The sequence below is a fragment of the Rhodococcus sp. P4_F3_2 genome, assembly GCF_056401335.1.
The window spans coordinates 55422-112956 of the sequence record NZ_JBFUJN010000011.1; the positions used below are offsets into that span (position 1 = coordinate 55422).

Annotated in this window: 54 protein-coding genes, 1 tRNA gene and 1 pseudogene (2 of these 56 only partly in view); 36 read left to right on the forward strand and 20 right to left on the reverse strand. The window is 62.3% G+C overall.

Going from position 1 to position 57535, the window contains the following annotated elements; translation table 11 throughout:
• From AC1DWA_RS13470 to AC1DWA_RS13495, 6 genes are all read left to right on the forward strand, one after another.
• Positions 1–138 carry the end of a membrane protein gene (locus AC1DWA_RS13470; protein ID WP_003939880.1) on the forward strand. Its footprint begins 234 nt before the window's first position, so only the last 138 of its 372 coding nucleotides appear in the window; the start codon falls outside the window, past its left edge; its stop codon occupies positions 136–138.
• A gap of 10 nt (positions 139–148) precedes the next feature.
• A complete protein-coding gene (locus AC1DWA_RS13475) occupies positions 149–1900 on the forward strand; it encodes a sodium/solute symporter (RefSeq protein WP_020970427.1) in 1752 nt (583 codons plus the stop codon).
• Positions 1901–2062: 162 nt separating this feature from the next.
• Complete coding sequence (locus tag AC1DWA_RS13480; RefSeq protein WP_182261001.1) at positions 2063–2425, forward strand: DUF485 domain-containing protein; 363 nt, start codon at positions 2063–2065, stop codon at positions 2423–2425.
• Entirely contained in the window at positions 2422–4059 is a 1638-nt protein-coding gene (locus AC1DWA_RS13485; protein ID WP_003939876.1) for a solute symporter family protein, read from the forward strand. The genes AC1DWA_RS13480 and AC1DWA_RS13485 overlap by 4 nt, the downstream gene beginning before the upstream one ends.
• A gap of 73 nt (positions 4060–4132) precedes the next feature.
• Positions 4133–4564 (forward strand): type II toxin-antitoxin system Rv0910 family toxin, encoded by a 432-nt coding sequence (locus tag AC1DWA_RS13490; protein WP_003939735.1) that lies wholly within the window; start codon positions 4133–4135, stop codon positions 4562–4564.
• Positions 4565–4684: 120 nt separating this feature from the next.
• Entirely contained in the window at positions 4685–6340 is a 1656-nt protein-coding gene (locus AC1DWA_RS13495) for a substrate-binding domain-containing protein (RefSeq protein ID WP_446695627.1), read from the forward strand.
• Position 6341: 1 nt separating this feature from the next.
• On the opposite strand, the gene AC1DWA_RS13500 is transcribed toward AC1DWA_RS13495, so the two are convergent.
• Positions 6342–7247, reverse strand: a complete 906-nt coding sequence (locus AC1DWA_RS13500; RefSeq protein ID WP_283308468.1) for an ABC transporter substrate-binding protein — start codon at positions 7245–7247, stop codon at positions 6342–6344.
• Positions 7248–7312: 65 nt separating this feature from the next.
• Positions 7313–7585, reverse strand: coding sequence for a WhiB family transcriptional regulator (locus tag AC1DWA_RS13505; RefSeq protein ID WP_019744832.1), 273 nt, complete (start codon positions 7583–7585; stop codon positions 7313–7315).
• A 115-nt stretch (positions 7586–7700) separates the two neighbouring features.
• Between AC1DWA_RS13505 and AC1DWA_RS13510 the strand changes: the two genes are divergently transcribed.
• Positions 7701–9983, forward strand: coding sequence for an ATP-dependent DNA ligase (locus AC1DWA_RS13510; RefSeq protein WP_477846258.1), 2283 nt, complete (start codon positions 7701–7703; stop codon positions 9981–9983).
• Here AC1DWA_RS13510 and AC1DWA_RS13515 read toward each other — a convergent pair.
• On the reverse strand, positions 9883–11424 hold the full coding sequence (locus AC1DWA_RS13515; protein ID WP_477846259.1) for an MFS transporter: 1542 nt from the start codon (positions 11422–11424) through the stop codon (positions 9883–9885). The two genes, AC1DWA_RS13510 and AC1DWA_RS13515, sit on opposite strands and share 101 nt — an antisense overlap.
• A gap of 77 nt (positions 11425–11501) precedes the next feature.
• Between AC1DWA_RS13515 and AC1DWA_RS13520 the strand changes: the two genes are divergently transcribed.
• Positions 11502–12149, forward strand: coding sequence for a TetR/AcrR family transcriptional regulator (locus AC1DWA_RS13520; protein WP_003940096.1), 648 nt, complete (start codon positions 11502–11504; stop codon positions 12147–12149).
• Between the two features lie 4 nt (positions 12150–12153).
• Here AC1DWA_RS13520 and AC1DWA_RS13525 read toward each other — a convergent pair whose 3' ends face one another.
• Positions 12154–12876 (reverse strand): TioE family transcriptional regulator, encoded by a 723-nt coding sequence (locus AC1DWA_RS13525; RefSeq protein ID WP_477846260.1) that lies wholly within the window; start codon positions 12874–12876, stop codon positions 12154–12156.
• 107 nt (positions 12877–12983) lie between these two features.
• Here AC1DWA_RS13525 and AC1DWA_RS13530 point away from each other — a divergent pair, with 107 nt between their 5' ends.
• Positions 12984–14207, forward strand: a complete 1224-nt coding sequence (locus AC1DWA_RS13530; protein WP_081341346.1) for an erythromycin esterase family protein — start codon at positions 12984–12986, stop codon at positions 14205–14207.
• A 5-nt stretch (positions 14208–14212) separates the two neighbouring features.
• On the opposite strand, the gene AC1DWA_RS13535 is transcribed toward AC1DWA_RS13530, so the two are convergent.
• Positions 14213–15322, reverse strand: a complete 1110-nt coding sequence (locus AC1DWA_RS13535; protein WP_084325244.1) for a serine hydrolase domain-containing protein — start codon at positions 15320–15322, stop codon at positions 14213–14215.
• Positions 15323–15572: 250 nt separating this feature from the next.
• Between AC1DWA_RS13535 and AC1DWA_RS13540 the strand changes: the two genes are divergently transcribed.
• From AC1DWA_RS13540 to AC1DWA_RS13555, 4 genes are all read left to right on the forward strand, one after another.
• Positions 15573–16106, forward strand: a complete 534-nt coding sequence (locus AC1DWA_RS13540; RefSeq protein WP_029255974.1) for an NlpC/P60 family protein — start codon at positions 15573–15575, stop codon at positions 16104–16106.
• 65 nt (positions 16107–16171) lie between these two features.
• Positions 16172–16858 carry a response regulator transcription factor gene (locus AC1DWA_RS13545; RefSeq protein WP_020908708.1) on the forward strand — a complete coding sequence of 229 codons (687 nt, stop codon included), beginning with the start codon at positions 16172–16174 and terminating at the stop codon, positions 16856–16858.
• Positions 16855–17850, forward strand: a complete 996-nt coding sequence (locus tag AC1DWA_RS13550; RefSeq protein WP_020908707.1) for a HAMP domain-containing sensor histidine kinase — start codon at positions 16855–16857, stop codon at positions 17848–17850. Before AC1DWA_RS13545 ends, AC1DWA_RS13550 begins: the two co-directional genes overlap by 4 nt.
• A gap of 108 nt (positions 17851–17958) precedes the next feature.
• Positions 17959–19461 carry a DUF4153 domain-containing protein gene (locus tag AC1DWA_RS13555; protein ID WP_232253319.1) on the forward strand — a complete coding sequence of 501 codons (1503 nt, stop codon included), beginning with the start codon at positions 17959–17961 and terminating at the stop codon, positions 19459–19461.
• A gap of 73 nt (positions 19462–19534) precedes the next feature.
• Here AC1DWA_RS13555 and AC1DWA_RS13560 read toward each other — a convergent pair.
• A pseudogene (locus AC1DWA_RS13560) lies at positions 19535–21870 on the reverse strand (arylsulfatase).
• 205 nt (positions 21871–22075) lie between these two features.
• Between AC1DWA_RS13560 and AC1DWA_RS13565 the strand changes: the two are divergent.
• Both AC1DWA_RS13565 and AC1DWA_RS13570 read left to right on the forward strand, forming a co-directional pair.
• A complete protein-coding gene (locus tag AC1DWA_RS13565) occupies positions 22076–22744 on the forward strand; it encodes a TetR family transcriptional regulator (RefSeq protein ID WP_046379021.1) in 669 nt (222 codons plus the stop codon).
• 35 nt (positions 22745–22779) lie between these two features.
• Entirely contained in the window at positions 22780–23697 is a 918-nt protein-coding gene (locus AC1DWA_RS13570; RefSeq protein ID WP_029255969.1) for a TauD/TfdA dioxygenase family protein, read from the forward strand.
• A gap of 1 nt (position 23698) precedes the next feature.
• On the opposite strand, the gene AC1DWA_RS13575 is transcribed toward AC1DWA_RS13570, so the two are convergent.
• Positions 23699–24661 carry a formylglycine-generating enzyme family protein gene (locus AC1DWA_RS13575; RefSeq protein WP_046379020.1) on the reverse strand — a complete coding sequence of 321 codons (963 nt, stop codon included), beginning with the start codon at positions 24659–24661 and terminating at the stop codon, positions 23699–23701.
• A 49-nt stretch (positions 24662–24710) separates the two neighbouring features.
• Positions 24711–24786: transfer RNA gene (locus AC1DWA_RS13580), tRNA-Arg, on the reverse strand.
• Between the two features lie 242 nt (positions 24787–25028).
• Here AC1DWA_RS13580 and AC1DWA_RS13585 point away from each other — a divergent pair.
• Positions 25029–26408: an LLM class flavin-dependent oxidoreductase gene (locus AC1DWA_RS13585; RefSeq protein WP_167343333.1), complete on the forward strand. Its 1380-nt coding sequence runs from the start codon at positions 25029–25031 to the stop codon at positions 26406–26408.
• Between the two features lie 9 nt (positions 26409–26417).
• Here the strand turns inward: AC1DWA_RS13585 and AC1DWA_RS13590 are convergent, their stop codons facing one another.
• The 5 genes from AC1DWA_RS13590 to AC1DWA_RS13610 form a co-directional block, all read right to left on the reverse strand.
• Entirely contained in the window at positions 26418–27434 is a 1017-nt protein-coding gene (locus tag AC1DWA_RS13590) for a winged helix-turn-helix transcriptional regulator (protein ID WP_080945706.1), read from the reverse strand.
• 81 nt (positions 27435–27515) lie between these two features.
• Entirely contained in the window at positions 27516–28382 is an 867-nt protein-coding gene (locus tag AC1DWA_RS13595) for an acyl-CoA thioesterase (protein WP_046379018.1), read from the reverse strand.
• Positions 28379–29203: a DUF1295 domain-containing protein gene (locus AC1DWA_RS13600; RefSeq protein WP_046379017.1), complete on the reverse strand. Its 825-nt coding sequence runs from the start codon at positions 29201–29203 to the stop codon at positions 28379–28381. Before AC1DWA_RS13600 ends, AC1DWA_RS13595 begins: the two co-directional genes overlap by 4 nt.
• On the reverse strand, positions 29200–30123 hold the full coding sequence (locus AC1DWA_RS13605; protein ID WP_084325249.1) for an SDR family NAD(P)-dependent oxidoreductase: 924 nt from the start codon (positions 30121–30123) through the stop codon (positions 29200–29202). The genes AC1DWA_RS13600 and AC1DWA_RS13605 overlap by 4 nt, the downstream gene beginning before the upstream one ends.
• Positions 30120–31331 (reverse strand): acetyl-CoA C-acyltransferase, encoded by a 1212-nt coding sequence (locus tag AC1DWA_RS13610; protein ID WP_046379015.1) that lies wholly within the window; start codon positions 31329–31331, stop codon positions 30120–30122. The genes AC1DWA_RS13605 and AC1DWA_RS13610 overlap by 4 nt, the downstream gene beginning before the upstream one ends.
• 123 nt (positions 31332–31454) lie before the next feature.
• On the opposite strand from AC1DWA_RS13610, the gene AC1DWA_RS13615 reads away from it, so the two are divergent.
• From AC1DWA_RS13615 to AC1DWA_RS13625, 3 genes are read left to right on the forward strand one after another with little or no spacing between them, the layout of a single operon-like run.
• Positions 31455–32687 (forward strand): acetyl-CoA acetyltransferase, encoded by a 1233-nt coding sequence (locus AC1DWA_RS13615; RefSeq protein WP_477916727.1) that lies wholly within the window; start codon positions 31455–31457, stop codon positions 32685–32687.
• A gap of 43 nt (positions 32688–32730) precedes the next feature.
• Positions 32731–34248 carry a carotenoid oxygenase family protein gene (locus AC1DWA_RS13620; protein ID WP_019744811.1) on the forward strand — a complete coding sequence of 506 codons (1518 nt, stop codon included), beginning with the start codon at positions 32731–32733 and terminating at the stop codon, positions 34246–34248.
• The gene (locus tag AC1DWA_RS13625) at positions 34245–34976 is read left to right on the forward strand and encodes a VOC family protein (RefSeq protein ID WP_046379014.1); all 732 of its coding nucleotides are present in this window, start codon (positions 34245–34247) and stop codon (positions 34974–34976) included. The genes AC1DWA_RS13620 and AC1DWA_RS13625 overlap by 4 nt, the downstream gene beginning before the upstream one ends.
• A gap of 74 nt (positions 34977–35050) precedes the next feature.
• Here AC1DWA_RS13625 and AC1DWA_RS13630 read toward each other — a convergent pair whose 3' ends face one another.
• Genes AC1DWA_RS13630 through AC1DWA_RS13645 form a run of 4 tightly spaced genes read right to left on the reverse strand, consistent with a single transcriptional unit; the run spans position 35051 to position 39082 of the window.
• Positions 35051–36679, reverse strand: a complete 1629-nt coding sequence (locus tag AC1DWA_RS13630; protein WP_080945705.1) for a long-chain-fatty-acid--CoA ligase — start codon at positions 36677–36679, stop codon at positions 35051–35053.
• Complete coding sequence (locus AC1DWA_RS13635; RefSeq protein ID WP_477916712.1) at positions 36676–37731, reverse strand: NAD(P)H-dependent amine dehydrogenase family protein; 1056 nt, start codon at positions 37729–37731, stop codon at positions 36676–36678. The genes AC1DWA_RS13630 and AC1DWA_RS13635 overlap by 4 nt, the downstream gene beginning before the upstream one ends.
• Positions 37728–38498 (reverse strand): SDR family oxidoreductase, encoded by a 771-nt coding sequence (locus AC1DWA_RS13640; RefSeq protein ID WP_021332267.1) that lies wholly within the window; start codon positions 38496–38498, stop codon positions 37728–37730. Before AC1DWA_RS13640 ends, AC1DWA_RS13635 begins: the two co-directional genes overlap by 4 nt.
• A complete protein-coding gene (locus AC1DWA_RS13645) occupies positions 38495–39082 on the reverse strand; it encodes a nuclear transport factor 2 family protein (RefSeq protein WP_477846262.1) in 588 nt (195 codons plus the stop codon). The genes AC1DWA_RS13640 and AC1DWA_RS13645 overlap by 4 nt, the downstream gene beginning before the upstream one ends.
• A gap of 114 nt (positions 39083–39196) precedes the next feature.
• Between AC1DWA_RS13645 and AC1DWA_RS13650 the strand changes: the two genes are divergently transcribed.
• The 13 genes from AC1DWA_RS13650 to AC1DWA_RS13710 all read left to right on the forward strand — a co-directional run bounded on the left by AC1DWA_RS13650 (position 39197) and on the right by AC1DWA_RS13710 (position 51437).
• A complete protein-coding gene (locus tag AC1DWA_RS13650) occupies positions 39197–40000 on the forward strand; it encodes an ABC transporter ATP-binding protein (RefSeq protein WP_020970389.1) in 804 nt (267 codons plus the stop codon).
• Positions 39997–40710, forward strand: coding sequence for an ABC transporter ATP-binding protein (locus AC1DWA_RS13655; RefSeq protein WP_020970388.1), 714 nt, complete (start codon positions 39997–39999; stop codon positions 40708–40710). The genes AC1DWA_RS13650 and AC1DWA_RS13655 overlap by 4 nt, the downstream gene beginning before the upstream one ends.
• Before the next feature lie 3 nt (positions 40711–40713).
• The gene (locus AC1DWA_RS13660; RefSeq protein WP_019744803.1) at positions 40714–41610 is read left to right on the forward strand and encodes a branched-chain amino acid ABC transporter permease; all 897 of its coding nucleotides are present in this window, start codon (positions 40714–40716) and stop codon (positions 41608–41610) included.
• Positions 41607–42695 carry a branched-chain amino acid ABC transporter permease gene (locus AC1DWA_RS13665; RefSeq protein WP_046379012.1) on the forward strand — a complete coding sequence of 363 codons (1089 nt, stop codon included), beginning with the start codon at positions 41607–41609 and terminating at the stop codon, positions 42693–42695. Before AC1DWA_RS13660 ends, AC1DWA_RS13665 begins: the two co-directional genes overlap by 4 nt.
• Before the next feature lie 58 nt (positions 42696–42753).
• Positions 42754–44037, forward strand: coding sequence for an ABC transporter substrate-binding protein (locus AC1DWA_RS13670; RefSeq protein ID WP_046379011.1), 1284 nt, complete (start codon positions 42754–42756; stop codon positions 44035–44037).
• A 13-nt stretch (positions 44038–44050) separates the two neighbouring features.
• Positions 44051–45772, forward strand: coding sequence for a class I adenylate-forming enzyme family protein (locus AC1DWA_RS13675; RefSeq protein WP_046379010.1), 1722 nt, complete (start codon positions 44051–44053; stop codon positions 45770–45772).
• Positions 45769–46170, forward strand: a complete 402-nt coding sequence (locus tag AC1DWA_RS13680) for a nuclear transport factor 2 family protein (protein WP_019744799.1) — start codon at positions 45769–45771, stop codon at positions 46168–46170. Before AC1DWA_RS13675 ends, AC1DWA_RS13680 begins: the two co-directional genes overlap by 4 nt.
• A 61-nt stretch (positions 46171–46231) precedes the next feature.
• A complete protein-coding gene (locus AC1DWA_RS13685; protein ID WP_261779188.1) occupies positions 46232–47185 on the forward strand; it encodes an LLM class F420-dependent oxidoreductase in 954 nt (317 codons plus the stop codon).
• A 281-nt stretch (positions 47186–47466) separates the two neighbouring features.
• Positions 47467–48144 carry a TetR/AcrR family transcriptional regulator gene (locus AC1DWA_RS13690; protein ID WP_078377375.1) on the forward strand — a complete coding sequence of 226 codons (678 nt, stop codon included), beginning with the start codon at positions 47467–47469 and terminating at the stop codon, positions 48142–48144.
• 261 nt (positions 48145–48405) lie between these two features.
• A complete protein-coding gene (locus tag AC1DWA_RS13695; RefSeq protein WP_155250671.1) occupies positions 48406–48567 on the forward strand; it encodes a hypothetical protein in 162 nt (53 codons plus the stop codon).
• A 670-nt stretch (positions 48568–49237) separates the two neighbouring features.
• Positions 49238–49507 carry a hypothetical protein gene (locus AC1DWA_RS13700; RefSeq protein WP_155404274.1) on the forward strand — a complete coding sequence of 90 codons (270 nt, stop codon included), beginning with the start codon at positions 49238–49240 and terminating at the stop codon, positions 49505–49507.
• A gap of 40 nt (positions 49508–49547) precedes the next feature.
• Entirely contained in the window at positions 49548–50495 is a 948-nt protein-coding gene (locus tag AC1DWA_RS13705) for an alpha/beta hydrolase (RefSeq protein WP_477846263.1), read from the forward strand.
• A gap of 141 nt (positions 50496–50636) precedes the next feature.
• Positions 50637–51437, forward strand: a complete 801-nt coding sequence (locus AC1DWA_RS13710; RefSeq protein ID WP_046379007.1) for a crotonase/enoyl-CoA hydratase family protein — start codon at positions 50637–50639, stop codon at positions 51435–51437.
• Between the two features lie 46 nt (positions 51438–51483).
• Here AC1DWA_RS13710 and AC1DWA_RS13715 read toward each other — a convergent pair whose 3' ends face one another.
• Positions 51484–52785, reverse strand: coding sequence for an MFS transporter (locus AC1DWA_RS13715; RefSeq protein ID WP_092763081.1), 1302 nt, complete (start codon positions 52783–52785; stop codon positions 51484–51486).
• Positions 52786–53051: 266 nt separating this feature from the next.
• Complete coding sequence (locus AC1DWA_RS13720) at positions 53052–54239, reverse strand: ROK family transcriptional regulator (protein ID WP_021332277.1); 1188 nt, start codon at positions 54237–54239, stop codon at positions 53052–53054.
• Positions 54240–54433: 194 nt separating this feature from the next.
• Here AC1DWA_RS13720 and AC1DWA_RS13725 point away from each other — a divergent pair, with 194 nt between their 5' ends.
• The 3 genes from AC1DWA_RS13725 (at position 54434) to xylB (ending at position 56473) form a co-directional block, all read left to right on the forward strand.
• Positions 54434–54664, forward strand: a complete 231-nt coding sequence (locus AC1DWA_RS13725) for a DUF3263 domain-containing protein (RefSeq protein WP_020970382.1) — start codon at positions 54434–54436, stop codon at positions 54662–54664.
• A 69-nt stretch (positions 54665–54733) separates the two neighbouring features.
• Positions 54734–55051 carry a WhiB family transcriptional regulator gene (locus tag AC1DWA_RS13730; protein ID WP_003946343.1) on the forward strand — a complete coding sequence of 106 codons (318 nt, stop codon included), beginning with the start codon at positions 54734–54736 and terminating at the stop codon, positions 55049–55051.
• Positions 55052–55075: 24 nt separating this feature from the next.
• Positions 55076–56473, forward strand: coding sequence for a xylulokinase (gene xylB / locus AC1DWA_RS13735; RefSeq protein ID WP_477916714.1), 1398 nt, complete (start codon positions 55076–55078; stop codon positions 56471–56473).
• Between the two features lie 7 nt (positions 56474–56480).
• On the opposite strand, the gene AC1DWA_RS13740 is transcribed toward xylB, so the two are convergent.
• Positions 56481–57197 carry an HAD family hydrolase gene (locus AC1DWA_RS13740; protein ID WP_020908678.1) on the reverse strand — a complete coding sequence of 239 codons (717 nt, stop codon included), beginning with the start codon at positions 57195–57197 and terminating at the stop codon, positions 56481–56483.
• 142 nt (positions 57198–57339) lie between these two features.
• Between AC1DWA_RS13740 and cycA the strand changes: the two genes are divergently transcribed.
• Positions 57340–57535: the start of a D-serine/D-alanine/glycine transporter gene (gene cycA / locus AC1DWA_RS13745; protein ID WP_019744791.1), read on the forward strand. The gene runs 1268 nt beyond the window's last position; 196 of the gene's 1464 nt are visible here — the first part of the coding sequence; it begins with the start codon at positions 57340–57342; its stop codon lies off the right edge, out of view.

Here is a 57535-nt window from a genome sequence, read left to right on the forward strand (position 1 = left end):
GTCGCAGTCCTGGGCATCCGGTTGCCGTGGCTCGTGATGGGCGGCGCCGTGTATCCCTTGCTGTTGACCACAGGCTGGGTGTTCGTGCGTCGTGCGGAGCGAAACGAGCAGGACTTCAACGACATCGTGGACGACTGAGCGCGGCGCTGTGGGAGGACAACCTATCCCGGTGCTGACGGTGCTCGGCATCGTTGCGGCGGCCGTGGCAACCGTGGCTATCGGAATCTACGGCGTTCGGCTCGCTCGTACCACCTCGGACTTTCTCGTCGCGTCCAGAACCGTCAGCGCGCGGTGGAATGCGACGGCCATCTCCGGTGAGTACCTCTCCGCTGCTTCGTTTCTCGGCGTGGCCGGGCTGGTCGCGAAATACGGCGCCGACGCCCTCTGGTATCCCATCGGATTCACCGCCGGATACCTCGCCCTGCTGCTGTTCGTCGCAGCACCGCTTCGGCGTTCCGGTGCATACACCGTCCCCGATTTCGCCGAATTCCGTCTCGGCTCACCGCGATTGCGCAAGCTCGCAATGCTCGTCGTCGCGATGGTGTGCATCCTGTATCTGATTCCACAGTTCCAAGGCGCGGGACTGACGCTCAACATTCTGCTCGGGGTTCCCAGCTGGATCGGCGGCGTTGCTGTCGGGGTCATCGTCATCGCCAACGTCGTCGGCGGCGGGATGCGCTCGATCACCTTCGTTCAGGCCTTCCAGTACTGGCTGAAACTGACTGCCGTCGCGATTCCCGCTGTGGCACTGACCTTCTACTTCTTCGGCGATCATCACGACGTCGGCGCGTCGATGCCGCCGACGGTCACCACTGCGACGACCGTCGACATCACCACCGACGTCGTCGTCCAGGTATCCGAGCCGGTGGCGGTCAGCGGCGGCACAGTCGACGGGCGAGTGGTCGAAGGAACCGTGACACTTGGCCCGGGGGAGCACACCCTCGGTGAAGGCATGTCCATGGTTCTCGACGCGGGAGCCGCGGTTCCCGTCGTCGCGGGAGCGCCTGCGCAGAACTCGGATTGGATCACCCCGGGTTGGGGTTTCGGTGGGCCGCACCCGATGTATCAGGTGTACTCGCTGATGCTCGCGACCTTCCTCGGAACGCTCGGTCTGCCTCACGTTCTCGTCCGGTTCTACACCAACCCCGACGGCCGGGCCGCTCGTCTGACCTCGCTTGCAGTTGTCGGTCTGGTCAGCGTGTTCTACCTGTTTCCGACACTCCTCGGCGTCTTCGCTCGCCTGTACGTTCCGCAACTTCTGATCACGGGCACCTCCGACGCCGCGGTGTTGCTGCTGCCGGGCTCGGTGTTCTCGGGGTGGGGCGGACAACTGCTGGCAGCCCTCGTGGCGTCCGGTGCCATTGCCGCCTTCTTGTCGACGTCGTCCGGATTGCTCGTCAGCATCGCGGGCGTCGTCAGTACCGATGTTCTCCGCGGACGAGTTCGAGACTTCCGTATTGCAGCGCTCCTGGCCGGGCTCGTTCCGCTCGTGCTGTCGCTGGCGGTGGTGTCGGTCGACCTCTCGAGAACCGTCGGGTTGGTGTTCGCGGTCGCCGCGTCGACGCTCTGCCCACTGCTCGTGTTGGGTATCTGGTGGCGCGGTCTGACTGCCGTCGGCGCGGGGGCGGGGATGGTTGTCGGTGGATGTGTTGCGGGCACTGCCGCCACTGTCGCCGTCCTGGGTGGTTTGTCGGAGGACGTCCTCGGTGGCTGGCCGGCAGCCATTTTCGCGTTCCCGGCTGCGGTGAGCGTGCCGCTGGCGTTCCTCACGATGATCGTCGTGAGCAAGGTGTCGTCGAAGCAGATACCGGCAGATATTGCGCGAATCTTCACGCGGATGCACGCCCCGGAACGGCTCGGAATGGGCTCCGATCGCGAAGACGATCTCCGCCAACCCTGACTTTCACCGCCCGAACCCTCTGCCGTTGGTCGCGCCTGCCTGACCGTTCGGCGCAGCGCGCGACTGCTCACCGTGTGACTGGCGCCACAGCGTCTTCATGTGACTCTGATCTCACTAACGTCTGTGCGTAGTTCACTTCACACGCGAGGCGAGGAGCCGGCAGTGTCCACAGCAGAAATCAGTGAGGGGTCGCCGCAAGAGCGACGTACCCCGGATGCCCAGGCATTCATAGACATGCAAGCGAGTCCCGAATTCCAGGAACTCCGAACGCGTCTGCGCAAGTTCGTTTTCCCCATCACTGCATTCTTCCTGCTCTGGTATGCGGTGTACGTCGTCCTGGCTACCTATGCCCACGACTTCATGGCCACCAAGGTCCTCGGCAACATCAATCTCGGCATCTTCCTCGGCCTCGGGCAGTTCGTCACGACCTTCGCCATCACCGCGTGGTACGTGAAGTTCGCCGGTCGTGAGCTCGATCCCCGCTCCGCCGCCATCCGTGAAGAACTGGAAGGTCCCGCACAGTGATCACCACACTCGCCGCGTCCGGAACGGACGTAGGAAACCCCGCCTTCAACATCGCGATCTTCCTCGCGTTTGTCGTCGTGACCATGACGCTGGTCATCCGCGCCAGCCGGACCACCAAGAAGGCATCCGACTTCTACACCGGCGGTGGGCAGTTCACCGGCCCGCAGAACGGGTTCGCCATCGCCGGCGACTATCTCTCGGCGGCATCGTTCCTCGGTATCGCAGGTGCGATCGCCGTGTACGGCTACGACGGATTCCTGTACTCCATCGGATTCCTTGTCGCCTGGTTGGTTGCATTGCTCCTGGTCGCCGAATTGCTCAGGAACACCGGCAGATTCACGATGGCCGACGTCCTGAGCTTCAGGCTCAAGCAGCGTCCGGTGCGCATGGCGGCAGCCCTGTCCACCCTGGCCGTTTCCCTCTTCTACCTTCTTGCCCAGATGGCCGGCGCCGGCGGACTTGTCGCCCTGCTGCTCAACATCGACGGCAAGGTGGGACAGTCGATCGTCGTCGCGATCGTGGGTGTGCTGATGATCGTGTACGTCTTGGTCGGCGGCATGAAGGGCACCACCTACGTACAGATGGTCAAGGCAGTTCTGCTGGTTGCCGGAGCCGGAATCATGTTCGTACTCGTTCTGTGGGCAGTGCGCGGCAACTTCTCTCAGTTGCTAGCCAATGCGCAGGACATGGTCAACAGTTCCACCACCAAGGGTGTGCAGGGACGAGACATCCTCGGACCCGGTGCCAAGTACGGTCTTTCCGGAATGACGAAGCTCGACTTCATCTCTCTCGGAATCGCTTTGGTGCTCGGCACTGCGGGCCTGCCGCACGTGCTGATGCGCTTCTACACGGTGCCCACTGCCAAGGAAGCTCGCCGCTCGGTGACCTGGGCGATCGCGCTGATCGGTGCCTTCTACCTCTTCACATTGGTTCTCGGCTACGGCGCGGCCAGCATGGTCGGACCGGACAAGATCTTGGCAGCGCCAGGTAAGGAGAACGCGGCCGCTCCGTTGCTCGCCTTCGAGCTCGGTGGCACCATCTTCCTCGGCATCATCTCCGCGGTGGCGTTCGCGACCATCCTCGCCGTCGTTGCCGGTCTCGCGATCACTGCTTCGGCGTCGTTCGCTCACGACATCTACGCCAGTGTCATCAAGCGCGGCAACGCAACCGAGGAGCAGCAGGTTCGAGTTTCTCGAATCACCGTCGTGGTCATCGGACTCGTCTCCATCGTTCTCGGCATCATGGCGATGGGGCAGAACATCGCCTTCCTGGTGGCCCTCGCCTTCGCAGTGGCGGCCTCGGCGAACCTGCCCACCCTGCTGTACTCGCTGTTCTGGAAGAAGTTCAACACCACCGGTGCGCTCTTCAGCATCTACGGCGGTTTGGTCAGCTGCTTGACGCTGATCGTGTTCTCCCCGGCAGTGTCGGGCAAGCCGTCGTCGATGTTCCCGAACTCCGACTTCGCCTGGTTCCCGCTCTCGAACCCCGGCATCGTCTCGATCCCGCTGGCATTCGTCCTCGGCATCGTCGGTACGTACATCGGACGCAACAAGATCGAAGATCCGGCAAAGCAGGCGGAGATGGAAGTTCGCTCCCTCACCGGCGTCGGCGTCGAAAAGGCCGTCAGCCACTAAGAGGGGCAAAGCCCCGTGCGTCTTTCTGGTACCTCTGGTTACGGAAAAGGCGCACGGGGCTTATTGTTCTGCCATGGCAAAGCTCACAGTGAAAATCGACGTTCCGCTTCCTCCTCAAGAAGTGTGGGACAAGGCCTCCGATCTCAGCGGCTACGAAAACTGGCTCGTGGTTCACGACGGATGGCGCAGTGAACTTCCCGAGCAATTGGGTGTCGGCACCGAGATCAGCTCGGTCGTGACCGTGAAAGGCCTGCGCAACCGCGTTCGGTGGACCATCAAGAAGTACGACGTCCCGAAGGCGATCTCGCTCAAGGGAGACGGCAAGGGCGGGGTCAAGCTCGGTCTCGAACTCGACGTGAAGGCAAAGGGTGACGGATCGGAACTCGCGCTGACAGTCGAGTTGGGCGGCGCGCCGTTATTCGGCCCGATCGGTTCGAGTGTGGCGCGGGCGCTCAAAGGCGATGTGGAGAAGTCACTGGCCCAGTTTGTCCAGATCTACACCTAGGTTGTAGAGATTTCCACATAGAGCTACTTCACCGCTAACATGAGTTAGGATTCTTTTCGGGGGGATAAACCGGGCATCAGTTGGTTATTGATGCGGGTCCCGCCGGAAAGGAATCGATCAATGTCGTCTCGTCATGGGTACGGCGCACCACCTGCGTCCATGCCTCGATCCGTGCAGGTTCTGATCGGACTCTTGGCGGTAGTTGCAGTCGGTGGAACGGCAGCATTCGCCGTGACGTTCAAAAGCGTCAGCGACAAGGGAGAACTCGGTGCGGGCGCCGCTGCAGCTGCGACGGCAACCAACTGTGACAACCCGGAAACCGTGACCGTGGCGGCCGATCCGTCGATCGCCTCGGGACTCGAAGCTGTCGCCGCTGCCATCCCCGCCGCGGATCTCGGATGCAGCTCGCTCAGCGTGACGCCGCAAGATCCCGTGCTCACCGTCGCGGCGATCGCCGACGGTACGGCGCCCGCACTGTGGATCCCTGATTCGAGCGAATGGCTGGACAAGGTTTCGGCGAGCGGGCAGGAGATTCGCCGGATCAGCAACTCGGTCGCCTCCACCCCGGTTGTCGCCGTCTCGGCGCCGGATGCCGAGGCACCCGGCGCATGGACGGATGTCCTCGGCGCTCCATCGCTGCACATCGGCGATCCCCTGACCAGTGCCGTCTCCAGCGCGCCGATCGTGGCGGCCTTTGCCGAGACCCAGTCGCGGGGCGGGGACCTCACATCCATCTCGGCATCCCTGGTCCCGGTGGCACAAGCGCAGTACGGAAATCTGAAGGAAACCGGTTCGACCGGGCGCATCCAAACCGTGGACGCGTCCGGCGGAACCGCGGTGACTACCGAGCAGACCTTCGAGGCTTATCTCGCCGCACATGCGGACAGTCGACTCACCGCGTCGGTACCGTCGTCCGGTTCGGTCTTCATGGACTACCCGTTGGCAAGTGTGGGTGCAGCCTCGTCGGCTGCGGACGACGCCGGCAAACTGCTGGCGGCAGCGCTGGCATCGGACACCGGGCGCTCCGTACTTGCCGGCCTCGGGTTCCGCGGCGCGGATCAGGCCCCACCGGTAGCCGGTGGAGTGGGAAAGGTTGGCTCGCTGGTGCCGTCCGATCCGTCTGTGGTCACCAAAGCGCTTGCGCGGTACGAGATTCTGTCCAGGCCTTCCCGCGCGCTGGCTGTTGTCGACGTCTCGGGGTCTATGGACTACATGCAGGACGGGGTCACTCGAATGGCCGCGACGGCGCAGGCCGGTGACATCGCGATCCGAATGTTCCCTGCCAACGCACAATTGGGTCTCTGGGCGTTCTCCGTAGACCTCGGTGACGGGACGGACTACCGCGAACTCGAACCTGTCGCCCGTATGGATGCAACTGAAGGTGACACGGATCATCGGAGCAAACTGCTGTCTCGGATCGACAACCTCCCTTCGATCGTCGGCGGCGGAACAGGTTTGTACGACAGCGTTCTCGCCGCGTATCGGTCCATGCAACAGTCCTACGATCCGGCCTCGATCAATTCGGTGATTCTGCTTACCGACGGTGCCAACGACGATCCGTCGGGTATCGCCCTGCAGGAACTTCTCGACACCCTGACTCGCGAGCAGGACCCGACGCGGCCGGTACCGATCATCACCATCGGTGTCACCGATGATGCCGATACCGATGTGCTCGAGCAGATTTCGACTCTCACCGGCGGTAACAGTCACTTCGCTCCGACACCGGCAGACATCCCGAAGGTCTTCGTCGGCGCGATCAGTGGGCGCGCCGGCTGAACTACTCGAGAACGGGTGCGTCGGCGCTGTCGGTAATCCATTCGGTTGCGAGCTTCTCGAGGGTTCCGTCGGCGTAGAGCGCATCGACTGCCGCGGAGACGCACTCGGTCAGCGGACTGTTCTTCTCGAGCACCAAACCGAAGAATTCGGTGACTGCGTTGGGCCGCGGAAACTGACCCACGATGACCGACCCGGGCAGTTCGTTCTCGGTGATGTGGAATCCGGTCGGGATGTCGACGACCAATGCGTCGATCTCGCCCTCGGCCAGCGCAGCTTTCGCGTCGTCCGTGGTCGCGAACTCGCGTGGCGCAGTGGTCGGAACAATCGTGTCGGTGATCGCCGCGAGGCTGGTGGAACCGGTCTGAGCGCCCAAACGGTAGCCGGCCAGATCCGCAAGATTCTTTGCACCGGCGGCCTTGCTTCCGCGTGAGGCGATCACCGACTGCGCCACTGCGTAATACGGCGAGCTGAAGTCGACGTTCGCGCGGCGATCCCCGGAAATCGTGAACTGATTGACGTCGAAGTCGAAATCCTTGGGGCCTGGTTTCAATGCGTCGTTGAAGGCGACAGTGGTGAAGCGAACCTGGTCGGTGTTGTACCCGAGCTTGTCGACGACCGCCCGGGCCACCGCACCCTCGAGGCCTTTGCCGTTCGACGGATCGTTGTCGACGAACCACGGCGCGTACGCCGGTGAGTCAGTGGCGATGGTCAGGACACCGTCTTCGAGGGTGGTCCCGCTCTGGGGTCCGCACTTGTCCACTGCGGTGGTCGAGGGAAGTTTGGTGAACGCCTCGGGAACCGTGGTGGTGGTATCTGCTGCCGCAGGTGCCTCCGGCTGCGACGAACACGAGCCCAACAAGATCGAGGAAGCGAAGATCGCGGTCACGGCAACTGCGCGTCGTGTCATAGGCACTAGGCCATCTTGCCTGTTTGTCCGGTCTGGACGTGACGGGGGTCTCGTGTGAGCGGAGTTCACGCAGCTGAGCGTCGCAGCGCAAGGCGCTCCGACGGTGTCGTCCCACCCCAGACTCCGTGCGGTTCAGCGGTCTCGAGTGCAAAGGTCAGGCAGTCCCGAATGACCGGGCAGCGGAAGCACACCTGCTTCGCGGAACTCTCCCGTGCAGCCCGATTGCGTCCGCGCTCTTCACCCGGCGAATAGAACACCGCCGGGTCCACTGTTTTACAGGTGGCGAACATCCGCCAGTTGTTGTCCACCAACGGCTCCACGGAACTGCGAACTGTCATCGTGGTCTCCTCTCCCATCGAGAATCCAGTCTTGCCCGTGGCCTGGCGCAGCGGCAGGTTTCCGATCCATCAGATTTCTACTGCCAGACGCAGCGCTATCCAGCACAATGAGGAGATGGCAACGACGGATCGGGGTCAAATCACTCTCGACGGCACAACCGTGTCCGTGACCAATCTGGGCAAGATCCTCTACCCCGAGAGCGGCACCACGAAGGCCGAAGTCATCGACTACTACACCCGTATCGCCGCAGTCATGCTTCCGCATGTCGTCGGTAGACCGGGCACTCGTAAGCGTTGGCCCAACGGTGTGGACGGTCAGTCCTTCTTCGAGAAGAACCTGGCGTCGTCTGCCCCGCAGTGGCTCACGCGTGCGTCGCTGCAACATTCTGATCGCGTCGTCACTTACCCGATCTTCGATTCCGTTGCATCCCTGGCGTGGCTGGGGCAACAGGCGGCACTCGAATTACACGTTCCCCAATGGAGATTCGACGGTTCCGAGCGTGGTCCGGCGACACGACTGGTATTCGATCTCGACCCGGGCGAAGGCGTCGGATTGTCCGAGTGCGCCGAGGTGGCGAGGTCGATTCGAGATCTGGTCGCAACTCTGGGGTGGACGGCCTATCCGGTAACCAGTGGTAGCAAGGGAATCCACCTCTACGTTCCACTGGATCGAGCCTTGGACGGCAGTGGTGCGTCGACTGTCGCCAAGCAGATCGCCACCGGGCTCGAGAAGCTTCACCCGGATCTCGTCACCGCGACGATGGCGCGAAATGTCCGGGCAGGCAAGATCTTCGTTGACTGGAGTCAGAACAACGCAGCCAAGACCACCATTGCGCCGTATTCGATGCGCGGTCGCGATCAACCCTATGTTGCCGCGCCGCGCAGTTGGGACGAACTCGACGATCCGAAACTGCGCCACCTGCTGTTCGACGAGGTTCTGGAGCGCGTCGAATCCGACGGTGATCTGCTGGGCGATCTGGATCCGCCGGTCTCGGCGGCTGTAGCCGATACGTTGGCGCACTATCGCAACAAGAGGTCGGCCGACCGGACTCCGGAGCCGATCCCTGATGCAGTGGACAAGGAGGCAGCGGGCAATACCTTTGTGATTCAAGAACATCACGCCAGACGATTGCATTACGACGTTCGTCTCGAGCGGGATGGTGTGCTTGTGTCCTGGGCAGTCCCGAAGGGTGTGCCGACCAGTGCCGGAGAAAATCGGTTGGCCGTGCACACCGAGGATCATCCGCTCGAATACGCCACATTCTCGGGCACGATTCCGAAAGGGGAGTACGGCGGGGGTTCGATGACGATCTGGGATTCCGGGACGTACGAGACCGAGAAGTGGCGCGAAGACGAGGTGATCGTGCGCTTGAGTGGGGAGCGGGTGCATGGACGCTTCGCGCTGATCCGGACAAAGGGTGATCAGTGGTTGATGCATCTGATGAAGGATCAGAACGCGAGTTTCGGAACGGATTTTCCCAAGAATCTCGAGCCGATGCTCGCCACCGCTGGAACGCTCGAAGGTCTCGACCCGCAGGAGTGGGCCTTCGAAGGAAAGTGGGACGGGATTCGAGTGATTCTCGAATATCATTCGGGCACAATGTCGCTTCGCAGTCGCGCGGGTAACGACAAGACCCGGGACTATCCAGCCCTTGCCGGGTTGGCCGAGGTGCTGGACGGTCATGACGTGGTTCTCGACGGTGAGGTGGTGGCGTACAACGACGCGGGAGTTACAGATTTCGGCCTCCTCCAGCGAGGTGGGGAACCGGTGTTCCTGGCCTTCGATCTTCTGTACCTCGACGGAGTGTCTTTGCTGCGGAAGTCCTATTCGGATCGCCGCACCGTGTTGAATGCGTTGGCGGGCAAGGTCGGTGAGCTCGAGGTACCACCGCAGATCGAGGGCACGGCGGAGAACGCCTTGGAGGTGAGTACCGATGCCGGGTGGGAAGGGATTGTCGCCAAACGTCGTGCATCGGTCTACCTTCCAGGGCGGCGGGGGTCGAGTTGGATCAAGGTGAAGAACTGGCGCACCCAAGAGGTGGTGATCGGTGGGTGGCGCACCGGGCAGGGCAATCGAGCGCAGGGGATCGGGGCGCTGCTCATGGGAATTCCGGGTGAGGATGGATTGACCTACGTGGGGCGCGTCGGTACCGGCTTCAGCGATCGTGATTTGGAGTCACTGCTTGCGGTGCTGGAACCGTTGCGTCAGAAGGAAAGTCCGTTCGAGGAGGAACTTCCAGCAGATGACCGCAAGGGTGCGGTGTGGGTGAGGCCTGAACTCGTCGGTGAGGCGCGGTTCATGGATTGGACGGCGACCGGACGCCTTCGCCATCCGAGTTGGCGGGGTCTGCGGGAGGACAAGAAGCCGGGCGACGTGGTGCGGGAAACAAGGCAATAACGGCCAACGCGCCGAGGAACGCTGCTGCGGCACAGATCTGGGTTCCCATGCACATCGCCGAAGTGTAAGCCTGATTCGCTGCTTCGGCCACAATGCTCACCGGGGGAGCGTCGGCGTGGATCTGCGCCAGACCGACTGTGGAAGTGCCGACTCCGGGTTCGAAGCGGGACCGGAAAACCGTTGCTACGACTGTCCCGACGACGGCGACGCCCAGAACTCCACCCAATTCCCGTACGACACTGTTGATYGAACTTGCCATCGCAGCCTGCTGGGGCGCAACCGACGACATCGACGCAGTTGTTGCCGGAGCCATGACCAGCCCCATCCCGGCGCCAACCAGTGCCATGATCGCAGCCAGGACCCCGAACGGTGCGTACCTACCCGCGGCGATCGACAAGACCAACAGCCCCACGGACATGACCGCGAGGCCGCCCGCGATCGAACTGCGCACCCCGAGTCGGCCAACCACACGATCGCTGCTGGAGGCGACAGCCGCCATCACCAGTGCAAACGGAACTGCACCGACGCCGGCAACCAATGGACCGTAACCGCGAACGAATTGGAGGTATTGCGTGTACGTGAAGAGAACACCGAACAAGGCGAAGAACGTTGCGGCCAAGATGGCATTGGAGATGCTGAACACTCGGCTGGTGAAGATGCGCACGTCTGTCATCGGCGCCGGGGCCCGCAGCTCCCACCAGACGAACCCGGCGAGAAGTGCTGTTGCGCTGACGATCTCCAGCACCGTGATGGGCGACGACCATCCGCGAAGGCTTGCTTGGGTGAGGGCATCCACGATCAAAGCCAGTCCGCCGGCGGACAACAGGAGTCCGGGGATGTCGAAGGAACCCTTGACCATTCCTCCTGCTGAGGGCACAAGAGAAACCGTCGCGGCTATCACAACGGCGACCAGTGGGACGTTTATCCAGAAGACGCTTCCCCAACTGAAATGTTCGAGAAGTACGCCACCGGCCACGGGGCCGATCGCGATTCCCAGTCCGGCGGTTGCAGACCAGATTCCTATCGCCCGGCCTCTCTCGTGCGGGGCGAACATCGAGACGACAAGTGACAGCGTCGCCGGCATGACCAGTGCGGCGGCTGCCCCCATCACTGTTCTCCAGCCGATCAGCTGCAACGACGTGTGAGAGAGGGCAGCGAAGGCTGACCCGAGAGCGAACAAGGTGAGGCCGGTCAGAAGTATCCGACGGTGACCGAATCTCGCGCCGAGTCCACCTGCCGTGATGAGCAAGGCGGCGAACGCCAATGTGTATGCGTTGGTGATCCATTGCAGGTCGACGGTGGTCGCCCGCAGTTCGCGGGCAAGGGTCGGGATAGCGGTGTTGAGGATGGTGTTGTCGATCGTGACTACGACGAGGGATGTGCAGAGGGCGCCCAGTGCTGCCCATCGTCGCCGGTCCGTGGGTTCAAGGGAATTCATCATGTCCTTACGAATGTAACCTTACGAATGTTTAGTGATCAGAACGTACCCCCTCGCCTTACATGTGTAAAGTTTGTCGGGTGAGTGATGTTTCCGAAGATGCCGATGAAACTGGGACGAGTGGTTCTCGGAGTACTCGCGCCCGAAATCCGAGAGGAAGCGGCGCACGGCTCCGCGGAGAGATCGTCGCCGCAGCGGCGACGCTCATCGCCCGCACCGGATCGGATCAGGCGGTGACGCTCCGATCAGTCGCTCGCGAAGTCGGGATATCCGCACCATCTATCTACGGACACTTTTCCGATCGCGATGCCATTGTCGAAGCGGTGGTCTCCGAATCGCTGGAGCAGTTGCATCTCGCCGTGGCCGACGCCGTTTCCGCACACCCCGACCCGGTCGAGGGTCTGTATGCCGGGTGCTCGGCATACGTCGAGTTCGGCATTTCCGAGCCCGCTCGGTATCGGGTCTTGTTCGGGTGGTCCAGGCCGAAAGGTCAGTCACCACAATCGGATACGCGAGGACTGGCCGCCTTCAACACGCTGGTGACCAACCTTGACGCGTGCGTCGCCGCTGGGAGGTCGGCCAGCACAGACACCTTTGTCGATGCGGTATCGATCTGGACTTCGCTGCACGGACAGGTGATGTTGCGGGCCGATCTCCCGGAATTCCCGTGGCCGTCGACCGACACCGTCGGTGAGATGGTGAGGAGCCTTGCGCGGCTTGTGAACTGACGCCTCAACCGTTTGCTGATCGGCAACCAGGCGAGGTCTGATCCAGCATCGTGAGATAGGCATCGAGCTGAGCCGCGCCGGCGAGAAGGTTGCGACTGCGTGTGGCCAGCCGGTCTTGCCAGGATTCGAGGAACGCTGCCAATGAGTCCGCTCCGCCGGCCTCGCGCAGCGAATCGAGAAACTGGGCGACTTGCGACAGTCGGTAGCCGCCGCGCCGCAGCTGCCTCGCGATCTCGGCGTCGCGCACACACTCCGGACCGAATTCGCGATAACCCGTTGCTCGTTCGCGCTCGGGGTGCAGGATGCCGTGCTCTTCCCACGTGCGCAGTGTCGCCGGGTGAACGCCGAGACGGCGCGCGAGCTCACCCACCGTCAGCGCTGGACCGTGGACCAGTGCCGGTGCCATGGTGGACAGAGTCCCCAGCGTTGCGGCTACCTCGGTGCGAGTTCCTCGCTCGGCGAGCAGTGTCCCGTGTGCACTGTCGATCAGGCGGTAGGCGGACTCGGTGTCGCCCTGGTTGGTCGCACGCATGATTTCCGTGGCCCGCTGGTGGCCGTGACCGCCGCGCAATACGAGGAAAGTTCGCAGGGCCTGCGCGTGCACTGGGGTGTATCGCCGGTAGCCGGCGTTGCTGCGATCGGTCGGAGGAAGGACGCCGGCGTCGTCGTAATTGCGGATCGCCTGTGCGGACAACCCGTGTTCACGGGCAAGGTCGATGGGCCGCACTGATCACCTCCGATTGAGGCTTTTCACGGTATACCCCAGGTAATTGTTGTAAAAGTTTCACCCGAATCTTCAACGATACTGTCGAAGGCAGTCCACCTTCGAAAGGGATGATCATGTCCACTGCCCCAGCGCTGAGTGAGCTCGGCCGCCAACTCGAAGACGCGGCAAGTCTTGGTCGTGCCGTCGACGAAGTGCTCGCAGCACGAACCGAGGTGCCGGCTCTGCTCGCTCTCGGCGAGCCGACTCATGGGATCAAGGCTTTTCCGTTGCTGCGCAACGAACTTCTCGGCCAACTGGTCGAACGAGGATATCGGTCGATCGTGCTCGAAACAGATGTCTTTGCGGCATTGCTTGTCGACGAGTACGTGAACGGGGGAGAGGCGGACATCGAGAAGGTGCTCGCCACAGGCTTCAGCCACGGATTCGGTGCGGTACCGGGAAACCGCGAACTCGTCGAATGGCTACGCGAGTACAACGACGGCCGCGCTCCGGCTGACCGAGTTCGCTTCTACGGCTTCGACGCTCCGGTGGAGTACTCCGGTGCACCGAGCCCGCGCCGCGCACTGTCTGCGGCAGGTGACTTCCTGCCCGCCGCGTTGCGGCCACAATCTCTCGACGACGCCGACCTTTTACTGGGTCAGGACGCCGACTGGACCAACCCGGCGGCGATGTTCGATCCGGCTGCGTCCGTCGGCAACTCCGATCATGCTCGCGCTCTGCGCATCATTGCGGACGACCTCGGCAGCGTCCTGCGGCGCGCCGCACCAGTGCTGCGACCCGTCGACCCGGCCGGGTACGACCTGGCCCTTGCACATTCACGCACCGCTCTGGGGCTCTTGCGCTATCACTCCGCGATGGCGAGTTCCGCTCCTGATCGCATTGGAACACTGCTCAGTCTGCGTGCCGAGATGATGGCCGAGAACCTGCTGGCGGTCGTCGCCCAGGAGCAGCGACGCGGGCCTAGCCTGCTGTTCGCACACAATGCCCATCTCTTGCGAGTGCCGTCCGACATGCCGGTCAACGGCGACGTGGTCAGTTGGGGGAGCGCCGGCTCACTTGTCGGACTTGTCCTCGGGGAGCGTTACGTATTTTTGGCAACCGACGCCAACCCCGACAGTGATCCGGGCACTCTGCAGGGAGCGTTGGCCGATGCGACCGGTCGGCGTGCCCTGTTCTCGACTCCGGCCCTGCGAGCCGCGCTCGGCCCGTCGATCACCGCGGGAGAAGCGATCCTGCCAGGGCATCTGCCGCTGAAACCTTCGGAGTTGGACGGCGCCGACGCGGTCATCTTCGTCGCGGATACCGACGGGCAGCGTCATCAGTACTGGTAACAGCGTCAGGGGCAGAGCGCGTGCGAGAGTATCGCGACGGTGTCCGGCTGGTCCTTCGGCGTCGACGTCAGCGTCACGGTGAACGCACGATCCGGCGTCGCACCGGACAGCGTGTAGTACCCGTAGATCCCGCCACTGTGGCCGGTATAGGTGACGCCGCAGGGAAGTTCGGTGGCGCCGACGCCCATCCCGTACCCGAGCCCCTCGGCTTCGGTGGCGCCGACCTGAGGGGTGGTCATCTCGGCAAGCTGCTCGGCCGGCACCACCTGCCCGTCGAGTAGCGCACGCCAGAAGGCGTTCAGGTCTGTGCCCGTCGAGACCATCGCTCCGGCAGACCAGGGGATCGACGGTTCCGTGCGGGAAACATCGGTCAGGCCACCGTCGAGATCCTGATAGCCCGTCAGGTGATCGCCCCTGATGTCGCGCTCACCGGCCGCCGGGAGGTACGTGTCTTCCAGGTCCAGCGGGTCGAGTATCCGAGACTGAAGTTCGTCGGCGTAGCTGCGGCCGGTCACCGATTCGACGAGCATTCCGAGAACGATGTAGTTGGTGTTGGTGTAGACGAACGACGTTCCGGGGACGAATTGCGCCGGTTTGCCGAGGGCGATGGCGACCGCGGCGGACGGCGTCAGTGTTCGGTCCTCGTTTGCGGCAATCCATTCGTCGGCGCCGGGTTCTCCGGCGAACTCGGGTAGGCCGCTGCGATGTTGCAACAGTTGCCGCACGGTGATTGCGCTACCGTCTGTGCCACTGCCGTCCATGTCACTGCCGTGCAGTAGGCCCGGGAGGTGCTGCTCGATCGGTGCGTCGAGGTTGACCTTGCCTTCGGCCACCAACTGCAGGACGAGTGAAGCGGTGAATGTCTTTGTCACACTTCCGATCCGGACCCGATCATTCTTGCCGATCGAATCGCCGTTGGTCCGATTGGGTACGCCGCTGGTCATGACAGCCGTCGTGGTGCCGTCGTCGAGTGTTGCGATCGACCCGACGACACCCGACCTGGTGAGTCCGTCGAGATCCGATTGAATCTCCACTGCGCGCTGGAGCGTCGAGCAACCGATCAGCGCCGTGGTGGCTCCGATGATGACCGCGGCGACGAGGAGGTATGAGCGCATGATTTCGAATCTAGGGATCCGCAGGCTCCGACGGATCCAGGAAATCCCCGATCATTCCCTGATCTTTGCCAGGCCGGGACGTAAGGCCTGTTTGTCGAAAACCGACAAATGGGATCAATGATTCCTGTCCGAACACCACGTCTACGCCGTTAACATCCGAACGAAGTGTTTGTTTTCACGTGTCTTACCAGTTCACGGCTATCGAGGTGCGCTGCCGCGCGCCGAAACGACTCCCACGAAGGACGGATGCATGAAGAAGTCGACACTCCGCACGGGAACGGTCGCTGCTCTGCTGACCGGAAGCGTCCTGTTGCTCTCCGCTGCCCCCGCCTCGGCCGATCCGGGGAGCCTCGGTAGCGGCGGCAGTAGCGGGAGCTCCGGCAGCCTGGGAAGCGCAGGAAGCATCAGCAGCGGATCAGCCGCCCTCCCCATTCCGAGTCCGGCAGGCCTGATCGCGCTGGCAGCAGCGAGCACTCAGACCGGAAAGCCCTACCAGTGGGGCGGAGTCGGGCCGAACTCGTGGGACTGCTCCGGGCTGGTGCAATGGGCGTTTCGGCAGGCGGGAGTGAATCTGCCAAGGACCAGCCAACAGCAGGCCAACGTCGGACAGCCGGTTCCTCGGTGGGCCCTCGCGCCCGGCGATGTCATCACCTTCTACCCCGGTGCGACGCACGTCGGCATCTACGCCGGATTCGGAATGGTGTTCAACGCCTACGGAGTTGGTGTTCCGACCGGACTGACGCCGCTGGCGGATCTGCCGATCAACAACATCCGCAGGTTCTAGAACCTGCACAGAACCTTCACAAGTCCTCCCAGGTTCATCCACGAGGGCCGAATACAGTCAGTTCCATGAGTCAGCGAAGAGTGCTCGTGGTCGACGACGAGGTCAGTATCTGCGAGTCCATCGCAGCGAGGCTGCGTGCCGAGGGCTACGACGTCGAGTTGGCATTCGACGGTCCCAGTGCTGTGACCCGTTGCGAGCAGATGGACGCCGACCTAGTGGTGCTCGACGTGATGATGCCGGGATTCGACGGCCTCGAAGTCTGCCGCCGCATCCAGGCCGTGCGCCCGGTGCCCGTGCTGATGTTGACCGCTCGTGCCGATGAAACCGACATGCTGATCGGTCTCGGCGTCGGGGCCGACGATTATCTGAGCAAGCCGTTCAGCATGCGTGTCCTCGTCGCCCGTGTTCAGGCATTGCTTCGGCGCGCTGATCGTGCGGAGCACGCTGCTCGCCCGGTGGCCGACTTGCTCGAGTTCGGCGACGTCGTGATCGACCTGACCGAACGTCGAGTGCGTCGTGATACGCAGGAAGTCCACCTGACTCGCACCGAATTCGATCTCATCGCCTACCTGGCGGAGCGGCCGCGAGCGGCGATCCCGCGGGAGTCGCTGCTCGAGGAGATCTGGGGCTGGGGTGAGGGAGCGGGTAGTCGGACCGTCGACAGCCACGTCAAGGCTCTACGACGCAAGCTCGGACCTTCCGTGATCCGGACCGTTCACGGCGTCGGGTACGCCTGGGACGTGCCGCGATGAGCGGCGTCGACCGACTCTTTGCACGGTGGCCGCGGCCGCTGGACCCGATGCGATCGTTCAAAGTGAAGGTCGGCCTCCTGGTTGTCGCAGCGTTGTTGTTCGCCGCGGGCGGTTTCTGGCTGACGTCGCAACAACCATTTCGTTTTGCTCTCCTGACAGCGTTGGTTGTCGCTCTCGGAGTTACACAAGTGCTCGCACACGGAATGACGTCACCGCTTCGCGAGATGACAGCCGCGGCGAAGGCGATGGCGCGCGGCGATTATTCGCGGCGGGTACGAGCGACTTCCCGCGACGAAGTAGGCGAACTCGCCCATGCGTTCAATCGGATGGCCGAGGACCTCGGGGCCGACGACCGGTACCGCCGCGAGTTGATCGGCAACGTCTCCCACGAATTACGGACGCCCATCACCGCTTTGCAAGCCATGCTCGAAAACGTCGTCGACGGTGTCGAAGAACCGGATCCGGCGATGATGAAATCGGCGTTGCGGCAGACGGAACGACTGGGAGCGCTGGTGGCCGACCTTCTCGACCTCTCGAAACTCGAGGGTGGCGCCATGCCGTTGAAGCGCCGCCGTTTCGAGGTCGAGCCGTTCCTACGTGAGCTGTCGAGTGTGAGTGCGGGCGACATCGAGATAGACGTCAAGCCTCCGAAATTGTCCGTGGTAGCCGATCCGGATCGCCTCCATCAGGTGGTGACCAACCTGGTGGACAACGCGGTTCAGCACGGGAACGTCGACACGAAAGTTGTCATCCGAGTGCGTACCGGCAGTGCAGGGGAGTTGGTGCTCGATGTCCACGACGACGGCCCCGGCATCGAGCCACAAGCCCGTGAGCGAGTGTTCGACCGCTTCATCCGCGGCGGATCGACCGACGGGGGTACCGGGCTCGGCCTCGCGATCGCGAAGTGGGCGGTCGAATTACATGACGGCAGGATCGCCGTCGTCGATGCCCCGTCTGGCTGCTGCATTCGAGTAGTGCTGCCGCAGAGCTGAATCAAAGTTTCCAACGAGATCGAGAGATCTCGCGATGGCGCATGCCTTCATCAGACATTCGCCTGTAGTTCCGAACCCGAAATTTGAACCCGAAACATGGGAGATCACATGAGCGCTCCAATAATCATTCCGCCGAAAGCGCCGATACCTGTTGCAAAACCCAAGCGACCCAGCCGGTTCTGGCGTCCCGATCGCACGTCGATGGCCACCCGCTCGATGCTCGTCGGCGCGAGCGGCGTTGGGGCGCTGGCGGCCCTGATCCTCGATCCAGGGTTCGTGAGTATCGCGTACGTGATCGTCGGTGTCGGCGTGGTGATCGTGTTCGGGATTCTGACGCCGCCGCGGATGTCTACGACGCAGTGGGCCGCCGCGATGGGGATGCTCGCACTTCTGGGCGTTGCCGCCGTTCGCGGTGCGGAGTGGTTGGTGTTCCTCTGCGTCGTAGCTGCGTGGGTTCTGTTCACGTGGACTCTGATCGGCGGGCGGACGTGGACCGGAATACTTCTGGGAACGTTCGCTCCCTGGCGGGCACCCCACCGTACGGTCAACTTCGTTCGTCGTCGAAAACTCGCTACCCGCTCCGCTCCGCGGGTGCCGGCGGCGCGAGTTGTCGTCGTGAGCGCAGTGTCGATTCTTCTCCTGCTGATTTTCGGATCTTTGTTCGTGAGTGCGGATCCGGAGTTCGCGAAGATCTTCGGCGGCTTCGCTCCTGCCATCTCGGTGTCGAACCCGGGAGCACGGATCTTTGCCGGCGTCGTGATGGCGTTCGGCACGCTGGTTGCGGTGTACCTGCGTCGCAGAACGCCGACGGTGGACGCGTTTGCACCTGCGCCGGCGACGCCGTTGCCGATGTGGGAGTGGGCGGTCCCGCTCGGAGTGCTCAACGTGCTGTTCCTCGGTTTTGTTGCAGTACAGACGAAGACGCTGTTCGGGGGAGACGAGCACGTACAGGTGACCGACGGACTGACCTACGCGGACTACGCGCGTGAGGGTTTCTGGCAGCTCATGGCGGTTACCGTGCTGACGCTGCTCGTCATCGCCGTCGCCGTGCGGTACATCGACCGCCGCGACGCTGGATCGAGGCGTCTTGCCCGCGGACTGCTGGGTGCACTGTGTGTCTTCAGCCTGGTGATCGTGGCGTCCGCTGTGCACCGGATGTGGTTGTACGAGAATCAGTACGGTTTCACGGTGCTCCGGGTCAGCGTCTTCGCGACAGAGTTGCTTCTTGGCTTCGTGTTCGTGTTGTTGCTCGTCGCAGGTATTCGGATGTCCGGGAAGTGGCTGCCCACAGCTGTTCTCGCCACTTCGGCCGTCGCGCTGCTTGCCTTCGCGGTGTTCAACCCCGATGCGTACATCGCGCAAAAGAACGTGGAGCGGTTCGAGGGCGGCAAGAGCATTGACGTTTCCTACTTGCACGGGCTCTCTGTCGACGCGGTACCTGCCTTGGATCGTCTACCGGAACCGCAGCGTTCATGTGCCTTGAGCAGATATCGATTCGGAGTGCCGGGTACCACTGCGCCCTGGGAGTTCAACGCAGCGCGTGAGAAGGCGCGCGACATCCTGGAAGCTCGCCCGGTCGGGCCGTGCCTGCAGATGTACACGGTCGGATAGACGCAGGGCGATTGTGCAGGCGCACGGCAGGTATCGCGCGCGGCTGCACAATCGGCGAGCGTCGCCTGTTCGATCAGTGCACGGCGAGTGAGATTTTCTCCCGTTCCTCCGCGGACACCACGTCGCGGGTGGAGCGTAAGTCGACCGTCACGCTGTTGAGTTTGCCGCCGTAGCGGAACGTGCCCGTGTCCGCGAACTCTTCCGCGACCGGGCTTCCCCGGTTGATGCCGACGTCGAGCTGTTCGTTCATGCTGAAGATCGCCCGAGTGGTCTTCTCGATCCGGCCCTCGGAGACCACCTCGTCGTCGACGCTCAGGGTTGCGGTTCCACCCTTGCCGATTCCGCCGCCGTCGTACTCGAAGTGGACGGACACCTCGCGTGCATCGGGTGCCAGCGGGTTGCGCCCACGCACGAAGGTCCGACCGCCGCCGCTGAAGTTGTAGCAGTAGACGGGGACGGAATCGAGTATGTACAAAGCGAATCCGCCGAACCGGCCACCGAGGCTGACCAGCATGCCGTCGGCGACGCTACCCAGACTTGCGGTCAGCGTGTACGAGCGGTTGAAGAACGTCGGCGCGGCTTTCTCGACCAGACCGTTCATGTGTGGGTACAGCGTGAGGGTCTTGCGGCCCATCATCGGATGCGGGGGTCGTGATTCCGCGGTGGCGTGGCGACCGACCGTTCTGTCGTCCAGCGGCAACACCTGATATTTGGCCGCCTCGACGAGGAACTTTTCCTTGAGCCGGGCCAGGATCTCGGGATGCTCGTCCGCGAGATCGCGGGCCTGCGACCAGTCGACCGAGGTGTCGTAGAGCTCCCAGCGGTCTTCGCTCATCGGTGTGAGCTCGAGGCCGTGAGTGGCCATCAGCCAGGGTGCGCGGTGGGCCGTGACTGCGGTCCAACCGTGATCGTAGATTCCGCGGTTGCCGAAGATCTCGAAATACTGTGTGGTGTGGCGCTCTTCGGCGTCGGGCTCGGCGAAGGTGTAGTTCATCGCCACGCCTTCCATCGGTTTCTGGGTGACCCCGTCGACGCTGGTCGGTGCCGGAATGCCGGCAGCTTCCAGGATTGTCGGCGTGATGTCGACGCAGTGATGCCATTGCTCCCTGATGCCTGGCTTGTCGATCCCCTTGGGCCAGTGGGCGATCAGACCGTTTCGGGTACCGCCGTAGTGCGACGCAACCTGCTTGGCCCACTGGTACGGGGTGTCGAGAGCCAGAGCCCACGACGCCGGATAGTGCGGGTAGCTGGTTTCGGTCCCCAATTCGTCGTAGCGCGCCAGTACGTCGGATGTCGCACTCTTGTAACCGTTGAGGCCGGCGAGGTAGTTGAACGAGCCCTCCATGCCGCCCTCGGCGGAGGCGCCGTTGTCACCCATCATGTAGAGCACCAGAGTGTTGTCGAGTACACCCATTTCCTGCAACCGGTCGACGAGCCTGCCTACCTCGTCGTCGGTGTGCTCGAGAAATGCCGCGTACAACTCCATCAAACGGGCCGAGACCTTCTTCTGGTCGTCGTCGAGTTCGTCCCAGTGCGGGAGCCCCGGAGCCCAGGGGGCCAACTCGGTGTCAGGAGCGACGACGCCCAGTTCCTTCTGCTTTTGGAGGGTGATCTCACGTTGGCGATCCCACCCGTGATCGAATTCGCCGACGTACTTGTCCAGGTAGCGGTCCGGGACCTGGAGTGGAGCGTGGCACGCGCCGAAGGGGAGGTAGCAGAACCACGGCTTGTCCGGGTCCATCGTGTTGACGCCCTCGACCCATTCGATCGCGTGGTCGACGAGATCTTCGGACAGGTGGTAACCCTCCTGTGGCGTCTTGGGTAAGTCGACCATCGTGAAGTCCTCGTAGAGAACCGGGGTGAACTGATCGGACTCGGCACCGAGAAAACCGTAGAATTTGTCGAAACCCTCACGGACCGGCCACCGATCGAACGGCCCGGCAGCGGTGGTCTCCCACGTCGGGGTCTGGTGCATCTTGCCGAAAGCGCCCGTCGCATAGCCGTTTCCCTGCAGGACGCGTGCGACCGTGGCGGCAGAGCGGGACGGGTCCCGTTGTATCCCGGTGCCGCGTTGGCCATTTCGGAGATGACACCCATACCGACACTGTGGTGGTTGCGCCCGGTCAGTGTGGCGGCACGCGTCGGCGAGCACAGAGCCGTGGTGTGGAATCGGCTGTATTTCACGCCGGTTTCGGCCAAACGCTCGGCGGTGGGGGTGCGGCACGGGCCACCGAACGCGGAGGGTGCGCCGAATCCGACGTCGTCGATCATGATCAGCAGCACGTTCGGGGCCCCGGCCGGCGGGCGAAGCGGTTCCGGGCGGGTGTACGGGGGATTCTGATCGGGGTAGTACACGGCGGCCGCGACGTTCGGCGTCTCGGGAATGATCGGGATGGAATGGCGATTCACCAGCAGGCTCCTTGGCGTGTGCAAAACCGGGTCGATTAAGCAGTCGTCTTAATTTGGAGAGTATCGATCGGAATTCAGTTGGCGGCGTAGGTCTCGCTGACTGGGACAATCACCCCTGTGAGTGGTTAAGGAGTCCCTGCAGTCCCTAACCGCGCACAGGGGGTGGGCCTTGCGGAATTAAGACAGTGACTTATATGGTCGGTATATGCCCGCCTCGTTGGATGCCAAGAACGCCATGATCGCCGTCGCCGAGCGGATGTTCGCCGAGCACGGTATTCACGAAGTGTCCATGCGGGACGTGGCGACTGCGGCCGGACAGCGCAACAACTCTGCAGTTCAGTATCACTTCGGTGGGCGAGACGGTCTGGTACTGGCCGTATTCCGGCATCGGATGGATCAGATCAATGCAGCGCGACTGACGTATCTCGACGACGTCGACGCCAGTGGGCGGACCGACTTGGTCCGTGCTTTGGTCGAAGCCTTCCTGTACCCGCTGGCCGATTTCATGGCGACGGTCGACGGGTCCAACTATGCGCGGTTCATCGCGAGAATTTCACCGTCAGTGGATACACAGAGTGCTGAGTTTCGCGAGGTCAGTGAAGGAATCAACGAGGTTGTCGGCAGGTTGACGCGGGCATTGCCGCATCTGCCCCGCCGCGTCGCGGTTGAACGGATCGATCTGACGTTCAACATGAGCGTCTCTGCTCTGGCCATCTTCGAGCAGCGCCGCGAAGACGAAAACCCCGTTGTGCAGGCAGATTTCGATACGACGGTGGATCATCTGGTCGATCTCGCGGTAGGAGCGCTGACCGCGCCCCAAAGCACACACAAACGCACACGAGCAAAGCGGCTGCACGCGTCGACTGACGTGTGACCCCGCGACACGACACGACAGGACGGAGTCATTCGATGGCTACCCTTACATCATCACGAACAGTCCAAATCGGCAATCACACAATCGAATTCGGACCACGCGGAATGAGGCGCAATCCGGAAGGCGTTGAATCGAGGCCGTACGAGCGGTTCACTCTGACACCCGTCACACCGTTCATCGGTGCCGAGATCAGCGATATCGACTTGCGTGATCCGTCGGAGGAGCAGATCGAGGACGTGCGCCGGGCCCTCCTCGAATGGAAGGTCGTGTTCTTTCGGGACCAGCCGATTTCGAGCTTGAATCATCGTGACTTCGCGGCCCATTGGGGTGAACTCGAGGTTCATCCACTTCTCCCGCAGGGAGAGGTCCCGGCAGTCGTCAGATTCGAACGCGGAGAGGACAGTCCAGGAACGGAGAACATCTGGCACGTCGACGTCACCTGGACGAAGACGCCGCCGCTCGGTTCAGTACTTCGGGCGATCGACGTACCGCCTGCCGGTGGTGACACGCTCTGGGCCGATATGGGTAACGCCTTCGACTGCCTCCCCGACGAGATCAAGGACTTGATCGACGGCAAGGACGCCATCCACGATTTTGTGCCGTCCTTCGGACGCGGCATGAGCCCGGAGAAGTTGGAGCAGATGAAGGAGCAGTACCCGCCGGTTCTGCATCCGATGGTGCGTAAGCATCCGGAGACCGGGCGTAAGACTCTGTTCGTCAACAGCCTCTTCACCACCCACATTCCGGATATGGATCCTGTCGAAGGCAACGATCTGCTCAACCTATTGTTCGCGCAGGTCAAGGTCCCGGACTTTCAGTGCCGCTTCAAGTGGGCGCCGAATTCCATTGCCTTCTGGGACAACCGGGCCACCCAGCACTACGCTGCGAGCGACTACTTCCCTCATCGCCGCGTCATGGAGCGGGTGGCCATCCTGGGGGACCGGCCCTTCTGATCTACTCCTGCGGAATGCGGATGATGCACCGGAAGCCGACGTGGCAGGTCGAGGACTCCTCGGATTCGCCCTGCCGCGCGGCAGGGCGATATCGCAAGCAGTAGTTCGGTGCACACAGATGTGAGCCGCCCTTGATCACCCGTCGTGCGTAGGGTTCGCCGGCCAAGGCCTCGGTGGCGAACTCCGCGCGGGGATTGCGAGGAATGCAGCACGACGAGGCCGGCGCGACGTTCTTGGAACTGTGGGCGTGGTCGGACGTGTAGTGATCGGCCGTCCATTCCCACACGTTCCCGGCCATGTCGAGCAGTCCGTAGCCGTTTGGCCGGAACTTTCCGACCGGAGCGGTGCGCTCGTACCCGTCCTCGAGGAGGTTCTCCCAGGGGAACTGGCCCTGCCACACGTTGCCACCGGGCCGCCCGCCCGGAGAGTCGTGATCGCCCCACACGTAGGCCTGGCGATCGAGTCCGCCGCGGGCGGCAAACTCCCACTCGGCCTCGGTCGGGAGTTCCTTGCCGGCCCACGCGGCGTAGGCCTGGGCGTCGAAGTACGACACGTGGGTGACGGGGTGCCGTTCACGTCCCCCGATGTTGCTGTCGGAGCCCTCGGGATGGCGCCAATCGGCGCCGGGAGTGAACGACCACCACCGGGTGTAGTCGTCGAGTGAAACCGGGCCGGGTGGCGAATTGAAGACCAACGATCCCGGGACGAGGAGGGCTGGATCGGCGTCGGGATAGTCGGCGGGATCCGGGGCGATTTCAGCAGTGGTGACGTGGCCGGTTGCCTTCACGAAGCGTCGGAACTCGGCGACTGTCACCGCCGTCGTGTCCATCCAGAATCCGTCGACGGTGACCTGGTGAACTGGGCGTTCTTCCGGATAGAAGTCTTCGGAGCCCATCCAGTACGTCCCACCCGGGATCAAAGACATGTTCTTCGGGGGAGTTGCCGTGGAGTGAGGCGTCGTCATGAATTCAAGAATGGCACGTTGGTCACGCCGATGTGGGGAGAGTCCCACCTGGTGCCCTCGGCAGGATTCGAACCTGCGACCCTTCCTTTAGGAGAGGAATGCTCTATCCCCTGAGCTACGAGGGCGGGGAGCGTACCGGCAAGCGCTGAAAACCCTGTGCTGCCGGGGTTTTCGCTTCCCGATRCTACTGTTGCATCCGCTCGACCTGTCGGCACGAAGCCTCGGGCGTCACAGCTGCGCTAGTCAGTGTAGCGGCCCGCCGACGAGGTCGCGAAGTCGACGGTATCGCCGGGTGCAAGCAGGAGCCGAACCGATCGCACTGATCGCAATGGTGGTCACTGCGGTGCAGGCACGGCATGGTGCGGGAATGACCCGCAGAATCCGCTTCAACGCCTTTGCCATGAACTGCGTCGCCCACCAATCGCCAGGTCTGTGGCGTCACCCGGAGGACCAGTCGTCCAGGTACACGGATCTGAGGTACTGGACGGAATTGGCGAAGCTCCTCGAACGTGGACGATTCGACGGGCTGTTCCTGGCCGATGTGTTGGGAACATACGACGTGTACGGCGGCAATCACGACGCAGCGCTGCGGCAGGGCGCGCAGGTACCGGTCTCGGACCCGCTACTGCTGGCGTCGGCGATGGCTGCCGTGACCGAGCACTTGGGCTTCGGTATCACCGCAGGTACAGCTTTCGAGCATCCGTACCCGTTCGCTCGGCGCTTGAGCACCCTCGACCACCTGACGAACGGGCGAATCGGGTGGAACGTGGTCACCGGATACCTCCCGTCGGCCGCACGGAACATGGGCGAGGACGACCAACTCCAGCACGACGATCGCTACGACCACGCGGACGAGTACCTCGAAGTCCTCTACAAGTTGTGGGAAACGTCGTGGGAAGACGACGCGGTGGTGCGTGACAGAACCACCGGGGTCTACACGGACCCCTCCAAGGTTCATCCGATCGAGCACGAAGGCAAGCACTTCACGGTTCCGGGCATCCACATCTCCGAACCTTCTCCGCAGCGGACGCCGGTCATCTTCCAGGCCGGCGCGTCGCCACGCGGGGTTCGGTTCGCCGCCGAGAATGCCGAGGCGATCTTTGTGGGTGCACCGACAAAGGCGATTCTCAAAGACACCGTTGCCCGAATCCGAAACGAACTGACGAAGGTCGGGCGCGATCCGTACTCGGCCCGCATCTACACACTGTTGACGATCATCACCGACCGAACCCCCGAGTTGGCCCAGGCGAAGCTCGAGGACTACCGCAGCTACGCGAGTAGTGAAGGCGCACTCGTTTTCACCTCGGGGTGGATGGGAATTGATCTCTCCGGATACCGAGCGGACGAGCCGATCGGGAACGTCGAGAGCAACGCCATTCAATCCGCGGTCGCATCGTTTCGTCAGGCGGACGAGAAGGGCGGCGAGTGGACGGTGGGAGACATCGCGGAGTGGGCGGGTATCGGCGGGCTGGGCCCGATCGTCGTCGGTTCCGGCGAGGAGGTCGCCGACGAGTTGCAGGAGTGGGTCGCCGAGACCGACGTCGACGGCTTCAATCTCGCGTACGCGGTGACTCCTGGAACCTTCGAAGACATTGTGGAGCATGTGATTCCGGAGCTGACGAGGAGGGGCGCCTACCAGAGCGACTACGAAGCGGGGACGCTGCGCAACAAATTGTTCGGGCGAGGGGACAGACTGCCGCTCGAACACCGAGGCCGGAGCTTCGACCGGATCCGCACTGCCGGCTGAGTGGGGATCTCAGGACCAGCCGGGCCCCGGCACGTGCACCGAGGTGGTGAGGTCGATCGCCTCGATGTCCGAAGACCTCAGTTCCTCACCACACGCACTACAACCCAGCCTTGCTTCGAACCGCTTTCCACACGCCTTGTGATGGAGAACGATGTCCGGACCGTCCGCGGATCTGAACCAGCGCTGACCCCACGAGATCATGCACATCACGACGGGGAAGTACGCGGTTCCCTTGTCGGTGAGTCGATACTCCGACCACTGTGGGCGATCCGGAAGCGGCCGCGTTTCCATCACACCGATCTCGGTGAGGTGCTTCAACCGATCGGCGACGATTGCCGGCGGCGCACCGGTGATCTCGGCGAACTCTCCGTAACGACGGGCACCTCGGAAAGCTGCCCCGATGATCGCTGCCGACCAGCGATTGCCGACGAGTTCCATCGTGTGAGCCAGGATTTCCGGTCGGCGTTCGGACTTGGTGGAGCGGCGCCTCGACGTTGCTTCGGGCACACTGCGTGAGAAGTCCCCACTCGGCCCCATTTGGGAGTCCAGGGATCTCACGTCGACGTCCTCGCCGCACTCCTTGCAACGCAGGATCGGAGTGAAGTCGTTTCCGCAGGTGCTGTGCCGTAGTGGCGGTAGTGGCGCGGTTTCATTCGGTGCCCACTGCTTCTCCCACGACCACATGGTGATGAGGACCGGCCAGATCGACTGGCCTTTGCGAGTGACCGAGTATTCGTGCCTTGGCGGGTTCTGCTGGTACTCCCGGCGCTCGAGCATTCCGCCGGCCGTCAGGACTGCCAAACGTGAGGACAGCACCGAGTTGGAGATTCCCCCGAGAGCCAGCCAGTCGTTGTATCGACGCGACCCCAAAAGGGCGAACCGCAGAATCCAGAGGTTCCACTCGTCTCCCAGTAGCCCGAGCGTGACCGCCAGTGCGTTGGGTCCGCCCGCAGGCAACTCGGTGACGCCCACCGACGGCGTGGGTGTCGGAGATCCGGCCGACGCCGAAGATCCGGTTGCATTCACTCGTACCACCCCGAAATCATAGGCCGCGAACCCTGCGGCACCGCGAGACCGTACCGAGTGGTCTGCAGAAAGAGTCGGGAATCACTCGATACGGGCAATGAGTAACGCTTCCTGGGTGATTTGGCAGATCTGGAGTCCGGACTGATCGAAGACCGCGGCATTCACGACTGCTCTGCCGGCATGAGCAGTGGGCGTCGAATGCTCGAAGAGGAGCCACTCGTCCGCTCGCACGGGACGCTGAAACCACATCGTGTGATCGAGGGACACGCCCGTCCAATCCGTATCGAGCGAGTGCTCCTGCCCGATGTCGTAGCCGTGCGGCGTCAGCGCGGTTGCCATCAGCATCAGATCACTGGCATAGGCGAGAGCAGCGACGTGAATCAGCGGATCGTCGCTCAGTCGCTGAGCCGAACGCATCCAGATGTTGCGCGGAGGCGCCGCCGAATGCGTCGTGGGGGACTGCGAATCGATGGGGGACACACGAATCTCGATGGCGGAGAACTCCTCCCACACCTCACCCAGCCCACCGTCTGCCTCGGCCAACTCCTGCAACGTCACGCACTCAGCGGGCGGGAGCGCGGCGGGTACGGCGCGACTGTGAGTGATGCCCTCGTCGATCGAGGAGGCTGATACCGTCGAACGGCAGACGAGTCGTCCGTCCTGGTGGACGTCGACGCCTCTGGTGGACAGGCGCTTTCCGTCCCGAAGGCGATCTACCGAGAACTCGGTCGCGCGATTCGTCGACCCCGGGCGAAGGAAGTGCGTGTGGACGGAACTGATCGCTTTGCCGTCGGTAACCGTGTGCCCGGCTGCGAGAATCGACTGGGCGACCAGTTGGCCGCCGAACAACTGAGGTAGCCGAACACCGTCGTTCGACCCTTGCCACCGGTCCTGGCCGGTCGATTCCAGATCGAAGACGTCAGCGAGACCACTCGTGGGGGCGCTCACGACGCGTGGTTTCGTGCCGGACGGGGTGGACGGGGAAAGAAGCCACTGGTCCGGGCGACGTAGTCGTCGTAGGCCTGCCCCTTGCTCTTGCGCATGCTGCGTTCGAGAAGGGCCTTACCGCTGTAGCTCACCAGCAGTTTGATCATGACGATCGGCGAGACGATCGTGATCAGCGCCAATGGATCACCAAGTGCGAGGATGAACAGTCCGACCCAGACACATGCGTCACCGAAGTAGTTGGGATGCCGGGTCCAGGCCCAGAGTCCACGATCCATCACCATTCCTGAATTGGCCGGATCTGCCTTGAATCGGGAAAGTTGGTAGTCACCAACCGATTCGAAGACGAAGCCGACGGTCCAGACTGCGATGCCGATCGCGCCGAGGACTCCGAGGGCGCGAAACTCGTACATCGCGAACTGGACCGGCAGCGACACCACGAGAATGAGAACGCCCTGGAGGCCGTAGATTTTGCGAATCAGGAACGGAATCAGCGGTCCCTGTTGATGTTTGAGCAGGGCAGTGTAGCGCTTGTCCTGCCCGTGCCCACGGTTTCGGAAGCCGATGTAGAGGCCGAGTCGCATTCCCCACACCACGGTCAGTGCGAGCACCACGAGGCGACGCAGATCGTTGCCGTCCGATCCGATGGACGTCAGGTACGAGACGACGGCGACGACGGCGAAGCCAGGCCCCCAACAGATGTCGATGATCGAGTGATTGTTCATCCGGATGGCTACGGCCATCACGACTGCGATGAAGACGAGCACGGCGAGTGCGCTCACGCCGAAGTTCAGTGCAAGGTCGCCCAATGGGATGTTGGTCATGCGCGCGCTTTCTGATTGTGGTGGTCGAGCAGTTCGGAAGCGAAGTCCGCGAAGGCTTCCTGTGCGCTCGGATAGGTGTGAGGAGTGCCGAGCCGGCTGGTCACGAGCAGTGCGTCGAGCGCTTTGGCATCGAGTTCTGTGGTGGTGGGCAAGAATTCGGTCGAGCCCTCGACGGCGTCGGCCGAACGCACCCCGTTACCTGCCGTGACGATCACCTGCCCGTTGGTCGTGGACTCGGGATCGACGAGGGCAGTGACTACCGGGGCTACCAGGTCGGCCCCCATGATGTCGATGAATCGTGGGTCCATTCCGGACTCGGTCATCTGCGTAGTGGCATAGGGCAGTACGACATTGGTGAACACATTGCGACTCGCACCTTCGCCGGCCGCGGTGCGGCCCAGGGCGATGACGGCACCCTTACTGGCGGCGTAGGCGGACACGGTGGGTTCGCCGTGCAGTCCTGCGGTCGAGGCAATCATCACGATGCGCCCGAATCCGGCTTCGCGCATCACTCGGGAGGCTTCGGCGGCAACCAGTGCGGTCCCGACGACGTTTGTCGTGATGACGGTGCTGAGGTTCTCGGCGGTGGTGCGATGAAGCATCTGTGGACCGCTGACCGCGGCGCTGGTGATGCAGAAGTCGAGTCGTCCGAACCGAGTGAGAGCGTCGTCCACCAACTTTCGACCGACCTCGGGGTCGGTGACGTCGTCGTGGTTGGCGACGGCGTGGCCACCGGCTTCGAGGATTTCGTCGACAACCTGATCTGCAGGGCCCCGGCCGCTCGCGTCGACGGTGCGATTTCGATTGTTGACGATCACCGTGACCCCTCGGCTCGCGAGATGCAGTGCGACGGAACGGCCGAGGCCCTTACCCCCTCCCGTGACGACGGCAACGCGGCCCGAGAGTGAACTGGCGGTCACGAGGCGATCCGTTCGACGAGCACCGCGACTCCGACACCGGCGGCGCCGCTGACCGCGGCCACACCGTAGCGTCCGTCGCTCCGTACCAGTTCGTCGACACACGCGCCGACGAGAATTGCTCCGGTGGCGCCGAATGCATGGCCCATCGCCATCGTGCCTCCGTTGGGGTTCATGCGGTCCGGCCCGGCGTCAAGATCGCGGCGGAACCGTAGGCAGAGCGCGGAGAAGGCCTCTGCGAACTCGAACACGTCGATGTCCTGTGGACGAAGCCCGGCTCGAGCGATGACTGCCTCCACGGCGCTCTGGCCCGCCGTGAGCATGAGAACCGGATTCACCGAAGTCGAGGCGGATCCGATGATCCGTGCGCGAGGGGTCAGGCCGGCTCTGGCCGCGGCTTTCTCGGATCCGAGGAGTAGTAGTGCTGCGCCGTCGGCCATGGCGGGAGAGGATCCGACGGTGTGCAGGTGTTCGATCTTGCCGACCTCAGGGTAGGCGGCGAGCGCGAGTGCATCCTGACCGGCGGCGCCGAGCCCTTCGAAGGCCGGAGGCAGCGCGGAGAGTCCCTCTGCCGTCGTCTCTGCCCTGACCAGTTCGTCGTGCGCGATTCCGGCTTCACCATTTCTGCCGGGAACGGGCACAACGGACCGCTCGAATGCGCCGTTGCGCCAGGCCTCGGCAGCCTTGTGCTGGGTTTCGACGCCGTACGCATCCAACTCGTCGCGGGAGTACCCCTCGATCGTGGCATTCAAGTCGGCGGCAACACCCATATGGATGGAGCCGACCTGCGCGATGGTTGCCGGGTCGGTCCACAGCGGTCCGCGATCACTGAACATCGGAGTGCGGGAGACGCTTTCGACGCCACCGGCCACGACGAGGGAGACGTCGTCGCTGCGAATGCGGGCTGCGCTCTGGCCGACTGCGTCGACGCCGGATGCGCAGAAACGATTGAGGGTCGCGCCGGGAACGGAATCGCCCCAACCGGCAAGGAGTGCGGCGGTTCTCGCGATGTTCGCGCCCTGCTCGTCCACCTGCGATGCGCAACCGAGAACGACGTCGTCGATCCGTTCTGCGGCGAGGTTCGTTCGACCCTGCAAAGCCTTGGCCAGGTGGACGACAAGATCGACTGGGCTGTGTTCGTGGAGGGCACCTCGCGTCGATGCTCGGCCGCGCGGTGTGCGCACGTAGTCGAGGACAAAAGCATCAGTCATTTTCAACCCTTCAATTAGTAGAGTTACTCTGCTAGTTGTAGTACGGTTGCGATGAAATTACAACCGCCGATGCACGGGTATCTCGGTGACGTCACCGATGCCGGATCGGCAAGGGGAGAGGTCATGACTGTTTCGAACATTTGGATTCTCGGCGGGTATCAATCCGACTTCGCACGGAACTTCACCCGTGAGGGACTCGATTTCGCGAACCTTGCCGAAGAGGTGGTGAACCACACCCTGGCCGCGGCGAAGGTTCCTGCCGCCGACATCGAGGTGATCCACGTCGGTAATGCCTTCGGTCAATTGTTTGCCGGCCAAGGTCAGCTGGGTGCGATGCCCGCCACCGTGCATCCAGATCTATGGGGTGTGCCCTCGTCCCGGCACGAGGCGGCGTGCGCATCGGGCAGTATCGCTGTACTTGCGGCGATGGCAGACCTGCGCGCCGGCAACTACGACGCGGCTCTGGTGATGGGTATCGAACTGGAGAAGACGGTTCCGGGTGATGACGCGGCCGGACATCTGGGCGCTGCAGCCTGGGTCGGACACGAAGGTCAGGAAGCAAAATTCATGTGGCCGTACATGTTCGATCGTGTGTCGAAGGAGTACGGGCGGCGCTACGGGATCGACGAATCCCACCTTCGCGCGATCTCGCAGATCAATTTCGCGAACGCGAAGAACAACCCCAATACACAGACGCGCGGTTGGGCGGTACCCGATCTGCTCGGGAATGCAGGCGGCGACGACGCCACCAATCCTGTTGTGGAAGGTGGTGTTCGACGATTCGATTGCAGCCAGGTGACCGACGGTGGCGCCGGGGTTGTGCTGGTGACGGACAAGTACCTCCGTGAGCACCCGGGTGSTGCGGCGACTCCGCTGGCCCAGATCGCGGGCTGGGGTCACCGGACTGTTGGTTTAGGTCTCGAGCAGAAGCTGGCCCGCGACGCCGATAATCCCTACGTGATGCCACACGTTCGGGATGCGGTGATGGGTGCCTTCTCCCGGGCCGGCGTCGACCTGGCCGGGATAGACGGGATCGAAACACATGATTGTTTCACGGCGAGTGAGTATCTCGCGATCGACCACATCGGTCTGACCGCGCCCGGCGAGTCGTGGAAAGCCATCGAGAGTGGTGACATCGCCATGGGCGGCAAGCTACCGATCAACCCCAGCGGCGGTCTGATCGGCGGTGGTCATCCGGTGGGTGCCAGTGGTGTTCGAATGCTTCTCGACGCGGCCCATCAGGTGACGGGAAAGGCCGGCGGTTTCCAAGTCGAGGGTGCGAGCCGCTTTGCGACGCTCAACTTCGGTGGAAGTACGGCCACCACCGTCAGTTTTGTCGTCGACGCAGTTTCCTGAAAGTGCAGCTCAGCCTTTCCCCATCAGTCGAAAAGAGAATTCCATGGACGTCGAAATCGTAGGCAAGTTGTTGTCCACCCTTCCCGCCGATGACGATCACCCGTATCGCACCGGCCCGTGGCAACCCCAGACCACCGAGTTCAAAGCGGACAACCTCGAAGTCGTATTCGGTGAGGTTCCGAAAGACCTCGACGGTGTCTACCTGCGCAACACCGAGAATCCGCTCCATCCCTCGATGAAGGCTTATCATCCCTTCGACGGCGACGGAATGATTCACATCGTGGGCTTTCGTGACGGAGAGTCGTTCTACCGCAATCGATTCGTACGGACTGACGGGTTGGCGGCCGAGCAGGATGCCGGCGGCGCCTTGTGGGCCGGACTCGCCGAGTCTCCCAAACTCAGTCGCCCCGAGGGCGGCAAGGGTGCGCGCACTCGGATGAAAGACGCGTCCAGCACCGACGTGGTCGTTCACCGGGGGACTGCTCTCACCAGCTTCTACCAGTGCGGAGATCTGTATCGTCTCGATCCGATGTCGGCGGAGACACTCGGAAAGGAAAGCTGGAACGGCAAGTTCCCCTTCGAATGGGGTGTGTCCGCGCATCCGAAGGTGGACGACAAGACCGGAGAAATGCTGTTCTTCAACTACAGCAAGGAAGCGCCGTACATGCACTACGGCGTCGTGGACTCGGCCAACGAGTTGGTCCACTACGTCGACGTCCCGCTTCCCGGTCCGCGGTTGCCACACGACATGGCCTTCACGGAGAACTACGCGATCCTCAACGACTGCCCCTTGTTCTGGGATCCGGTTCTACTGGAGAAGGGCGCGCACGTCGCGAATTTCCATCCCGATATCCCGCTCCGTCTCGGAGTCATCCCACGCCGCGGAAACACCGCTGACATCAAGTGGTTCGAGGCCGATCCGACCTACGTCCTGCACTTCGTGAACGCCTACGAAGAGGGGGACGAGATTGTTCTGGACGGTTTCTACCAGGGTGATCCGGAGCCGTCGGACAACGGTATGGGCAATCAGTGGGAGCGCGCCTTCCGTTTCCTCGCTCTCGATCGCATGCAGACCCGGCTTCACCGCTGGCGTTTGAACCTGGTCACCGGAGCCACGCGTGAAGAGCAACTCAGTGACTCGATCACCGAATTCGGCATGATGAACGGCAATTTCGCGGGTGAGAAGTACCGATACGCCTATGCGGCTTCTGGTAAGCCGTCGTGGTTCCTGTTCGACGGCTTGGTCAAACACGACCTGCTGACGGGGAACGAGGAACGATTCTCCTTCGGTGACGGCGTGTATGGAAGCGAGACCTCGATGGCACCACGCGTGGGTGGTACCGCCGAAGACGACGGCTATCTCATCACGTTGACCACCGACATGAACGAGGACGCGTCCTTCTGCCTGATCTTCGACGCTGCCCGCGTCGGAGACGGACCATTGTGCAAACTTCGCCTTCCCGAACGGATTTCGAGTGGCACCCACTCGACGTGGGCGCCGGGTGCCGAGCTCCGACGCTGGCAGAGTGCCGACACCGCCGCCGAAGCGGTCGGACTGTGACGGGCACGCACGACGCGGGCACCTGGGAGATCCTGCGGCAGGTGGTGATCGGTGCACGAGACCTGGACAAGACCGGTCAACAATTACGTGAAGCGTTTAGTCTGGCATCAGGATTCGCGGATCCACTGCTCGAAGACATCGGTTTGGCCGACGAGACCTTGGCCGTCGGGCCGCAGGCATTTCTCGAGATCGTCGCACCGGTCGACGAGACGGTCTCGCTGGCGAGATGGATCCGCAAGGGCGGAGGGGAGGGCGGCTATGCACTCTCGATCCAGGTTTCGAACATCGAGCCCTATCTGGAACGTGCAGCTGCGGCCGGTGTTCGGACGGTGGCAGATCTCGAGGCCTACGGTCACCGGATCGTCCAACTTCATCCCGGTGATCTCGGACTTCTCGTAGAACTCGACGAGATTCCCGACGCCGACGAGTGGTTCTGGGACCAGACGGAGAAGGAGGTTTCCCTCGATCCACGGGTCGACGACATTCTCGGCGTCGACGTGTCCTCTCCCGATCCGGCCAAGACGGCGGCGCTGTGGGCCGAAGTGTTCGGCAAGAAACTGGATTCGGCGCAATCACTCTCGATTGCGCTGGGGTCGCGCGCCGTGTCGTTCGTTCCGGGCGAGCGGTCGATGCTCAGTGCGGTCGATCTGGCGGCGTCGATCGGAGCGAACACCGTCGAGCCCGGCCTGATCGTCGGCGGCGTCGAATTCCGGATTCACCCAGGCTGAGCGAGCTTCACATCGAACGACAGAAATCGGGGCCGATCGCTCAAAGCGACCGGCCCCGAATTCTTGTCATGGACTCAAGCGAAGTCCTGTCGCAAACGAGTCTTGAGAAGCTTCCCACTCGCGTTGCGTGGCAGTTCCTCGATGAACTGAACTGCACTGGGGCACTTGAAGTGTGCCAGTCGCTCGCGTGACCACTCGATGATCTCCGCTTCGGTGACAGCCGAATCGCCGGAACGAACGACCACCGCAATGGGAGTCTCACCCCACCGATCGGAGTGAACGCCGACTACCGCGACCTCCCGAATGCCGGGGTGGCCGGAGAGAACGCTCTCCACCTCGGCGGGATAGACGTTCTCACCGCCGGAGACGATCATGTCCTTGAGGCGGTCGTGGAGGTAGAGATACCCGTCCTCGTCGAACGATCCGCCGTCTCCTGTTCGGAGCCAGTCGCCGTCCAACATGGTGGCCGCAGTGGCTGCCTCGTTGCGCCAGTAGCGCCTCATGACATGAGCGCCGCCGATGACCACCTCGCCGCGGGTACCGACCGGGACGTCTTCGAGCGTCACGGGATCGACGATGCGGATGGGCACGCCGAACATCGGTTGCCCGACGGACTTCAACCGATGYGCGGTCGACTCGTCGGTCGCCCGATGATCTTCGGGGGTCAGCATGGTGACGCCGCCAGTCGACTCGGTGAGTCCGTAGGCCTGCAGGAAGCTGCATCCGAAAACCTTGGTGGCGTCCTGTAACAGGGGTAGCGGCATGGGCGCCGCTCCGTAGACCAGGAACTGCAGGGCACTCCAATCCGCCTCGCGTACAGCAGGAAGGGAGGTGAGGACGCTGATCACCGCGGGAACAGCGACCGCATGAGTCACCCGGTACTCCTGCATCAGCGCCACCAGCTCCAGCGGACCGGCGATGGTCTTGAGAAGTAGAGCGCCACCGCCGAGCGTCGTGACGAGAGCGAGACCCAGCCCCGCCACATGGAAGAACGGGACCGGGCACATGGCCACGGAATCGGTGTCGAGATCGAGCAGGTGATACATGGTCGCGAGGGCGCGGCCGAGGTTCGCGCCGGTGAGTTCGATTCCCTTGGGGTGGCCGGTGGTTCCCGACGAGTAGAAGATCAGCGCGGTATCGTCGGGAAGGCGTGACACTCCTGGGTCGTCGTCCCCTGCACCGGAGAGCCAGTCGCTCCACGAGACCGAGTTTGCAGAACCGTCCACCGTGACGACGGTCCGGACGCTACCGACCGCCGCGGCGACGTCGGAGAGGCCCTCATCGCCTGCTCCGAGTACGACGACGGTCGGCTCGCTGTTGCTCAGGATGTAGTCGACCTCGCCCGGTGCCAGCCGATTGTTGACGGCCGTCAGAATCGAGCCCATCTTCGAAGATCCGTACAGGACGGAGAGGAAAGACGGTGCATTGGCGCCGATGTACGCCACCCGGTCACCTGTTCGAACACCATCGCGCAGAAGTGCATTCGCGACACGATTTGCTTCGATGTCCAGCTCGCGGAAACTGGTACGGCCGTCATCGGAGATGACGGCGGTGCTCTCCGGACTGGCAATCGCCCGGCTGCGCAGCAAGTCTTCGAGATTCTGCACGGGGCGACCATCGGGTAGGAGCGCGTTCACAGAAGGTTCGCGGGTGGCGGGTTCACGGGTGGCAGTCGAACCTACGGCCGTCGGCTGAGTGGTCATGCTGAATGCTCCAATCTGAAGGGGGCAAAGACAGGGGGTTCGAAAATGCCTGTGGGAGCAGCGAGTACATGCTCGACGGCGCRCAGTGCCGGGCCCGCAGTGATGAACTGACCGGCGGTTGTCCGGCTATTCGGATCTTGTGGTTCGACGAGATTGACGGTCATCACGATCTCGGGTTTGCCGTACAGGTGGACTTCCCACTGATCGCGCCCCGCGTATTCCTCACGATCGGGTTCCATGGTCCAGATGATGGCCAGAGTGAGGAACTGCATTCCGTCGACCATTGCGTGCCAGCGCCATTCGGTGGTTCCGACGGTTCCGGCGGCGATGCGTCCGGCGGCCACGTCGAGATCCGTTCGCGCCGCAACGACCCTGTGATCGGATACGACCTCGTCGTAGGTGATCCCCAGACGTTCGCACATGAACGCGATGGTCTCCAGATACAGCGACGCGTACAGCGAGGGCAACGGCCCGGTTCCGTCCAGTTCCTCCGGGGGCGAACCCATTCCCATGACGGTGAAAGCGAAGTCGGGGTCAGGCATGCCGCGAGCGTCGAGCACCTCGTCGATCGTGATGCGGTCCAGTTCGATCGATGTTCCCGTCAGAGCCAATGCCAATCGCTCACCGATGACGCCCGGGCTCACTCCGACACCGAAGAGCGTCGAATCGCCTTCCTTACATGCTTGGGCGAACATGTGCTCGCGCTCGGTGCCGTGTGCGCGGGGGAAGTGCTGCCCGGCCGTCGTGATCACGTTGATCCCGGCGCGAAGCAGACGGCACAAATCGTCGTCGTGGCGTTCGTACGGAATCTGCAAACGCGGACTGTGGATGAGAACCTGGGGGCGCGAGCGGATGATCTCGTCCACGTCGCGTGTGGCGATCACGCCCGTCGGTGCGCGTCTGGCTATGTCGCCGGCATCGCGCCCGGCCTTGGCGTCGCTGTAGACGTACAGGCCGACCAACTCGAGGTCGGGACGATCGATGATTCCGCGAAGCGCGGTCTTGCCGATGGCGCCGGTCGCCCACTGGGCAACACGAATCGGATCGCTCATGATCGAGTGGTCAGTTCGCCGGCGAAGAGGAGCTTGCCCAGTCCGCGTTCGTACCGAATCGGGTCTCGAGCCAGACGCGCACGGGCGTCGATTGCCATGAAATCGGTGTCGCACGTCCACTCGCCGCGTTGCATGGCGGCGAGTCCGGTCGCGGCGATGTCGAGGGGATTTTCCTTGTGGCCCTGCACGTGTGAAGCCATGCGGGTGTCGACACTGCCGACGATCAACGAGGTGACGGTGATGCCGTGCGGTTCGAGTTCGGCACGGGCGATGCCGCCGAGCGACAGAGCAGCCGCCTTGGCCGGTGAATAGCCGCCCATGAAGGCGGTTGGTGCGATTGCGGCGACTGACAAGACGTTGACTATCGATCCACCGCCGCGGGCGGCGAGGACCGGCGCGAAGGCTCGGATCATCGTCAGCGGTCCGAAGTAGTTGACCTCCATCTCGGCGCGAGCGGCCTCTCGGTCGTCGGCCTCGATCAGCCGATTCCCGGTGAACAGCCCGGCGTTGTTGACGACGACCGAGGTGTCACCGCACGCCCCGGCGGCAGTGTCGACGAGTCCTGGATCGGTGACGTCGAGTTCGACGATGTGCGCACCGGTGGCTCGGAGCTCGGCCGGCACCTCGTCGGGATTTCTCACCCCCGCATAGATTTTGGCTGCGCCCATCAACTTCGCCTGTTGGACGAAGGCCAACCCGAGGCCTCGATTGGCGCCGGTGACGAGGACGGTCGCACCCTCGACCGGAGTTCCGCGAAAGGTTGTCATGAGTTCTCCTGTGTCTGTCGGGTGTAGATGAGGTCGTCGGGGAATTTCTTGCTCTTCTTCAATGACGTTTCAGGCGCGAGCATCCCGAAGATCCAGCCTTCGGCTGTGGCCATGTCGTGGTTCCAGTCCCACCGCAGTGCGCGGTGGCGGATTCCCCACCTGCCGTCCTCGAAACCGAAGCGGTCGATCAGGCGCGCCGCGGTGAGTGTGTCGGCTATGCCGTCCGAGGTCTTGATTCGTGCGAAGGCAAGCACGTACGACTCGACGTGTGCTGTATCCCCGTCGAGTTCGACCAAGACGTTGGTCATTGCGTGGGTGGTCAGCGATCGTGGGTGGGTGATGGCCCCGGCGATGTGGTCGATGTAGTCGTCGGCGGTGCCGGTGAAGACACCCCCGTGGTCTTCGGTTGCGCCGGGCAGATAACACCGCCTGGTGTCCTCGACGTCGCCGCGGTCTGCGGCTCGGAGGAAACGAGCCAGAACCTCGTAGATTTCCTGCTTGGCGACGAGAGCGTCGACCGGGCTGTAGTCCCTGACGTCTGGGCCCCCGCCGCTGTCGACTGCGTGAATGTTGTTGGACCTCACGATGATGTCCCTTCTCGGCTCCGGATCGGGGGCCGCACGTTGACGGAGTGCCTCTGTTTACTGTAGTAATCTCTATCACACTGTTAATTGAAGTGTCACGAGGAGGTGAAACCAATGCTTGGAAACACACCACCCGCACAACCTGGGAATGCACCGGTCGTACTCACGCTTTCCGATGTCTCGATCGAATTCGGCGGAGTCACGGCTCTCGACGCCGTCGGCTTCGACGTCCGCGCGGGACAGATCTGCGGACTCATCGGGCCGAACGGCGCTGGTAAGACCACGCTGTTCAACTGCATCACAAGGATTTACGAACCGAGTCGCGGTGTCATCACCTGGCAAGGAACCGACCTGTTGGGATTGCGTCCCTATGCGTTGGCATCTGCAGGAATCGCTCGAACTTTTCAGAATCTCGCGCTGTTCGGCGGCATGAGTGTCTTCGACAACACCATGGTCGGTGGATCGTCGCGAGGTCGCTTCGGGCTCGCGAGTGGGCTTCTCGGCCTGCCTCCGGCGCGTGCCCGAGTCCGAGAACTTCGAGAGAAGGCCTGGTACCTGCTCGAACGTCTCGAACTCGTCGACGTCGCGAATGCACCCGCGTCCGGTCTACCGTTCGGAACTCTCAAGCGTGTCGAACTGGCACGGGCATTGATGTCCGAGCCCTCGCTGCTTCTGCTGGACGAACCTGCCGGCGGGCTCACGCACAGTGAAGTCAAAGAACTGGGAGAACTGATCGTCTCGCTCCGCGACGACTTCGGCTTCGGCGCGCTTCTGGTCGAACACCACATGGGATTGGTGCTCGGGATCTCCGATCACGTTGTCGCCCTGAACTTCGGCCACAAAATTGCCCAGGGAACCCCGGCGGAGATCCAGCAGGACGACGCCGTGATCAACGCATATCTGGGGCGTGCGGCATGACCCTGCTGAGCGTCGACGATCTGCACGCCGGTTACGGGCGAGGCAATGTACTGCACGGGATTTCGCTCGACGTGGAACCCGGCGGGGTCGCTGTCGTTCTCGGCGCGAACGGTGCAGGCAAGACCACCATGATGCGCGCGCTTGCCGGATTGATCCCGCATCAGGGAACGATCACCTTCAACGGTTCGCCGTTGGGATCCAAACCTGAACGCGCCGTGGCCGCCGGCGTCAGCCTTGTCCCACAGGGCCGCGGAACTCTCGGTCAACTGTCGGTGCGTGACAACCTGCTCGTCGGCGCTGCCCTTCGTAAGGACAAGGCGGAGATCGAAGCCGACATCGAGCGGTGGTGTGAGACATTCCCCGTGCTCGCGAGGAGGTCCACACAGTTGGCCGGTTCGCTGTCAGGCGGTGAACAGCAGATGCTCGCGGTCGCACGGGCATTGATGAGCCGTCCCACCCTTCTTTTGTGCGACGAACCGAGCCTGGGGCTGGCGCCCATCGTCATTGCCGAATTGTTCGACACGCTCGGTGCGATCAACCGCAGCGACGGAACTGCACTGCTGATCGTGGAACAGAACGCCGATCTCGCGATGAAACTCGCGTCGAAGGTCTTCCTGCTCGACGTAGGCACCATCGTCGCTGCCGGAACGCCCGAGGAATTTCGTTCCGACGACGTCGTGCGCAGCGCTTACCTCGGGTACCAGGAGTAAACGGTGACACTCTTTCTCGAACGACTCATTTCCGGATTGACCAACGGGTCGATCTACGCAATTCTCGCGCTGGCACTAGTGGTGGTGTTTCGCGCCACCGGCACGATCAACTTCGCTCAGGGCGAGTTGGCCCTGTTCACAACCTTTGTCGCCTGGTGGCTGACGACGATGTCCTGGCCGATCTGGTCGGCGATCGGAGCGGCCCTGGCTTTGGGGTTCCTGCTCGGAGCATTGATGGAGCGTCTGCTCATTCGGCCGGTTCAGCGTCGAAGCGACATGGCAGTGCTGATCGTGGCACTGGGATTGTTCACCGGGCTCAACTCGTTGGCCGGAATGCTGTGGGGGAGCGATACCAAGATAATGCCGAGCCCGTTCCCCAACGGTCCCACCGACTACATCTCGGTGGGGGGTGCGCGTGTTTACGGCGACGCACTGGGCGTACTGGTGGCGCTCGTTGTCCTACTTGTGTTGATGTCCTTGCTCTTTCGCAAGACGAGAGTCGGTCTGCACATGCGTGCCGTCGCGGACAATGCCGAATCTGCCACTCTCGCCGGAGTTCCGACCAGCCGGATACTCGCAATCGGTTGGGGAGTAGCAGCTGCCATCGGTGCTCTGGCCGGTGTCCTGGTCACTCCGCTCTCGCCGCAACAACTCGGTCTCACGACCATGTTCCCGATCTTCATCGCAGCATCCGCCGCAGCGCTGTTCGGCGGCCTGGACAGTCTCGTCGGCGCCGTGGTCGGCGGGTTGACGATCGGTGTCCTGGAATCGATGCTCAGCGGCTACATTTCGGTCATCGGCGGTTCGCTGCAGCAGACATCCGCCCTGTTGATCATCGTGGTGATCCTCTTCGTCAGACCCAATGGACTGTTCGGTACCAAGAAACTGGAGCGGGTATGACGACGCTTGCCGAGAGAAATGAACCCACCGTCGCCGAAAAGGCAGTCAGGCGACCGCGGGTAGTGGTCGCCGGATCGACGTCGTACCGGATACTCCAGTTGGGTCTGCTGGTGGCTGCCGTGTGTGCGTTGCTTCTCGCGTCACAGAGCGCGCCGTTTCGCGTGGGGCAGTTCACGAGCGTCTTCATCATCGCGATTGCCATTGCGGGACTCAATATCGTCAGCGGATACACCGGACTTCTGTCGATCGGCCATTCTGCCTTCTTCGGCCTGGGCGCGTACACGACCGGCGTTCTGATCGTCGATCGCGGATACTCGCCGTTGACCACGATCCCGATGGCGGTCGTATTGTGTTTTGTACTAGGGCTTCTCGTCGGTCTTCCTTCGTTGCGGATCAAGGGGCTGTATCTGGCTCTCGTGACACTCGCCGTCGCTGTTGCATTTCCCGAGGTGATCCGCAAGACCGGGGATCTGACCGGTGGTGCCGCCGGAATGGTGGTTCGCGCAAATCTGCTCGTTCCGCCGAAATGGACGGGGTTGACCCGAGCCGACACCTACCTCTGGATCTTTTGGGTGTCGGTGGTGACTCTGGCGATCGTCATGCTCCTGATTCGCAATCTCGTCAAGAGTCGATTCGGTCTGGCTATGGTCGCGGTGCGTGACAACGAGATCGCGGCGAGCGCAAACGGCATCAACGTCGCGCGGGTCAAGATTCTCGCTTTCGGGCTTTCCGGCGCGATCACGGGCCTGGCAGGTTCACTGTTCACGATGTACATCGGCGCGCTCTCACCCGAATCCTTCTCGCTGATGAAGTCGATCGAGTTCATCACCGGACTGGTGTTGGGCGGAATCGCAACCCAATTCGGCCCGATCGTTGGGGCAACGGCAGTGGTGTTCTTGCCGTACTACACCGGAAGCGTCACCGACGGCCCCGTGTCGGGAGTGGTGTTCGGCGCGGTGCTGATCGCGATCGTGTTCTTGATGCCGGACGGAATCGTCGGACGGATCAACAGCGTGCTCCGACGGTTCGTCCTCGTGGTTCCCGCAGATCATCCCAAGTATCGCGAGGGTGAACCTCGCACCTGAGCGCCGTCTCCCTCGCCCACTCTCGTTTCCCTCAACTCACAGCAAGGAACTGGACGATATGAAAAGGCAGACCACGATTCCCGCAGTCATCGCCGCTGCGGCACTACTCCTTTCGGCCTGCGGAGGTAGCTCCGACGCAGAGAGCAACACGTCGACATCGGCCGGCGCAGTATCGGTCGACGACTGCAGTGATCCCAGCGGTGCCGCAGCGCCGATCACCGACAAACTCACGGTGGGATGGAGTGGGCCGACGTCCGGCCCGCTCGCCGATGCCGTCGGCAACGTGATCGAAGGAATGCGAGCACGGTTCGAGGTGGAGAACGCGGCCGGCGGCGTCGGCGGCGTCAAGCTCGACGTCGTGGTCAAGGACGATGCATTCTCCCCGGAGCGCGCCAAAGCCAACGTCGGAGAGTTCATTCAGAAGGACAAGGTCGACGTTCTGGGTACCTTCGGGGCCGGACAGTTGAACGCCATCGCGGACGATCAGACCACTGCCTGCGTGCCGCTGCTCTTCGCGCAGGCAGGCATGCCCGAGTTCCGGGTCATCGAAGACTTCCCGTGGACCACGGAGTATCTACCGGATCCGGGCGTCGAGATGGAGGTAGTGGTCGAGAGCTTGAAGAAGAAGTATCCGAACGGCGCCAAGGTCGCACTGGCCACGAACCAGACCGAGTCCGGACAGGGAATCGCCAACGGCTTCAAGTCCGCGATCGAAGGAACCAACTTCGAGATCGCGGCGGAGGAGGCGCTGACCGACCCCAAGACGGCGGCTTCGACTCTCAAGGCCAGCGGCGCCGAGGTTTTGGTGGTCGCCGGTGTCACTACCGACTGCCTCGCGATCACTCAGGCGATCGGACGTGTCGGATGGAAGCCCGACACCGTGATTCAGCCGTCGAACTGCGTCGACGGTGCGACCCTGTATGCACCCGCCGGTGATGCTGCGGACGGGCAGCAGGTGATGGTGTGGCTCAAGGATCCCAACAACGCTCTCTACAAGGACGACGCGGCGGTGCGCGACTATCTCGCCGGTGCAGTGGCTCACGGTGCAGATTCCCCGACCAACAGCTACACCGTGAACGGCTGGGCCATCGGTGACCTGTTGGTGGACAACTTCACTCGGGCCTCTCAGTCACCCGACGGACTCTCACGTGCCACCATCATGAGTGCCGCGCGAACGCAGGACTACCACCCGCCGATGTTCATCGACGGAATCAAGTTCACGATGACCGCGGACCATGCGTTGGGAATCCTGGCCTTTCAGCCGTTCGAGTGGAATGCCGCTACTCAGGCGTTCGAGAAGCAGGGCGACGTGATCGACATTTCCGGCCGTTACGAGAACTGAATCGAGTGCGCGAATGAACAAGACACACAGGGGATTGCATCCTCGCGTCAAGGTGGACGAATACACCTCGAAAGGGTGGTGGTCCGACGAGACGATCGATCACGTGTTCCGGGCGCAGGTGCGGGCCCGAGGGGACGAGCTTGCCGTAGTTGATCCGGCGAACCGCAGCGAGTTGTCCGGCGGAGATCCACGACGCCTCAGTTGGAACGAACTGGAGAGCGAAGTCATCTCGCTCGCTGCGCGCTTCACCGAGGCAGGCTTGGGCCGGGGAGACGTTCTGGGCGTTCAGATGCCTAACACCGTCGAACTGGTCGAGGTCTACCTTGCAGCGTGGTCGCTGGGGATCGTGGTCTCACCCTTGCCCATGCAGTACCGCGAACGTGAAGTGGAAGGAATGGCCAATCAGGCGGCGTTTGCAGCATTTGTCACCGTGCCCAGCTTCGGGGACAGATTCCCGGCTACGGAGATCGCTGCAATCAGATCCCGAATTGCCTCTCTGAGATCGGTATTCGTCTACGCTCCCGAATCAGAGCTTCCGGCTGAGCTTCCTACCGGCGTCGTGGGGCTGAGTCCTCGGGCAGCCACCGAATCGCAGCGAAGTGCTCTGGACAGACGAAACACCGAAGATCCGAACGACCCCAACGACGCGATGACGATCTGTTGGACCTCCGGAACCGAAAGCGAACCGAAGGGGGTCCCACGTTCGCACTACGAGTGGCTGGCCATCTGCTGGGCCACGATCGATGCTCCCGACATCGTCGTCGACGACGTCCTGCTTAACCCGTTCCCGATGGTCAACATGGCCGGAATCAACGGAATGTTCCTGCCCTGGCTCCGCACGGGATGTGTACTGGTACAGCACCACCCGTTCGACCTTCGAGTGTTCCTCGGACAGATCGAGGCCGAGCGGGTGACATACACGGTAGCGCCGCCTGCTCTGTTGTGGATGCTGCTCGCCGACGAGTCGATGCTCGCGGCGGTCGATCTGTCGAGCTTGACGCGGATAGGTTCGGGTTCTGTGCCACTGCAACCTCCGATGGTGCGGGGATGGCAGGAGCGATATGGAATCGGAGTCATCAACTTCTTCGGGTCCAATGAAGGCATCAGTCTGCTCTCCTCGCCTGCAGACATGCCGGATCCGGACGACCGCGCACGGTACTTCCCTCGTTTCGGTGTCGAGAACTTTCGCTGGAGCACCAGGATCTCGGACTGGATGGACGTTCGCTTGGTCGACGTGGTCACCGGCGAGGACATCACCGAAGTCGGACACCCGGGTGAGTTGCGAATCAGCGGACCGACAGTCTTTGCCGGCTATCTCGGCGATCGGCCGTCACCGTTCGACGAGCGCGGATTCCTGTGCACCGGAGATATCTTCGAGATTGCCGGTGATCACGGACAATTCCTACGCTACCTGGATCGAGGCAAGGACCTGGTGATCCGCGGTGGAATGAACATCGCTCCAGCCGAATTGGAGGGTTTGATCGCCGAGCATCCGGCCGTCGCGGACGTGGCCGTCATCGGCGACCCCGACGAAGTGCTCGGTGAGCGCGTCGCAGCAGTGGTGACACTTCGACCCGAGACGGAACTCGAACTCGATGCTCTGGTTGCGTTCCTGAAGGACAAGCGCATCGCGTCGTACAAACTTCCCGAGCGGCTGGAGATTCGGAAAGAACTGCCGCGCAATTCGACCGGAAAGATCCTCAAGCGCGAGCTTCGACAGAAGAGTGTGGCATGAGTGTGATGAACGACAGTGACAAGCTTGCGTTGGCGCGTGAGATGTTCCAGGCGTGGGACGTCATGGACTGGGCACGCGTCGTCGACCTGTTCGCCGAAGACGGTGTGCTCCACAGCGTGATGCAGGAACCGCTTGTCGGCAAGGAGGCTGTAGCGGGCCGAATTGCATTGCTGGCAAGCAAGTGTGAACGGATCACCCTGAAGATCGAGTCGCTCGGCGTGATCGACGGCAGGGTTTTTGTACAGCGAGTGGACGATTTCCACTTCGACGGGACCCACGGCGTCGTTCCTGTTGTCGGAATCCTCAGCATGGCAGACGGGCTGGTCACAGAGTGGCTCGAATACTACGACCGTCCGACACTCTTGAAGGGAATGGGTCTTGTCTCCGATTTCGAATAGCGGGATTTCGAATAGCGGGATTTCGAATAGCCGACTGCCGACGATCGATATCTCCCTGGGCTTGTGGCAGGACCGTCCGCCGCGGGAGGTGACCACTACTGCACGCCTCGCCGACAAACTGGGGTTCGGCCGAGTGTGGGTGGGGGAGATGGCGACGTACGACGCCTTTGCTCTGGCGACGTCAGTCGGCGCCGGCTTCGAGCACTCCGAGTTGGTGGTCGGTCCGCTCGCGGTGACGGTTCGTGATCCGGCGATGATCGCGATCGGGGCGGCGTCGGTAGCCGACCTGACCGGGCGTCACGTGTCGATAGCGTTGGGCACGTCCAGCACTGTCGTGGTCGAAAAATGGCATGGGCGAAGCAGATCGGGGGCCGCACGTGCACTCGCGGAGTCAGCCTGCGCTGTGCGAGCGCTGATGGACGGCGAGCGGGGCGAAGTCGCCGGAACGGTGATGCGGACCAGCGGATATCGACTGCGACTTCAGCCGCCGGGTGGGCGGCTGATCGTTGCAGCTTTCGGAGACAAGGCCCTTCGCGCCGCGGTGGAGTTGGGCGACGAACTGGTGCTCAATCTGGTCAGCCCGGAGCAAGCGGGGCGCCTGATCGCACGGTGCAAGGAAATCGCGGCTGAAATGGGAACGCCGATGCCCCAGGTGTCGGTTTGGGCGCCGGCGGCCGTGGCAACCGAAGGCCCAACTCAGATGTCGATCGATCAGCTCAGACGTGGGCTTGTGCCGTATCTCGCTGCCCCCGGGTACTCGGACATGTTCGTGCGAGCAGGGTTTGCATCCGTGATCGAGGCAGCCAGGGCCGGGACCGCGCCTCGAGAGATCTTGAGTCAGGTCTCGGACGCGATGGTCGCGACGGTGGGAATCGTGGGAACCGCGGCCGATGCGCGCGAGCAACTCGAGGCGTATCGAGCGGTGGGCGTGGACACCGTCGTGGCCGTGCCTTCATCCACTGATTCGGATCCGGCCGGGCAAGTGACGATGGAACTTCTTGCCGAGATGGTATGACGAATCCCCGACGAACTTACTCTAAGGTAAGTTCGTCGGGGATATGTCGAATCGGAGGAGTTGGCATCCAGATAGCATCAATGCCGCGACCGGTGGCAGTGATCGTTGGGCAAAGCTCGAGTGGCCGTGCGGATCTACAGGCCTGGAAGCCTGTTTTGCCGCCGGGATCACAGTGTTCCTCGACATCCCCCGCCGGATCAGTCCCGCATAATGTCCATGGTCCCACGAGCGGCGAGCAGCATGTTGGTCAGTCGTTCGGGTGAACTCGGTAGGATCTAGCCATGCCTAGGATCGAGAACGATGAACCCGCCTCGAGTTTTCGACGCCAGCATCCTTCGAAGGGTGAGCTTCAGAAAAGAGCAATCTTAGATGCGTTTCGCGATCTCCTCGCGAAAAGAAACTTCCTCGAACTATCTGTGGCGGATATTGCAACTGCAGTCGGTATCAACCGTTCGAACTTCTACTTCTACTTCGAATCGAAGTACGAGGTGCTCGGTGATCTGGTCGCGGATGTTTGGAGCATATGGATCGAACGGACGGGTGGTGTTCCCCGACGCGCTCACGAATCGATCGAGATATACCACGATCGATTGATCAATGCCGCCTATTCTACGTGGGTTGACCACGATGTAATTTTGATTGCTGGAATGCAGGCCGTGGGCATCGACGCCGATATTCGTCGCCGATGGTTGGCGCTACTGGGCTCGTATACCCGCGAATACGCACATCAAATCGAAGTCGACGCGGCGGCAGGCGTGGCTACGCCCATTACCAACGATTACGTGGGATTGGCCACTGTTCTCAACGACATGTGGATAGTTGCCTATTATCAAGATCGCTTGGCGAAGCCTCAGGTAAGTGAAACCGAACGAATGATGGATAATCTACGTTTAGTGACGCTCAGTTCCGCATGGGGAATAGATCCGCGACGAGAAAAAATCGACAGTGGTGCAGAATGATGCCTCTCACTTTCTCGGATGGCACCATTCTGCATCAGAGTGAATACTCTGTGGTTGTCGTGGGACAGACAATTTCAGAACGAAATTTCGTTTCTACGCTTCGGTCCGCATAGAGAACCTGGCCGGTCGCGACTGAATCGTCACGCTCGTCGGAAAATCCAATGCGGCGACGGCTTCAGGGTTGCCGGTGGGTGCATTGAGCGGAATTCCTGAAAGATCTCACGTCCCGCCTGCGAACTGAACCCATATTCCGTCATTGGGGTGCGGATCACACCGGGCGCCAACGCATTCAATGCAATGCGGGCCCCGGCCCACTCCGGTGCCGAGGTGTTCCTTCGGATCCACAGCGACAACGCGCGTTTGGTTGTCGTCTACATCGGATTGTTTCCGATGGCGTCCACCGCATCACCGATACGCGGGTGATCATAGCGCCCTTGGGTTTTGTGTGGTGTAGAGAAGCTGGACTGGATCGGTCGGCGAGGAAGCCTGTATCAGATTTGGAACGGCGCCTTCGCCCGCGACCTCGAGTCTCGAACCCTCCGCCTCGCGTAACGGCAGGATGTGCTCGACAGTGACCGGGTCGCTCGACACGGTAGTGAGGGCGTCCTCGAGGGTCGGATCGACCAGGACAGCCCGTGCCCCGGATTGGCTGAGAGATACGTCAACTCCCCGACCTGCGTGCGTAGTTCGCCGGCACATATATCAGTCCGGCGCGTGCACACGCCAGGTATCTGATCAATTAGGCGTCGGGGTTGGCGCCGTACGCCGCGACGCGATCACCCGTATTCGGATCGAAACCTCCGAACGGAAGGCAGTGTTGCCGGGAAAGCTCGCGGCGGAGTGTCGCAGGACACCATCGACAGTACCGCCCGTCGCTGCAGCGGACACTACTTCAAGATCCAGTGAAATCTGCTTTGTTGCAAGGCATTTCCTCATATCGACGATTGACAACCTTCAGTCCAGACCTGGCTGCTGCGTGGACTGGGTGGGGTTTACAGATCCCATCCGGGTATGTAGCGTGTCATTAATTGACGGGCTGTCAAGAACTATCGACGACATGTCGAGTTTCGGTCCATCTCTCAGAAAGATTCCGATGAGCAGCAAAGATGTCATCGTCAAAACCCCCGTCCGGTTGCCCGAATCCGGAGTGCCGGTCGCTGTGGACTTCGATCACACAGCACTACTAGCGCGCTACGACGCAGAGCGAGGCGCGCGGATGGCTCGACCTGCAGGCGGATCGAGGGGCGCGGGCGCGCACGACGACGATGCACTTCGGTCGTTGGCCGTTACACCCTTCCGGGAGGTCCATCAAGCGCGTGACAGGGACTTCTGGGGGCATCGAAGAATGGTGAGAAAACGGTGAATTCACCGGACTTGAACTCAACAGGAATGGATAACAAATCATGACTGAAGTTTCACTCCAGACCCCGCTGGCTGCAGATTCCCAAGCTGTCGCGGACATGTTGGCCGCAGTACTGCCCGTTGGAGGCCTCAGCGGATTGTCCATCACCGACGTGCGCTCAGCCCTCGAGCAGTTAGGTGCGCAACTGCCGGAATTGCCCCAGGTCGGCGATGTGTCGGACCACAGCGTGCACGCGAACGACGTGTCCTTCACAGTCCGGGTCTATCGTCCAGACGTCGACGCTCGGCCAAGTCCCACACTGCTCTACTTTCACGGAGGTGGGTGGGCCACCGGTGGACTCGACGGGGGCGTCGACTACTTGTGTCGAGATATCTTATCGCGCAACAACATTGCTGTTGTATCTGTCGACTACCGGCTCGCTCCCGAGGACAAGTTCCCAGCCGCTGTCAACGATGCGGTTGCGGCGCTTTCATGGGTTCGAGAGCACGGCCCGGCGCTCGGCATCGATGTAAACCGGCTAGCAGTGGGCGGTGACAGTGCCGGCGCAAATCTTTCCGCCGTGCTTACCCATCTCGATCGCGGTGCGATGCCGGCATTGAAGTCTCAGGTGCTTTTTTATCCGGGGACGGAATATGCGATTGCGCGCCCCTCGTGGGTCGACAACGAGCACGCTCCATTGCTGGCCACGGCTACCGTCTTGTGGTTCTTCGACATATACACCACAAGCGATGAGCGTTCGGATCCGCGCGTATGCCCTTCGCTCAACCAGTCATTCGTCGACTTACCACAAGCGTTGGTAGTCACCGCAGGGCATGACCCCCTTCGTGATGATGCCATCAACTACGCGTCCTTGTTGGAGCGCGACGGCACTTTCGTGAATCACATCAACATCAGCGACACGATTCATGGGTTCATGACGATGCCGAATCTGAGCTCATACAGCACGGTAATCGACCTGGTTACAGCACATCTAGGCGCGACGATCTAGCCGATCTGGGTACGGAGTCTTTGCGGGATCTACAGCAGGGGCCGTATGAATCATGTTGCAGAACACGTTGGCATGACGAATCCCCGACGAACTTACTCTCAGGTAAGTTCGTCGGGGATATGTCGAATCGAAGGAGTTGCCGTGAGTGATCGTGTTCGTGTCGAGGTAGTGCAGTCGGTGGCGTACGTGACGCTGAACCGGCCGGAGAAACTCAACGGTCTCGATCTGGACATGCTCGACGCGCTGGTGGACGCGGCCCGAACGATCAGAACTGATCGTTCGATCCGGGGCGTGGTTCTGCAAGGCGCGGGCGACGCATTCTCGGCCGGATTGGACTTCGCTTCTGCCGGCAAGCAGCCGAGCCGGATGGCCAAGGCCTTTGCGAAATTTCCCGGTCAGAAGACCAACCTCTTTCAACGTGCGTGCTGGGTGTGGCGCGAATTGCCCGTGCCGGTCATCGCGGTCGTCCACGGCCACTGCTTCGGCGGGGGACTGCAATTGGCGCTCGCCGCAGACTTTCGATTCACCACCCCTGATTGCACGTTCTCGGTGATGGAGGCGAAGTGGGGATTGATCCCCGACATGACCGGAACGGTCACGATGCGCGAACTCGCGGCGATGGACGTCGTGAAACGCCTCGCCATGACTGCTGAACTGTTCGATGGAAATCAGGCTCTCGAGTGGGGGTTCGTGAGCGGAGTAAGTGACAATCCGATCAAACCGGCACAGGAACTGTTGTCGCAGATCATGACTCGCTCGCCGGACGCCGTCGCAGGGACGAAGACGTTGCTGCACAAGACCTGGAACCGATCGCCACGCGGTGCGTTCTGGATCGAATCGCGGATCCAACTGGCGCTGATGAGAGGCAAGAACCACAAGATCGTACGCTCCGCGAATACTGCGAAGACGTTGCCGGAGTTCGCCATTCGAAAGTTCGGCTGACAAACTCCGGCATCGCGTCGCCGTGGGGCGTTCTCATTCAGGCCGATTACACCATCAGATCTCGTCCAGATCGGTCCTTGATGAGCATCGTGGCGACGAACGACACTGCGGCCAACAGGGCGAGATAGATCGAGATGGCAAGAGTGCCACCGGTCTTGCCGAGGAGCCATTGGGCGACGGTGGGAGCAAAGGCGCCGCCGAAAATGGTGCCGACGGCGTAGGAGATCGACGCGCCGCTGTAGCGGATCGAAGCTGGGAACAGTTCGGCGAACAATGCCGGTTGAGGTCCGTACGACAGTCCGAGTCCGACCGAGAACAGGATCATTGCCACGTAGATCCAGCCGAGATTGCCGGTGTCGATGAGGAGGAAGAACGGCACCGCGAAGAGGATCATTGCGAGGTTGCCGACGTTCATCACCGTGGTGCGGCCGCGCCGATCCGACCAGTAAGCGCCGATCATGGTGAAAACGCCCCACGTGACTGCACTTGCGAGCGTGGCAATCAGTAGTTCGGTCTTACCCAGGCCGTAGGTCTTGGTTGCGTACGCGACGATGAATCCGCCGATCACCATGTAGCCGTTGCCGTTTGTGCCGATGAAGGAGAGGGCCGCGAGTACGACCTGCTTCGGGTGTTTCTTGAACAGAGTTCGGATAGGCGTGTTGCTCTCGGTGCGGCGTTCCTTGAGTTCGGCGAACACGGGTGACTCGCTGACCTTGCTTCGAATGTAGAAGCCGACGCCGATCAGCACGACGCTGAGCAGGAACGGCACTCGCCATCCCCAGGTGGTGAACTGTTCGTCCGTGAGGGTGAACGTGCACAGTGCCAAAACGCCGGTGGCGAGCAACATTCCGAGCGGTACGCCCATCTGGACGAACGCTCCGAAGAACCCTCGACGCTTGGTGGGTGCGTGTTCGACGGCAAGAAGAGCAGCCCCACCCCATTCGCCGCCCGTCGAGAATCCCTGCACGATTCGGAGAAGGATCAACAGGATCGGCGCCCAGATGCCGATCGAGGCATACGTCGGCAGCACGCCGATGAGAACGGTCGCGGCCCCCATCATCGCCAACGTCGCGACCAGGACACGTTTACGGCCGAGTCTGTCGCCGAGATAGCCAGCCACGATGGCGCCGAGAGGACGGAAGACAAAGCTGATGCCGACCGTGACGTAGGAGACGATCTGGCCTGCCGAGCCCATCGGCTTGAAGAACAGGTCGGCAAAGATCAGGGCTGCGGCTTGGGCGTAGATGAAGAAGTCGTACCACTCGACGGTGGTGCCGACCATCGACGCCATCGCGGCGCGGTCGTACTCCTTCGCGGCGGGCTTGGTGCCAGTTCTGGTTGTGGTCATCGAGCTACTTTCTGCCAGTCACGTGGTTCACCGGCGCGGTGAACTGCGAAGTCGGAACAGGGGAGAAACGCTGTTCGATCTGCGACGTTGCCGGTGTGCTCGGTGCATGCTTTTGGCTGACTCGGAGCGTTCCTGCGCGATCTCATTGTCGATATTGGCAACCGAATGATCGGTAGGTAATGAATTATGCAGAAGTGTGAGCGTCAACACAAGGGGTGCCGGAAAGGTCTGATTATCTGGTGCAGAGCATGCGAGAAATCAGTTGCTCAGGTGTGGAGCGACGCGGCGATCCGCAGATCGATTTCCCTGGCGCTGAGCAGATGGTCGAGGACGAGAACCGCACAACCGAGGATCCCGGATTGTGCGCCGTGGCTGACCGAAGCGATCTGAAGCTTTCGGGTGGCAAGCGCCGTTGCGTTGCCGTAGACGGACTCCCGAAGTCCGGCGAGGAAGAGCTCGTCTGCCTCGGCCATGTCGCCGCCGATGATCAGGACCTCGGGATTGAGGAGGTTGACCGCGCCGGAAATGACGTCGCCGATCAGTCGGCCGCTGCTTCTGATGAGCCGGCGGGCTTCGCTGTCGCCGTCCAGGGCGAGGCGGACGACGTCACGCACGTGCCCGACACTTCGGCCCTGATCTCGGAGGGCGTGCACGAGAGCCCAGCCGCTGGCGACGGTTTCGACGCAGCCGACGTCGCCGCAGCGACACTTCATGCCCCGCGCTGCAGCGGTTTTGGTATGCCCGATCTCGCCGGACGCTCCGAGTGAACCGCGTTGGAGGATTCCGCCCATGACGATTCCTGCGCCGAGGCCGGTTGACGCCTTGATCATCAGGAGGTTGGGCGCGCTCTCGCGTCGTTCGCTCAATTCGGCCAGGGCCATCACGTTGGCATCGTTGTCGGCAAACAGCGGCGCCGTGGTCACCGATGCCAGATAGGGGGCAAGAGCGACGCCGTCCCATCCCGCCATCATCGGAGAGTCGAGGCTCGCTCCCGCGGCGACGTCGACCGTTCCGGGAATGCTCAGTCCGATTCCGATGACCTCGGTAGACGCGCGTTGGACCTGGGCCAGTAGTGACGAAAGATGCTCGGCAATTTCGGGCATCAGTTCGTCGGGGCCGACCCCGACCGACTTGTCGATGTCTTCTGCGGCGAGGATCGTGCCCGCCAGGTCGGTGACGGCAAGTTGTGCCCGCGATCGACCGATTGCCACGACGAGAACCACGCCGGACGAGTTCGCGAAGGTGAGAGTGGACGGCGGCCGGCCGCCCGTCGACGGGCCCTCGTCGTCATCGGCGATCAAACCAAGCGATTGAAGTGCTGCAACCCTGGCCGATACCGCCGTCCTGGACAGGCCGGTGAGCTTCCCGATCTCGCTGCGCGTGGTCGCGGAACCGCTGCGTATCAGCGTGAATACCTCTCCCGCGGTAGCCGGAGTCGTGGACGGTCGGGTCATTGTCCTATTCAAGCATTCCTCGTCGGTAACTTCAGCGTGCGAAAGTTCGCATACTTTGTCCACAAAAAGACGTAAGTAGGTCTTGTGAAAAAGCAGAAGTAGGCATAGTCTGTGTCTTGACTCACTGCCACGGGCGTCCGAGGAGACGAGTCGCAGTTTCTGTGAAGCAGGGCGCACAAACAGGGGAGAACCTGATGAGCCGCACCGATACACAAGAGATCGTCGAGTTCGCACGTAAGTGGCAGCAGTTCGACGGTGGACCTGACGAAGAGATCTTTGTAACTTTCGGCCTCGCCCCGGATGAGTATTTCCGCAGGCTGCAGGCAATTCTCGACGACGGCGTCGTAGCGCTGACTCCGCCGGTCACCGGCGAACTCGCAACGGTCTGTGCACATCGACTCGGCCAATCGGCCAGGCGTCGATAAGTCCGACCCGGCGTCAGCCCCGAGTCACCCGAATCCGTTTCACCCGAGTAAGGAATTGAGGTCGCCATCATGCACAAGCACCTTCCGATGCCGTACCCGACCGCCGAAGTGTGGGACTGGCAGCTGCAGGGAGCGTGCCGTGGGCACGATTCCGCGGTCTACTTCCACCCGGACGGCGAGCGTGGACACGCTCGCGAGAACCGTGAACGCAACGCCAAGAAGGTCTGCGCGACGTGCCCTGTACTCCAGCAGTGCCGCGAACACGCACTCTCCGTCCACGAGCCTTACGGCATCTGGGGTGGAATGACGGAGACCGAGCGCGCAGAATATGTGCGATCGCTGCGTAAGCGCAGCAACCGGATGCCCGCGGTCGCCAACGCGAGCTGACGGTCCTTCGGAAAGGACGCCAGTGTGACCCTCGTAGCCGGTATCGATTCGTCTACCCAGTCGTGCAAAGTCATTGTCCGTGATGCCGATTCGGGAGAACTGGTACGAGAAGGACGGGCGGCCCATCCCGTTGGTACCGAGATAGATCCGACATGCTGGCTCGAGGCGATGGACAATGCAATCGCCGCGGCGGGTGGGCTCGGCGACGTCGCAGCGGTATCCGTCGGAGCTCAACAGCACGGCATGGTGTGTCTGGACAGCGGCGGCGAGGTCGTCAGGCCGGCGCTGCTGTGGAACGACACTCGTTCGGCGAAGGCTGCGAAGGATCTGGTCGAAGAACTCGGCGGATCGAAGGCGTGGGCCGACGCGGTTGGCGTAGTTCCGGTCGCCGCGGTCACGGCAAGCAAGCTTCGATGGCTCGCAGATCACGAGCCAGGCAACGCCGATCGCACTGCCGCGGTGTGTCTTCCGCATGACTGGCTGTCCTGGAAATTGGGCGGGTCCGGTTCAATCGAGGAGCTCGCCACAGACGCGGGCGACGCAAGTGGAACCGGCTATTACGCTGCCTCGACGCGCGAATACCGTACCGACTTGCTGGCGTTGGCATTTCGCGATCGCACCCCCCATGTTCCCCGAGTTGCATCGCCGAACGACAAGATCGGAAGCACTGACTCCGGGGGAATCATCGGACCGRGTACGGGTGACAATGCCGCAGCCGCACTGGGTTTGGGAGCAGTCCCCGGTGACGTGATCATCTCGATCGGAACATCCGGCGTCGTGTCGGCTGTATCGGCCACCCCCACGCACGATCCCAGTGGAAACGTGGCAGGATTCGCGGACGCAACCGGTCTGCACCTGCCGCTCGTGTGCACTCTCAACGGCGCGCGCATTCTTGATGCGACGGCGTCCATTCTCGGTGTCGATCACGCCGAACTGTCCCGGTTGGCGTTGACCGCGCCCCTCGGAAACGACGGACTGGTCATGATTCCGTACTTCGAGGGCGAGCGGACGCCCAACCGCCCTGACGCCACGGGAGCGATGCACGGTTTCCGGCTGCAGAATTCGACGCCGGCGCATTTCGCGCGCGCCGCAGTCGAAGGGCTCCTGTGCGGCTTGGCCGACGGCGTCGACGATCTGGTTCGTCAGGGCGTCGAGGTGAAGCGAGTTCTCCTCGTCGGAGGCGGAGCGAAGTCTCGCGCTCTCTGTGAGATTGCGCCGGCAATTCTCGGAGTGCCGGTCGTAATCCCTGCTCCGGGTGAGTACGTCGCCGAAGGGGCATGCAGGCAAGCAGCATGGGCACTGTCCGGGGACACGCAGCCGCCGGTGTGGCCGAAACCGGAAGAGCGACGATTCGACGCCGAACCAGCTCCCCACGTGCGCGAGCGCTACGCGTCGTTGCGCGAACTCACCGAAGGCGTCTGAGCGCTCCCTACAGAAGCCCGAACTTCCGCACTGCGTCGAGTAGCGCGTGCGGACGTTCGGTCGTCGGCAGGGGATCGACGAGTGCGAACTGGCAACCGACGTCTCGGGCCGCGCCGTCGGCGACGTCGCTGTCACCGATCATCAGGGTCTGCGCCGCATCCACATCCAGCTGTGCCAGGGCGTATTCGAAGATCGCGGGTTCCGGTTTGACTGCACCCACCTCGAACGACAGGACGAACTCGTCGACCCAGACGTCCCAGCCGCGGTCGACGAACGCCGGACGGATGTCGAAGGCGATGTTGCTCAAGACGGCAGTGCGTACGCCCTTCTCCGACAATGACTTCAGGACCTCACCGGTATCCGGGTACGGCGACCACTGGTCCGGATCGACCAGCAGCGCGTAGAAAGCTTCGGCTCGAACGGGATCGGGCACCCCGGACTTACTCAACACGTCGAGGTAAGCCTGACGATGCAACTTCGGATCCCGGTCGCGGTTCTCCCACGCGTAGATCCCGGCTTCGTCCATCTCAACGGTTCTGCCCACCGGCGCGGTCATCCGACGCATCAACTCGGCTTGAGCGTGCACGTCGAGCGGATCGCCTTGATGATCGACGAGGTGCTCGGTCCAATCGTCGCTCTCCTCCAAACGGAAGAGGGTTCCGGAGAAATCGAACAGCGTCGCGGCGATATGTCCGTCTTGATGGGCCGTGCTGTCAGTGTTCACCTCGACAGGTTATCGGCGTCCGCTTTCCGATGCTTGATGTGAGCCAGTGCACGCGTACTTTGAGAGAGCACATTTTCCGAGGTTCCCCCGACGGGCACGATTTCGATGCCCCGGATGAACCGTATGACGAGGGGGATCCTCCGTGTCCGACCACGCGAATACACCAGACCTGACGAAGCCGTCCGGCGAAGACCCCCACCTCTCACGTCAGCTGTCCAACCGGCATATCCAGCTGATCGCCATTGGTGGTGCCATCGGCACCGGACTGTTCATGGGATCGGGCAAGACGATCTCGCTTGCCGGGCCCTCCGTGATCTTCGTGTACATGATCATCGGCT

What these genes read in the sequence shown, in the direction of transcription:
- AC1DWA_RS13535 (WP_084325244.1), bottom strand. Translation starts at nt 15,322, where the DNA reads ATGCGCTCATACCTCCTCGTCGCCGCGGTCATCATCGGAGCCACCACG.
- AC1DWA_RS13545 (WP_020908708.1), top strand. Translation starts at nt 16,172, where the DNA reads ATGAGTCAGCGAAGAGTGCTCGTGGTCGACGACGAGGTCAGTATCTGC.
- AC1DWA_RS13720 (WP_021332277.1), bottom strand. Translation starts at nt 54,239, where the DNA reads ATGACCCGACCGTCCACGACTCCGGCTACCGCGGGAGAGGTATTCACG.
- AC1DWA_RS13495 (WP_446695627.1), top strand. Translation starts at nt 4,685, where the DNA reads ATGTCGTCTCGTCATGGGTACGGCGCACCACCTGCGTCCATGCCTCGA.
- AC1DWA_RS13705 (WP_477846263.1), top strand. Translation starts at nt 49,548, where the DNA reads ATGACTGAAGTTTCACTCCAGACCCCGCTGGCTGCAGATTCCCAAGCT.
- AC1DWA_RS13550 (WP_020908707.1), top strand. Translation starts at nt 16,855, where the DNA reads ATGAGCGGCGTCGACCGACTCTTTGCACGGTGGCCGCGGCCGCTGGAC.
- AC1DWA_RS13690 (WP_078377375.1), top strand. Translation starts at nt 47,467, where the DNA reads ATGCCTAGGATCGAGAACGATGAACCCGCCTCGAGTTTTCGACGCCAG.
- AC1DWA_RS13500 (WP_283308468.1), bottom strand. Translation starts at nt 7,247, where the DNA reads ATGACACGACGCGCAGTTGCCGTGACCGCGATCTTCGCTTCCTCGATC.
- AC1DWA_RS13725 (WP_020970382.1), top strand. Translation starts at nt 54,434, where the DNA reads ATGAGCCGCACCGATACACAAGAGATCGTCGAGTTCGCACGTAAGTGG.
- AC1DWA_RS13600 (WP_046379017.1), bottom strand. Translation starts at nt 29,203, where the DNA reads ATGACCAACATCCCATTGGGCGACCTTGCACTGAACTTCGGCGTGAGC.
- AC1DWA_RS13610 (WP_046379015.1), bottom strand. Translation starts at nt 31,331, where the DNA reads ATGACTGATGCTTTTGTCCTCGACTACGTGCGCACACCGCGCGGCCGA.
- AC1DWA_RS13655 (WP_020970388.1), top strand. Translation starts at nt 39,997, where the DNA reads ATGACCCTGCTGAGCGTCGACGATCTGCACGCCGGTTACGGGCGAGGC.
- AC1DWA_RS13715 (WP_092763081.1), bottom strand. Translation starts at nt 52,785, where the DNA reads ATGACCACAACCAGAACTGGCACCAAGCCCGCCGCGAAGGAGTACGAC.
- AC1DWA_RS13585 (WP_167343333.1), top strand. Translation starts at nt 25,029, where the DNA reads ATGACCCGCAGAATCCGCTTCAACGCCTTTGCCATGAACTGCGTCGCC.
- AC1DWA_RS13555 (WP_232253319.1), top strand. Translation starts at nt 17,959, where the DNA reads ATGAGCGCTCCAATAATCATTCCGCCGAAAGCGCCGATACCTGTTGCA.
- AC1DWA_RS13700 (WP_155404274.1), top strand. Translation starts at nt 49,238, where the DNA reads ATGAGCAGCAAAGATGTCATCGTCAAAACCCCCGTCCGGTTGCCCGAA.
- AC1DWA_RS13620 (WP_019744811.1), top strand. Translation starts at nt 32,731, where the DNA reads ATGGACGTCGAAATCGTAGGCAAGTTGTTGTCCACCCTTCCCGCCGAT.
- AC1DWA_RS13650 (WP_020970389.1), top strand. Translation starts at nt 39,197, where the DNA reads ATGCTTGGAAACACACCACCCGCACAACCTGGGAATGCACCGGTCGTA.
- AC1DWA_RS13675 (WP_046379010.1), top strand. Translation starts at nt 44,051, where the DNA reads ATGAACAAGACACACAGGGGATTGCATCCTCGCGTCAAGGTGGACGAA.
- AC1DWA_RS13530 (WP_081341346.1), top strand. Translation starts at nt 12,984, where the DNA reads ATGATCATGTCCACTGCCCCAGCGCTGAGTGAGCTCGGCCGCCAACTC.
- AC1DWA_RS13510 (WP_477846258.1), top strand. Translation starts at nt 7,701, where the DNA reads ATGGCAACGACGGATCGGGGTCAAATCACTCTCGACGGCACAACCGTG.
- AC1DWA_RS13565 (WP_046379021.1), top strand. Translation starts at nt 22,076, where the DNA reads ATGCCCGCCTCGTTGGATGCCAAGAACGCCATGATCGCCGTCGCCGAG.
- AC1DWA_RS13670 (WP_046379011.1), top strand. Translation starts at nt 42,754, where the DNA reads ATGAAAAGGCAGACCACGATTCCCGCAGTCATCGCCGCTGCGGCACTA.
- AC1DWA_RS13505 (WP_019744832.1), bottom strand. Translation starts at nt 7,585, where the DNA reads ATGACAGTTCGCAGTTCCGTGGAGCCGTTGGTGGACAACAACTGGCGG.
- AC1DWA_RS13575 (WP_046379020.1), bottom strand. Translation starts at nt 24,661, where the DNA reads ATGACGACGCCTCACTCCACGGCAACTCCCCCGAAGAACATGTCTTTG.
- AC1DWA_RS13665 (WP_046379012.1), top strand. Translation starts at nt 41,607, where the DNA reads ATGACGACGCTTGCCGAGAGAAATGAACCCACCGTCGCCGAAAAGGCA.
- AC1DWA_RS13730 (WP_003946343.1), top strand. Translation starts at nt 54,734, where the DNA reads ATGCACAAGCACCTTCCGATGCCGTACCCGACCGCCGAAGTGTGGGAC.
- AC1DWA_RS13640 (WP_021332267.1), bottom strand. Translation starts at nt 38,498, where the DNA reads ATGACAACCTTTCGCGGAACTCCGGTCGAGGGTGCGACCGTCCTCGTC.
- AC1DWA_RS13570 (WP_029255969.1), top strand. Translation starts at nt 22,780, where the DNA reads ATGGCTACCCTTACATCATCACGAACAGTCCAAATCGGCAATCACACA.
- AC1DWA_RS13540 (WP_029255974.1), top strand. Translation starts at nt 15,573, where the DNA reads ATGAAGAAGTCGACACTCCGCACGGGAACGGTCGCTGCTCTGCTGACC.
- AC1DWA_RS13490 (WP_003939735.1), top strand. Translation starts at nt 4,133, where the DNA reads ATGGCAAAGCTCACAGTGAAAATCGACGTTCCGCTTCCTCCTCAAGAA.
- AC1DWA_RS13680 (WP_019744799.1), top strand. Translation starts at nt 45,769, where the DNA reads ATGAGTGTGATGAACGACAGTGACAAGCTTGCGTTGGCGCGTGAGATG.